The following is a 55,094-nucleotide window of genomic DNA, read 5'->3' as shown; positions in this document are numbered from 1 at the left end:
CAGCATATTCGGCCCCGTCATTTCAAGTGCGACATGCCCCAAGGCGCGATTCGACGTGCCAATCCGTCCGCCGGGGGCGAAGTCCAGCCCGTCGATCGGCCATTCCAATCCGCGACTGCGCCCTGTCACCGGCGCCAATGGCATGAGAGAGACCACGTCCCCCGGCTGGGTCGGCAGGGTAATGTGCGGCGGGGCGAGCAGTACAATCTCCTGCGCGCCCAGCAAGATGCAGGACCGGTGTGGATAGGCCGCAAGCGTATTGAAGGCCGCAAGCTGGTGATCCAACCGTGCCCCGGTAAAGCCAACCCCCAGGATCAATGGCGCGTCGATCCGGGTCAGCGCCTTGTCGAAATCCGTGCTCTCTTGTTCGGCGATCCGGTGGCATCTCTCTGCCGGGACCTGCGCCAGCACCTCTGCTGGAGTAGAATCCAAATCGCCGATCACAGCCGCCAGCGGCACCCCCGCCCGCACGGCCAGCGCAGCGCCACCGTCTGCCGCGATACAGGTTGGGGCCAAAGCCAAGGCCGCCTCAAGATCTCCGTCAGAGGTCTCCCCACCACCGATCAGCGTGACTGGACCGCTGTCCCGAACTATGTAGTCTGTAGTGGTCAATTAATGCCCCTTTTGGAAATCTGCCTTAATCTTGCCTTGAAATCATACGTTGAATGGCACAGATTCGAGCCGCTTTGGTCTTGGACATCGTGGTAAACAATATCTGCAACACCGCAGAGGACGAGCATCCGATGATGAACAGCAACAAAATCTTGACGGTCTCCTATGGCACTTTTTCGTGCACGCTGGAAGGCTTCGACGATTCCTTTGGCACCATGAAGGCCATTGCCGAATATTTCCGCGACCTGGCCTCGGATGACCGTTACTTCGGTGCCGAACCCCCACAGCCGGATGCGGAAATGCTCGCTCGGATCGCACAGCGCGAAGTGTCTCGCCGGGTTCAGGCCCGTGAGCAAGAAGGCAAGATCGTGCTGAGCGCGCTGGAAGATCACGGTGCCCAAGCCCCGGCTCAAGCGCCTCCTGCTCCTGCACAGGCTCCAACGCCAGCGCCCCGCGCGGCAGAGCAAGCCCCCGTTGAAGAAAAGGCACCAGCCCCGCTCGAGGCTAAGATTGCCGACACCGCCGCGGTTGCAACGCCAGAAGTACCCGTCTCCCCCAAGGCCGAGATTGCAGACACCGCCGTGATGGCCGAGCCTGCCGCCGCCCCTGTGGCCAAGGCACCAGTTGCCGAGGCGAAAGAAGAAGACACCAGCGACGCAGAGGCGTTCTTTGCCGCCAGCCCGCAGCCGCAGACCCATTACGAGGATGAAGCACAGACAGCCAACGTCGAGGAAACACCTGCTGCAGGTGCCGCCCCTGCCGACAGCATTGCCGCGAAACTGCAGCGTATTCGCGCGGTTGTAGCCCAGCAGGACGAAGACGATACAGCAGGCTACGATGAGGAAGAGGTTGGCGAGGCCGCGCCGATCATGGCCCGCGCAACCGCTGAGACCCGCGTTGAGGCCGAAGAAAGCCAAGCCGCCATCGCCGCCGCCCGTCGTGATATCGAAGACGCGCTGGAGGCCGACGAAGCCACTCAAATGGCCCAAGACGATGTTGAAGATGACGATGACGATCTGACCGACATCCTCAACCGGCTTGAGACCGCCGATGAAGAAGAGGCCGAAAAGGCCGAGACAGACGAAAGCCTCTTTGACGCCGAAACCGAAGCCTCGCCGGAAATTGACGCCGCCGATCTGCCCCGCAAGGGTCGGGTGATCAAGGTCAAGCGCGCCGATCTCGATGCAGCTGTAGCGCGGGGCGATCTGGAAGAAGTTTCGGATGAGGCCCCGAAGGACACGCCCGCCGCGAAAGTGGAAGAGAAACGCAGCTCGTCCCTCTCACCTGAGGACGAAGACGAACTGGCCCGTGAACTGGCTGCTTTGGAAGCCGAACTCGGCGGAGCCACCCCCGTGCAGACGGAAGAAGCGCCTGCACCGAAGGTCGAGATGACCGAGGAAGAGGCCGAGCCTGCTCAGGAAGAAGAGCTCACCCCTGCCGCAGAGGCTGAGGAAGCACCGGAACTGCCCGATGAGGCCGCTGAGCCTGCACAAGCCGCGCGTCACAGCCTGCCCACAATTGATGATGCGACCGGTCCCGACATGTCCCGCCTGATGGCAGAAACCGACAGCAAGATGGGCGAGCCCGAAAGCACCACACGCCGCGATGCCTTTGCCCATCTGCGGGCCGCTGTCGCTGCGAAAAAAGCTGACGAAGCGATGGGTGGCCGCGCCACGACCGCGACGTCGGATGATGCCTACCGCGAAGATTTGGCCGATGTGGTCCGCCCGCGCCGCCCCGTCAGCGGTCCGGCACGCACCGAGCGTCCCAACAACGATGCCCGCCCTGCGCCGCTGAAACTGGTGGCCGAGCAGCGCATCGACGTCGACAAGCTGCGCAGCGCAGGCCCTGTGCGTCCGCGCCGTGTGGCCGCGGTGGTCGAGCCTGTCAAAACCAACCCCGATGCAGAGAGCTTTGCAGATTTCGCAGCCGACATGGGTGCCACCAAACTGCCCGAACTGCTTGAAGCAGCGGCGTCCTACATGTCCTTTGTCGAGGGGCGCGACCAGTTTTCCCGCCCGCAGTTGATGGGCAAGGTCCGCTCGATCGGACTGCCGGACTTCACCCGCGAAGACGGGCTGCGCTCTTTCGGTCAGCTGCTGCGCGCAGGTAAGATCGAGAAGATCAAAGGTGGGCGGTTCACCGTTTCGGATGAGATCGGCTACCGTCCCGATCACCGCGCCGTGGGTTAAGCCCCGGCCATAGTGCAGATACGAAAAAGCGCCCCGAGGGGCGCTTTTTTATTAGCTGTTACTGATCGTCGCCCGCATCCGGGTCTGCCTGTCCGATGCCCTTAAAGACAAATTTGAACGGAAGCGCCCAGACGATGCCAAGGGCGACATAGATGCCAAGCTCAAGCAGCACCGGCGGGCGGTCGAACTGGGCCACCGTCCAGACCGCCACGGCAATATAGCTCGGCAGTCCGATCAGTAGGATGACCAGCGCCCAACGGCGGCGTGCCTTATAGCTCAGCGCCATCAGATCAGTCCGCGAAAGGGTCGGTCACCAGAATGGTGTCCTCCCGCTCTGGCGAGGTTGAGACCAGCGCGACCGGGCATTGAATCAATTCTTCGACCCGGCGCACATATTTGATCGCATTGGCAGGCAGGTCGGCCCAGCTGCGCGCGCCTTCGGTCGATTCGGACCAGCCCGGCAGTTCTTCATAGATTGGCACGCAGCGCGCCTGCTGTTCGGCAGCGGTCGGCAGATAGTCGAGTCGTTCGCCATCCAGATCATAGCCCACGCAGACCTTCAGCGTCTCAAACCCGTCGAGCACGTCGAGCTTGGTCAGGCATATGCCGGTGATGCCAGAGGTGGCACAGGTCTGGCGCAGCAGGGCCGCGTCAAACCAACCGCAGCGGCGCTTGCGCCCGGTGGTGGTGCCAAATTCATGGCCCCGCTCACCCAAACGCTGGCCGTCGGCGTCTTCCAATTCGGTCGGGAACGGGCCTTCACCGACGCGTGTGGTATAGGCTTTGACGATGCCCAGCACATAATCGATGGCGGTGGGGCCAAGGCCCACGCCAGTCGCCGCCTGCCCTGCAATCACATTGGAAGACGTGACAAAAGGATAGGTGCCGAAGTCGATGTCCAGCAGAGCGCCCTGCGCCCCTTCGAACAGGATGCGTTTGCCAGCCTTGCGCTTCTCGGCCAACACTTTCCAAACCGGCGCGGCGAAGGGCAGGATTTTCGGCGCAATCTCTTGCAGTTGCGCGATCAGCGCGTCGCGGTCGATGGCCTCAACGCCCAAACCTTTGCGCAGCGGATCGTGATGCTGCAGGGCACGATCGACGCGGGCTTCCAGCGTCGCAGGATCGGCCAGATCGGCAACGCGGATGGCACGACGGCCAACCTTGTCTTCGTAGCAGGGGCCAATGCCGCGACCGGTGGTGCCGATCTTGGTGCCCTTGCTCGCCGCTTCTTCGCGGGCGCGGTCCAATTCGCCGTGGAACGGCAGGATCAGCGGCGTGTTTTCCGCGATCATCAGGTTCTCGGGGCTAATCTCGACGCCCTGACCTTCGATCGTCTCGATCTCTTTCAGCAGGTGCCACGGGTCCAGCACCACGCCATTGCCGATGACCGACAGCTTACCGCCGCGCACCACGCCCGAAGGCAGCGCATGCAGCTTGTAAACCTTGCCGTCGATGACCAGAGTATGGCCCGCGTTATGCCCGCCTTGAAAGCGTGCGATCACATCGGCACGTTCGCTGAGCCAATCAACGATCTTGCCTTTTCCCTCGTCACCCCATTGGGCGCCGACAACGACGACATTGGCCATGATATATTCCTTTGCGATGTCCCGCGCCCGTATAGCGACAGTGGCAGGCGTGTGAAACTCGAAAAACGTGCCTAGCGCCAGCGAGGGGATTTAGCCGGTCTGTGGATCGTTCAAATGCACCGGCGCGCCATGCGGCGTGTTGAGATAGGCGGTCTCCCACCCGTTGCGTAGGACGCGTAGATCACCGGGACGGGCGTGGCCCGCATCGATCAGCAGGGTTTCGAGGGTTTCAAGCCATGCGTTGAAGTAGTCTTCTCCACCGTTCAGCTCGCGCGCCAGCCCATGTTGGGCGAGTGTCGCACCAAAGCGGTCAGCCCAAAAGGGCCAGTCGAAAAGGCCGCTCTCGTTCAGATGCACCGTCAGCGCGAAAAGCTGCGCGTGCCATGGTGCCTCAAAGACGGGTTCCGGGGCGTTCATGGGGTCTCCAGATAGCTTTGCCATAGGTCGAGCACGACCTCATCGCGGGGGTGTTCGGGATGCGCCCAAAGCTCAGAGGCCGGAAAGGCCACGGCATAAAGCGGCTCGGGGGCTTCGCCCAGATCATGAGCGTTGCTGTCGGGTAAGACATGCGCGCCATGCAGCCGCAGCACCCGGCCCTTCGCGCCAGCGGCATAGGCAGGCAGCCGGGTGTGGCCGCCGGGGACGATGGTGTTTTCAGGCCGCTTGCGGGTGACGACCGCATCACCGGGCGCAAAGATTGCCGCGATGTCAGAGGGGCGATCCGCCGGGCCGCCACGGGCCAGCACCCCAGCCACCTGCGGCGCCTTTAGCGCTTTTTCCGCCAGCGGGCTGGGCGCAGGATCGGCCCTGCCCGCGAGTTCCTCGCGGCTGACCACCCCACGGGCGACCAGCATATCTGCCACCCCGGCGATCCACTTTTCGTAATAGCTGAACCGGGCATAGTCAGTCGGGGCCAGACATTCGCGGGTATGGCGCGACACGTCGATGTTCCATTTGCCTAAAGCACCCGTGGCCAAGGTCAGCGCCAACGCGCGGCGGTGCCAATCGGCGTGAAAGATCACGTCCTCGGCCTCTGGCGTCACCGCGCCATCCCCGAAACGTCCGCCCATATCATGAACGCGGGTCATGGGGCTTTGGCCAATCCGGTGCCAATCATACTGTCGCGGGTGACAAGATCGGCCAATGCGGCGACGTCCAACCCCTCGCTGCCCGCCGGGCGTTGCGGGATCACCAGATAGCGCACTTCGGCCGTCGAATCCCAAACCCGCACGGCGGTCTCGGCGGGCAGTTCGACACCGAACTCCGCCAGCACCTTACGCGGCTCACGCACCACGCGGGCGCGGTAGGCATCGGATTTATACCAACCCGGCGGGATGCCCAACAGTGGCCACGGGTAACAACTGCACAGGGTGCAGACGACGATATTATGCACCTCGTCTGTATTTTCGACCGCGACCATATGCTCGCCCTGCCGCCCGAAAAACCCCATCTCGGCCACCAGGGCGGTCGCATCCTCAAGCAGTGCCGCGCGAAAGTCAGGATCGCTCCACGCGCGGGCGACAACCTCCGCGCCGTTGCGCGGGCCGATGCGGTTTTCGTAGGTGTCGATGATCTCATCTAGTGCTGCGGGGTCGATCAGCCCCTTGCGCGTCAGCAGCGTTTCAAGCGCCTTGACCCTGAGCGCAGGCTCAGGCGGCAGCAGGGCATGGGGGTGGTCGTGGTCTGAATGATCATGGGGCATAACTGCAGATTGCCCGAGGCACGCTCGGCTGTCCATCGCCGAAAACTGTCAATCCATTCATTTCCCTGAAAACAATCCATGCGAATTTGCCTGCGTTTTATGCTATGATAATCCTACGAGGCGAGTCTGCACCACCTTAATTCCAGGATAGCCCTCTTACATATTGTGGTTGAGTACCGCTTCAAAAGACCGTCGCCCCCATGCGGCGGTCTTTGTCTGTCGGCACCCCTGCTGTCCCCTGTCCAATCCGATCGCCGTTGCGCGGCAATCCACCCTTGCCCCCATGGACAAAGACGAATAGATACCCGCCAACCAAAACCGAAAGCTGTCGTACCCATGGAAAATGTCGTTCTGATCATTCACTTGATTCTGGCCCTTGGCCTGATCGCCGTGGTGCTGCTGCAACGGTCTGAGGGCGGCGGCCTAGGCATCGGTGGCGGCGGCGGCGCTGTTTCGGGTCGGTCTGCTGCGACTGCTTTAGGCAAGATGACGTGGATCCTTGCAGCCGGTTTCATTGCCACCTCGATCACACTGACCATCATCGCGGCGGAAAAATCCGCAGGCTCGTCTGTCATTGACCGGCTGAGCGCGACACCGCCCGCCCAAAACCAGAATGGCAGCCCTGCCCTGCCGGCGGGCGACGATCTGCTGCCGCCGTCTGCGGATGGCAATACACCGCTGGTCCCTGCGGCCGATTAACCTAACGAACACAAAACCTTGAGGCACGGCCCGGTTCCGCAACTGTATGTTGCGGCGGGCCTTGCCTCACACGCACGAATCCTGTAAGGCTTAAATCCCGTGGTGTTGCGGTTTTCCGCAACGCGTTTGGCTGGTTTTTGCCTGCAACAAACTTTGAATTCACGGGGGTCTCCGATCACATGGCACGCTATATCTTCATCACAGGCGGTGTGGTCTCGTCGCTGGGCAAGGGTCTGGCCTCGGCGGCCTTGGGCGCCTTGCTTCAGGCACGCGGTTTTTCAGTTCGTCTGCGCAAGCTAGACCCATATCTGAACGTCGATCCCGGCACGATGTCGCCTTTCGAGCATGGCGAAGTTTTCGTCACCGACGATGGCGCAGAGACCGATCTCGACCTTGGTCACTACGAGCGTTTTACCGGCGTGGCTGCGCGCAAGACCGACAGCATCAGCTCTGGTCGGGTCTACTCTAACGTGTTGGAGAAAGAGCGTCGCGGCGATTACTTGGGCAAGACCATTCAGGTGATCCCCCATGTAACCAACGAGATCAAAGACTTCCTCGACATCGGCGGTGATGAAGTCGACTTCATGCTGTGTGAAATCGGCGGCACCGTGGGCGATATCGAAGGCCTGCCCTTCTTTGAGGCAATCCGTCAGTTCAGCCAAGACAAGCCGCGCGGGCAGTGTATCTTCATGCATCTGACGCTGTTGCCCTTTGTTAAGGCCAGCGGTGAGTTGAAGACCAAGCCGACACAGCACTCGGTCAAAGAACTGCGCTCCATCGGTATCGCGCCTGACATTCTGGTCTGCCGTTCCGAGGGTCCGATCCCCGCCAAAGAGCGTGAAAAGCTGGCCCTGTTCTGCAACGTACGTCCGGACTCAGTCATTGCCGCGCAAGACCTCAAGTCGATCTACGAAGCGCCCTTGGCCTACCACCGCGAGGGGCTGGACCAAGCGGTACTGGATGCCTTCCAGATCACTCCTGCGCCCAAGCCAAACCTGCGCCGTTGGGAAGATGTCGCGGACCGTATTTATAACCCCGAGGGCGAAGTCAAAGTCGCCATCGTCGGCAAATACACTCAGCTTGAAGATGCCTATAAATCCATCGCCGAGGCGCTGACCCATGGGGGCATGGCCAACCGTGTGAAGGTCAAAGTCGAATGGGTCGATGCCGAGATTTTCGACAGCGAAGACCCCGGCCCGCACCTCGAAGGGTTCCACGCGATCCTCGTCCCCGGGGGCTTTGGCGAGCGTGGCACCGAAGGCAAGATCAAGGCCGCGCAATATGCGCGTGAACATAAGGTGCCCTATCTGGGCATCTGCCTTGGCATGCAGATGGCGGTGATCGAAGCAGCGCGCAATGTAGCCGGGCTGAAGACAGCTGGCTCCGAAGAGTTCGACCATGAGGCGGGCAAGAAACGGTTCGAGCCGGTTGTGTACCACCTCAAGGAATGGGTGCAGGGCAACCACAAAGTCGCGCGTAAAGTGGACGACGACAAAGGCGGCACCATGCGTTTGGGGGCCTATGACGCGACGCTGGTCGAAGGGTCGCGCGTGGCCGAAGCCTATGGCACCACCACGATTGATGAGCGTCACCGCCACCGCTATGAGGTTGATATCGCCTATAAGGACCAGCTTGAGAAGGCCGGGTTGAAGTTCTCGGGCATGTCGCCCGACGGCAAGCTGCCCGAGATCGTCGAGTGGTCGGATCACCCGTGGTTTATTGGGGTGCAGTTTCACCCTGAGCTGAAGTCCAAGCCCTTTGAGCCGCATCCTTTGTTCAAGGATTTTGTGCGCGCGGCGAAGGATGTGTCGCGGTTGGTATAAGTTTTAAGGCCCGTGCGTTAAACGCCTGGCCTTATCTCTTTCTAGCACCCACCATCAGGCTCGGAATCAAGCCGCAGGCGCCGGGCCATCGCCTGCCCGCCCGCCACGCCGTAGGCGTGCCATCATTCATTCGGCGCACCTGCGGTGCGTTGGGTAGGCGATTTCGCGACGGGCGCATACTTTTGCGAGAACACATCACGGTAGCACCATAAAGTGGCATGGATCGCGGTTTGGGTCGCCCACCCGCGGACAGGCGCTGGCCCTTAGCTCCCACTCTTTCGCGTTGCACCCGCCAACCACTCCGCTACACCTTGAGCCATGCTCAGCTATCAACACATCTACCACGCCGGAAACCTTGCAGACGTACAGAAACACGCGCTGCTGGCGTGGATGCTGTCGTACCTCACCCGCAAGGACAAACCGCTCACCTATCTGGAAACCCATGCCGGACGGGCGCTCTATGACCTGTCTGATGCGGCAGCGGAAAAGACCGGCGAGGCGCGGCAAGGCATCGACAAGGTCGCCAAATGGTTCGCCCCCGATCACCCCTACAGACAGGTTCTGGAAGACCTGCGCGAGACCCACGGCCCCCGCGCCTACCCCGGCTCACCGCTGCTGGCCGCCAAGCTGCTGCGCCCCGATGACCGCATCCATCTGGCCGAGTTGCACCCCCAAGAACACAGCGCGCTTGATCTGGCGATGTCGCCCTACCCGGCCAAATGTCACCTCAGCGACGGGTTCGAGATGGCCTTTGCCCTGACCCCGCCAACTCCGCGCCGGGGCATGCTGCTGATCGATCCCAGCTATGAGATCAAAACCGATTACGAGACGATCCCGCGCCAGATCGCCAAGCTACATCGCGCGTGGAACGTCGGGATCATCGCCCTGTGGTATCCGATCCTGACCAGTCGCGCGCATGTACCGATGCTCGACACACTCACCGCTAACCATCCCGATGCGCTGCGCCACGAGGTGCGCTTTCCGCCCGCGCGGCCCGGTCATGGCATGGTTGGCTCGGGCATGTTCGTGATCAATCCCCCCTACGGGATGGAAACTGAGGCGCAGAACCTCACCGCCCGTTTCGCCACTTTGACCCAACAGGAGAGATAACAGATGCCAAAGGGCTATTGGATCGCCACCATGGATATCCACGACACTGCGATTTATGACAAATACCGCGCCGCCAATGCCAAACCATTCGCAGATTACGGCGCACGGTTCCTTGTGCGTGGCGGCACCCAACAGGTCCGCGAAGGTCAAATGCGTGCCCGCACAGTGGTCTTGGAATTCGACAGCTACGCCGATGCGGTCGCCTGCTATGAAAGCCCCGGCTACCAGCGCGCGAAAGACATCCGCCTAAATGTCGCGGATGGGTCTTTAGTGATCGTTGAGGGCTATGACAGCTAGCCCTCTGGCTGTTTCTAGGAACCACTGCCTTCCATGCGCAGTTTCCCTTTTGGCAAATCCGTTTCCACCTGAATAAGTGAGCCCCATGCTGAACCGACTGTTCCCCCGCCGCAAGGCACAGCCGAAACCTTTACCGCAGCCCAATGCCCAATTGGCTTTGGGCGCGCTTTTGGTGCGTGTGGCCTTCGCTGATCGCAACTACCGCGCCTCTGAGATCGGCCAGATTGACCGGATTTTGGCACGGACCTTCGGGCTCAAACCCATCGAGGCGGCGAAACTGCGCGCCACTTGCGAAGCACTGGAGCGCGACGCCCCCGGCACGCCGGAGTTCACCCGCATTCTGCGCGAAGAGGTCGACTATGCCGACCGCAAAGCTTTGGGGGAGGCGATGTGGCAAGTGGCTCTCTCGGACGGGGCGCGCAACGATGACGAGGAAATTCAGCTTGTCGCCATTGAAACCGCGCTTGGCCTCTCGGATGAGGACATGGCCGCGGCCCGCGCCAACGCTTTGAATACGCTTTGACAATCTCTTTCACCCCGGGCCGAGGCGGAGCAGCCTTCCCCGCAGCAGGATGATAACGCACTTATGTTTGGTGACTTTCTCAAACGGCTGACCCAGCCCGAGCCCGACCCATTGGCCGACAATGACGCCCGCCTCGCGCTGACCGCGCTTTTGGTACGGATCGCCCGGTCCGACAATGACTATGCGATGAGCGAGCGGCGCTTGATCGACCGGATCGCGGCTGAGCGCTATGGCCTCAATGAGGCCGATGCCACCGCCCTGCGCAATGAGGCCGAAGAGCTTGAGGCCCAAGCCCCCGACACCGTGCGCTTTACCCGCGCGATCAAGGATGCCGTTCCCTATGAACGTCGTTTGGAGGTCATCGAAGCGCTTTGGCAGGTGGTTTTGGCCGACGGCAGCCGCTCGGACGAAGAAGACGCGCTGCTGCGGCTGGTGTCGAACCTTCTGGGTGTGACCGACACCGACAGCGCCATGGCCCGCCAGCGCGTCGCTAAGGAAAGTTGACCTAGCGTAATCATCGGCGCAGCGAGGCGACAGAGGCGAAAGTCTGCGTTGCAATCTGTGTCGATTCGTCGCTTTATAGCGCACTGAAATGACAGATTGGCGACAGTTTCCGTGACGACAGATACCCCGGTTATCCAGATCAAGAACCTTCACAAAGCCTATGGCGCGCTGGAGGTTCTCAAAGGGGTCGACCTGACGGCCCCCCGTGGCCATGTTATCTCGCTGATCGGATCCTCGGGCTCTGGTAAATCGACCTTGTTGCGCTGCTGTAATCTGCTGGAAGACAGCCAGCAGGGCGAAGTCATCTTCAAAGGTGAGCCGGTCCGCTGGAAAGGCGATGGCCACCATCGCTGCCCGGCAGATGCCAAACAGGTGCTGCGCATCCGCACGAATCTGTCGATGGTGTTCCAACAGTTTAACCTCTGGGCACATATGTCGATCCTGCAAAACGTGATGGAAGCGCCGCTGACCGTCTTGGGCCGCGACCGCGCCGAGGTCGAGCGCGCCGCACGCGGCTATCTCGAAAAAGTTGGTATCGGCGATAAATGCGACGCCTACCCCGCCCAACTGTCCGGCGGCCAGCAACAGCGCGCGGCCATCGCTCGCGCGCTCTGCATGGAGCCCGAGGCGCTGCTGTTTGATGAGCCGACAAGCGCGCTTGATCCCGAGCTTGAACAGGAAGTTGTCAAAGTTATCAAAGACCTCGCCACAGAGGGGCGCACGATGGTGATCGTGACCCATGACATGAAACTGGCCGCTGACGTCAGCGACCATGTCGTGTTCCTGCACCAAGGTCTGATCGAAGAACAAGGGACGCCCGAGGAGCTTTTCGGCGCGCCCAAATCGGAACGTCTGCGTGGGTTCCTATCGGCAACCCAGCCTGCGTAAATAAAAAACCAAAGGGAGACACCTAATGAAAAAAATCCTACTTGCGACAGCCGCACTAAGCCTCACCGCCGGCATGGCCTTTGCCGAAGCCCATGGCAAAACCATCCGCATGGGCACCGAGGGCGCCTACCCTCCCTATAACTTCATCAACGACGCTGGCGAAGTTGACGGGTTCGAGCGCGAGTTGGGCGACGAGCTGTGCAAACGCGCCGAACTGACCTGCGAATGGGTCAAGAACGACTGGGACAGCATCATCCCCAACCTCGTGTCGAGCAACTATGACACCATCATGGCGGGCATGAGCATCACCGACGAGCGCAAAGAAGTCATCGCCTTCACGCAGAACTACTACCCGCCCACCGCCTCGGCCTATGTCGCGGCTTCTGAGGACGCGAACCTCGAAGGCGGCGTTGTTGCCGGCCAGACCGCGACCATCCAGGCGGGCTATGTCGCCGAAAGCGGTGCCACGCTGATCGAATTCGCGACACCCGAAGAGACCGTTGCCGCCGTGCGTAATGGCGAAGCGGATGCGGTCTTCGCCGACAAAGATTACCTCGTGCCAATCGTCGAGGAATCCGGCGGCGAACTGATGTTCGTGGGCGAAGATGTGCCGCTCGGCGGTGGCATCGGCATGGGTCTGCGCCAGTCCGACACTGAACTGCGCGACACATTCGACGCTGTCATTACCGAGATGAAGGAAGACGGCTCGCTGAACGAGATGCTCAAGAAGTGGTTCGGCGAAGACACCACCACCTACGAGTGATCCAACCTCAGGCGCGCCCCTCGCGGCGCGCCTGACCTTCCCTGCGCGGCACCCTCGCGCGGATCAGCCCATGGGGGCCCATGTTTTCTTTCTGCACTGACCCATCGATCCTGGACGACTGGTTCTGGACCGCCTGTTATCTGACAACCGGCGTCCATATGTCGTTCTACATGTCCTTCCTCAAGGTCTTGATGCTGCTTGCCGTGACCGCGCCCGTGGCGCTGGCCTTCGGCTTTGGCGGAGCCATGATGGCGCGCGCGCGGTTTGCGCCGCTCAGTTGGGTCGGCAAGGGCTATATCGCGCTGGTGCGCGGCGTGCCCGATATCGCCTTCTTTCTGTTTTTCGTCATCGCCCTGGATCAGGGCATTGAGTATCTGCGCCATAAGGTACTCTGTTCCGACTGGGACATGCCGGTTCGCCAAGGCAATGACTTCGTGGTCTGCCAAGCGGCCAAAATGCCCCTCGGCAATGCCGCGCAATGGGTACATGAGACCTATGGCTTCAGCCTCGCGGTCTTTACCTTTGCCATTGTTTTCGGGGCTTTCGCGGCCAATGTGCTTTTTGGTGCCATGCGCGCCGTGCCCCGCGCCCAGCTAGAGACAGCAGAGGCCTATGGCATGAGCCACCGCCAGACCTTCTGGCGCGTGCTGGTGCCGCAGATGTGGGTCTATGCCCTGCCCGGCCTTAGCAACCTTTGGATGGTGCTGATCAAGGCCACGCCGTTGCTGTTCCTCTTGGGTGTCGAAGATATCGTCTACTGGGCACGAGAACTGGGCGGCACAAAAACCCCGCGCTTCACCGATTACCCGCACCCCGACTGGCGCATGTGGTATTTCCTCGCGCTTCTGGTGTTTTACCTGCTCTTCACCCGCATCTCCGAAATCGCCTTGGACCGACTGATGAAACGACTGACACGCGGCCAAGCCACCACCGGCGGCGAAGCACAGCGGAGGGCCGGCGCATGAGCTGTCTACAGACCATCCAAGACTATGGCCTACGCTCGCTCGGCATCGGCGAACGGCTGCTTCCGCGCGAGAACTTCACGCTCTGCGAACAGTTCACGCTGATCGGCTCGGGCATGCTCTGGAACATCTACTTTGGCGTTATCGCCCTGCTGACCGGCTTCTTCTTTGCCACAGCGCTTGGCGTCGGCAAGGCCAGTCCGAACCCGTGGTTTCGCAAACCGGCGGAGTGGTTCATCTTCATCTTCCGGGGCTCGCCGCTCTTTATCCAGTTCTTCTTTGGCTACTTCCTGTTTCTGTCGCTGAAGTCCGAATACGCTTTCTTTGCCCCCTTCACCGCGGCATGGCTCGGGGCGCTGATCGTGCTCTTTCTCAACACTGCCGCCTATTCGGGCGAAATTTTTTACGGCGCGCTGCAATCCATCCCCAAGGGCGATGTAGAGGCCGCGGATGCCTATGGTCTGTCCGGTTGGTCGCGCTTTCGCCGAGTGATCTGGCCCACCTCGCTGCGGCTCGCTTGGCCCGCCTATACGAACGAGGCGATTTTTCTGTTTCACGCCACGACACTGGTGTTTTTCAGTGGTTTCCCGGCATGGCAGCAGCGTGGTGACGCGCTCTATTACGCCAGCTATTTTGCCGACAAAACCTTCAACCCCTTCGTCCCCTATCCCATTCTTGCCGGTTATTTCATCCTGCTGACGCTTTGCATCATTGGCGTCTTCGGTTTGATCAATTCCCGCCTCAACCGGCACCTCCCACAGGCCCAACGCCGTAAAATTCGCTTGCGTCCTAATTTGATCCGGTAGTATCCATTATTTGATCAAATTACGCGGCGCGTGGGCGCCGACCGCTTTTGCCCTCGGGCAAACCGCTCTGTGACATGCCCACCGCCCTTGCAGGTGACGTATGAACAACTGGCTTCGTAAAAACCCCCAAGTCCGCACCATCCGTGTGGCCGCCGCTGACCTGAATGGCCAAGCACGCGGCAAGCGAATCCCGTCGCGGTTTGCGGATAAAGTAACCACCGAAGGCACGCGTTTTCCGGTCTCGGTGCTGAACCTCGACATCTGGGGCGAGGATATCGACGACAGCCCGCTGGTGTTTGAAAGCGGCGATGCGGATGGCGTGCTGAAACCGACCGAGCGGGGCTTCATGCCAATGCCATGGCTCGACGCGCCCTCGGCCCTGCTGCCGATCTGGATGTTCCGCGAAGATGGCCGCCCCTACCCCGGCGATCCGCGCCACGCGCTGCGTGCCGTGCTCGACCGCTACAAAGCGCGCGGCCTCACGCCGGTCTGCGCGGTGGAGTTAGAATTCTTCCTGATCGACGACTCGGGCCGCAACCTTCAGGTGCCGATCTCGCCCCGCTCTGGCAAGCGGCGCAAAGCGGCTGAAACCATGTCGATCCGCGCACTCGACCAGTTCGATCTGTTCTTCACCGATCTTTATGACGCCTGCGAAGAGATGGACATCCCCGCCGACACCGCCATTTCCGAGGCGGGTCTGGGCCAGTTCGAGATCAACCTTATGCATTGCGACGACGCCCTGCGCGCCGCTGACGATGCGTGGTTGTTCAAGATGCTGGTCAAAGGGCTGGCCCGGCGGCACGGCTTTGCCGCGAGCTTCATGGCGAAACCCTATGAGGATTACTCAGGCTCCGGTCTGCACACGCATTTCTCGGTGCTGGATGAGAACGGCGATAACATCTTCGACGATGGCGGGCCAAAGGGGACCGACACGCTGCGCCACGCCGTGGCGGGCTGCCTGAACGCGATGCAGGGCTCGGCGCTGGTCTTCTGCCCCCATGCCAACAGCTTTGACCGGATGGTGCCTGAATCTCACGCGCCCACCGGGGTCTGCTGGGCCTATGAGAATCGCACCGCAGCGATCCGCATCCCCTCAGGCAGCCACAAGGCGCGGCGGATCGAACACCGCGTGTCGGGGGGCGATGTGAACCCTTATCTGATGCTGGCGGCCGTCTTGGGCGCGGCGCTTAACGGGATCGAAGACGCGGCAGAACCACCGGCCCCGATCACCGGCAACGCCTATGCCGCCGATCTGCCGCGCATGCCCAGCGATTGGAAAACCGCGATCGACCTGTTTGAGGGCTGCCCCCATGTCGCGCGTATTTTTGCCCCCGAAATGATCCGCAACTTCGTGCTGACGAAACGTCAAGAATTGCATTACATGCAGGAATTGACCCCAGAGGAACAGGTCGAGATCTACCTCGACACTGTGTAACAGGTGACACATGAAAATCGGCATTCTGCAAACCGGCCATTCCCCCGAGGACTTCCGCAAAGAGCTTGGGGACTATGGCGAAATGTTCACCAAGCTGCTGGACGGTCACGACTTTGATTTTCAGATTTGGTATGTGGTCGATGGCATCCTACCCGAAGGGGTGAGCGAGGCCGATGGCTGGCTCATCACCGGCTCTAAACACGGCGCCTATGAGGATCACGACTGGATCCCCCCGCTGGAGGATTTCATCCGCGAGACCTATGCCGATGGCCGCCCGATGATTGGCGTTTGCTTTGGCCATCAGATCATTGCCCAAGCGCTTGGCGGCAAGGTTGAAAAGTTCACCGGCGGCTGGTCGATTGGCCGCACAGAATACGACATGGGTGGCGAGAAACTGGCGTTGAACGCATGGCATCAGGATCAGGTCGTGGAACTGCCCGAAGGCGCCAAGGTCGTTGCCTCATCTGACTTCTGCCCCTATGCCGCGCTGGCCTATGACAACCGCATCTGGACGGTACAGCCGCATCCTGAGTTCGGGCATGACTTCATTGACGGTCTGATCAAAACCCGCGGCAAGGGCGTGGTGCCAGACCTCCAGCTTGAACAGGCGACCGCTGCCTTGGGCGGCCCCATTGATAACCATAAAATCGCGGACCAAATGGCCGCATTCTTTAAAGACAACAGGAAAGAGAGGGCCTGATGGCCGACGATTGGACAGAGGTATTACCCGAAGCGGCACGCGCCTATCTTGAGGGGCGCCGTCTGGACGAAGTGGAGTGTATTATCCCCGACCTGCCCGGCATTGCCCGGGGCAAGGCTGTCCCGGCGTCGAAATTCGCCCGGCAAGACTACTTCCACCTGCCTGACAGCATCTTTTACCAGACCATCACCGGCGAATGGGGCGAAGCGGCGGGCGAAGATGGGTTTATCGAGAAGGACATGATCCTGCGCCCGGATATGGCCACGGCCACCGCAGCCCCCTGGACAGGGGATTGGACGCTTCAGGTGATCCACGACGCTTTCGACCGCAACAATGAGCCGGTGCCCTATTCCCCGCGCAACGTCTTGAAACGCGTGGTGCAACTCTACCGCGACAAGGGCTGGGAGCCTGTGGTGGCCCCTGAGATGGAATTCTTCCTTGTGGCGCGCAACATCGACCCGGCCAAGGAAATTCAGCCGATGATGGGCCGCTCGGGCCGCCCCGCAGCGGCGCGGCAGGCCTATTCGATGACCGCGGTGGATGAATTCGGCCCGGTGATCGACGACATCTATGACTTTGCCGAGGCGCAGGGTTTTGAAATCGACGGCATCACCCAAGAAGGCGGTGCAGGCCAGCTTGAGATCAACTTGCAACACGGCGATCCGGTGCGTCTGGCGGATGAGGTCTTTTACTTCAAGAGGCTGATCCGCGAAGCGGCCATGCGCCATGAGTGCTACGCCACTTTCATGGCCAAGCCGATTGCGGATGAGCCGGGCAGCGCCATGCATATCCACCATTCGGTGCTCGACGTGAACACCGGCGAGAACATCTTTGCCAATGCCGACGGGGAAGAGACTGAACCCTTCAAGCATTTCATCGCCGGTCTGCAAAACCACATGCCAAGCGCCTTGGCGGTGATCGCGCCTTACGTGAACTCCTACCGCCGCTATGTGAAAGACCACGCAGCCCCCATCAACCTCGAATGGGGCCGCGACAACCGGACCACCGGCATTCGCGTGCCGCTCTCGGGGCCGAAATCACGCCGGGTGGAAAATCGTCTCGCCGGGATGGACTGCAACCCCTACTTGGGCATCGCCGCCAGCCTCGCTTGCGGATATCTGGGCCTGACCCAACAAAAAGACCCGCTGCCCGAGTTCAAGGGTGACGCATATGTCGGCGAAGGAGACATTCCGCAGGTCTTGGGCGAAGCGCTTGATTTGTTTGAAGAAGCCACGGAGTTGCACGAGGTCTTGGGCCCCGACTTCGCCCGCGTCTACTCCATCGTGAAACGTGCCGAATACGAAGAGTTCCTTCAGGTCATCTCGCCTTGGGAACGTGAACATCTACTGATGAACGTCTGAAGCCCGGAGGACCGATGAACCTGCTTTACGCCAATGACACGCCCGGCCAGTACCCCACAAGCTGGTATGCCGCCACCGCCACGAAGCATACGGCCTACCCACCGCTTCAGGGTGATACCAAAGCCGATGTCTGTGTCGTTGGCGGGGGCTATACCGGCCTATCAGCTGCGCTGCATTTGGCCGAGGCGGGCTATGATGTGGTGCTGTTGGACGCGCAGCGCGTGGGCTTTGGCGCGTCGGGCCGCAACGGCGGGCAGTTGGGGTCCGGTCAGCGGGTTGAGCAGGACAGTCTGGAAAAGATGCTGGGCCAAGACCATGCCAGCAAGCTTTGGGATATGGGGCAAGAAGCCAAGGCGCTGGTCAAATCGTTGATCGAGAAGCATGAGATCGACTGCCATCTGAAACCCGGTGTGGCATGGACCGGATCGACCGTCTCTGACGTGCGGCATCTGCACGACTATGCGGAACATCTGCAAAAGCACTACGGTTATGATGAGATTGAGGTGTTGGACCACACCGCGCTGCAATCGGTCTGCCCCTCGCCCGACTACAAGGGCGGCGTGCTCGACATGGGTGCGGCGCATCTACATCCGCTGAACTATGCGCTTGGCCTGGCCCGTGCCGCAGCCGCCGCAGGGGTGCGCATCCATGAGACAAGCCCCGCCGAGAATATCGTCGAAGGCAGTAATGCAATTGTGCAGACCGCCACCGGCAGCGTCACCGCCGACCATGTTGTGCTGGCCTGCAACGGCTATCTCGGAAAGTTGAACGGCGAAGTTGCCGCGCGGGTCATGCCGATCAACAACTTCATTGCCGCAACAGAACCCTTGGGAGACCGGGTGAAAGACGTGCTGCCGCGTGATGTTGCCGTCGCCGACAGCCGTTTCGTGGTGAACTACTTCCGCCTGTCGCACGACGGGCGGCTGCTTTTTGGGGGCGGCGAAAGCTATGGCTACCGCTTTCCGCAGGACATCGCCGCCAGGGTGCGCAAACCAATGTCGCAGGTCTTTCCGCAATTGAAGGACGTGAAGATTGACTATGCTTGGGGCGGCACCTTGGGCATCACCATGAAACGCCTGCCCTATGTCGCGCGGCTTGCGCCCAATATCCTCTCGGCCTCTGGCTACTCAGGCCATGGGGTCGGCACGGCGACCCATGCGGGCTATCTGATGGCCAAGGCCATCGAAGGCGATGCCGAAGGGTTCGACACGATGGCTGCGATCCCGACGCAGGCTTTCCCCGGCGGCGCTTCGATGCGCAGCCCGCTTTTGGTGCTTGCCATGCTTTGGTACGCAACGCGGGACCGGCTCGGGCTCTGACCTCGTGAGAGGGGGAAATTTTGGGTTCTGCCATTTGGGCAGGTCGGCGAGAAGTGGGGGGCGCTGCCCCCATCGCGCCGGAGGCGCGATTCCCCCGCGGGTATTTTTAAAAGGATGAAGGGGAAGAGGTGGGGTGTGAAACGCAACGGGGCCTTTAGGGGCAGGCGTGATTGACAGGAACCCCTTCGGGCCTTGGCCTACGCGGCACATTGTTTTACAATTTCAGAAATCATTATTCAGGATTTTGAAATATGGCACTGCCTGACATGCACCGCGCCGAACCGATCCCCGCCGAAGCCGAGGCCGCCCTAGCGGCGCTTTTGCAAAGTGGCGATCTCTTTCGCTATACGGCGGCGAAAGACGCGCCTGTTTCCTTGCTGGAAGTGGAATTCGCGCAGATGATGGGCAGCAAATATGCGCTTGCCGTCTCTTCCTGTTCTGCCGCGCTGTTTTTGTCATTGCTCGCCTTGGACCTGCCGAAAGATGCGCGCGTGTTGATCCCCGGTTTCACCTTTGCTGCCGTTCCCTCTGCCGTGATCCATGCAGGGTACAAGCCCGTGCTTTGTGAGGTGGGGGAGAACTACCGTGTCGATCTTGAAGATTTCGCAGCAAAACTGCCCGGTGTTGAGGCCGTGATCATCAGCCATATGCGCGGGCATACCTCGGATATGGATACGATCATGGCGCTCTGCGATGCGGCGAATGTCCCGGTGATCGAAGACGCTGCCCATTCGCTTGGCACGCTATGGCAGGGTCAGAAGATCGGGACAATTGGCAAGATCGGCTGCTTCTCTTTCCAGTCCTACAAAATGATTAATGCGGGCGAAGGGGGTATCCTGATCACCGGTGACGCTGATTTGGTGGCCCGCGCTATCATCATGTCGGGCGCTTATGAGCACAACTGGAAGAAACATTCCGCGCTGCAGGAGAGCTTTGCCAAGTGGCAAAACCGGCTGCCGCTTTACAATCTGCGCATGTCGAACCTTTCGGCTGCGATCATCCGCCCGCAGCTGCCGCATCTGCCGCGGCGGGTGGCGGATGGGTTGCGCAATCACGATCACATGGCCGCGCGGCTTGCGGCGTCGCCTCTGATAGATGTGCCCAGCCCCCTGCCCGGCGAAACCCGCGCGCCGGATTCGATCCAATTTAATGTGGTCGGTCTGCCCGACGCAACGATCCGTGCCTTTGCTGCCGCAGCAGAAAATGCCGGTGTCAAAGTTCAGGTCTTCGGCCAAAGCACCGACAACGCTCGCGCCTTCTGGAACTGGCAATTTATCGAAGACCTGCCCGAACTTCCGCGCACCCGTGCGATGTTGATGCGGGCCTGTGACGTACGCCTCCCGGTCCAGCTGACCCTTTCGCAAATCGACGCTGTGGCGGATGTGATCTTGGGCGCTTTGGCCGAGGTTGCGGATGCGCAGGCCGCCTAGGCTTTCAACGAAAAGAGGGAGCACATGGCTCCCTCACATCACGCGCAGTGACGCCTCGGTCAGCTCATTTTCGAGAGCTTAGCCTGCAACTCCGCCAGTTGCTTTTTGATCGCGTCCAGATCGTCGCCCTGCTCGGGCTTCTTACCAGAAGGCTCAGGCCCGGTGGATTTGGCCCAGCCGCCGGTCATTGCCTTCATAAAGGCCTCTTGCTGCGCCTGCATCGCTTCGAGCCCTGGCATCTTGGCCATCGGGTTCAGCGCGCTCATGTTTTCGACCACTTTACTCTGCCCATCGCGCAGCATGTCGAAAGAAGCCTGCAAGAACTGCGGCACGACCGAAACATTGCCGGACATATAGCTGCGCACCAGATCGGTCAGCACGTCAACTGGCAACACCGCCTCGCCCCGGCTCTCGTGTTCGGCGATGATTTGCAACAAATATTGCCGTGTCAGGTCATCGCCGGACTTCAAATCGACGATCTGCACCTCCCGGCCATCGCGGATGAAGCCGGCGATATCCTCTAGCGTGACATAATCGCTGGTTTCGGTGTTGTACAATCTACGGCTGGCATAGCGTTTTATCAGCAAGGGCTTCGGTTTTTCCGCCATGATATTACTCCCGACCAGTGGTGCTGCATCGCAGCTTAGGACAGCATTCACCAAATAGAAAGAGCGCATGACAAAAGGGCAGGCCCGAATGGACCTGCCCCTTTTTTAGGCATCATACCGTGAAGGTAAAACCGGCGGACGGTTTACTTCGAGGTGGCTTTCTTGGCAGCAGCCTGAGCGTTCTCGGCTGTTTTGGTTGCTGCAGCTGTTGCTTCGTTCTGCAGGTCTTTGCCAGCAGCCATCATCAGCTCAACAGTTTCCATCTGAACCTTTTTGGCTACTTCAGCGAAGGCGGCCATATGCTCGGCTGCGGCTTCGGCAGAAGCGGAAGCGAAATCGGTCATCGCTTTGGCATAGTCTGTAGGCTCGGCCTTGACTTTGGTCATCTCGGTCAAGCGGGCCAGTGTTTCCTTGGTCCAAGCCGAGGAGATGTCGGCGGACTTCTCTGCTGCGTCGAAGGCAACGCCGGACAGCTTCTCATTCAGAGTTGCTGTGTTTTTGAAGGCGTCTTGCATGGCGGCGTTATCAACAGGGAAAGCGCCCAGCACGTCTTTGAACATTGCGGTCATGTCAGGTGTCTTGGTCATGTCTCAATCCTTTTAATGCTACAGTGGCAGGGGAGCGGGAAGGACCCGTCCGTTTCGCGTCTGACCACAATATAGATGCCGCAGCGCAGCATTTCAAGGTTTTTTTCTGCATCGCAGCATGAAGCGATCCATGTTTGGTTTACGCAACGTAATCAGTCGCTTGCTTTGCGTGCCACATAGGTTCCGGGTGCCTCTGCCAAAATTTCTCGACCATCGTCGCCGGGGAAACGCGCAGGAATCATCTTACCCGCCCGTTTGACAAGCCACTTACCCCAACGCGGCCACCAAGAGCCTTCGTGAAATTTCGCCGCCTCGCGCCAAGCCGCGTAGTCCTGCCCCAGATCGCCGTTCACATAGTGGCCGTATTTGTTGCGGCTGGGCGGGTTAACGATCCCAGCGATATGGCCCGATTGCGCCATGATGAAGGTCTTATCAGTCGACCCCATTTGCTGCACGCCGCGGTAGCAGTCCTTCCAAGGCGCGATGTGATCGGTCTCACAAGCCACCGCGCAAAGCGGCACGTCAACGTCTTCCAGCGTCAGCCTCTCACCTAGCAGCTTGTAACCACCTTCGACCAATTCGTTCCGCTGGCATAGCCCGCGCAGATATTGCATTGCCATCTGCCCCGGCAAGTTGGCGCCGTCCCCGTTCCAATATAGCAGATCAAAGGCCGGGGGAGTTTCTCCCATCATGTAACTGCGCACGGCGGGGCCGTAGACCAGATCGTTGGACCGCAGGAAGGAAAAAGTCCGCGCCATGACGACCGAGGGCAGAATGCCTTTATCCGCCGTCTCGGCCTCGATCCCATCGATAAAGTCGTCGGTGAGGAAAGGCAGAAATTCCCCTTGATCAGAAAAATCAGTGAGCGCGGTAAAGAAGGTGGCAGACTTGATAGAGTTGTCGCCGCGCTTTTTCAGTAGCGACAAGGTGAGCGCCAAGGTGGTGCCCGCGATACAATAGCCCACCACGTTGATGCGCTTTTCTTCCGTGATCGCCTTTACTTCTTCAATCGCGGCGAGGTAGCCCTCTTCGACGTAATCCTCCATGCCGATCTGTGCATAGCTAGCGTCGGGGTTCACCCAAGACACGACGAAGAGCGTATGGCCCTGATCCACCAGCCATTTCACGAGGCTGTTCTGCGCTTTGAGGTCGAGAATGTAGAATTTGTTAATCCAAGGCGGGAAGATCAGCAGCGGGGTCTTATGCACCTCCTCGGTGCTGGGCGTGTATTGGATCAGCTCAAACATGCGGTTGCGAAAGACTACTTTGCCGGGCGTGGTGGCGATGTTACGGCCCAGCTCGAATGCGCTGTCGTCAGCCAGTTTCACGACCAATTCGCCGTTGTTCGCTTCCAGGTCAGCGATCAGGTTCTCAAGCCCTTTCACTAGGCTTTCGCCTTCTGTCTCAACTGCACGCTCCAGCACGTCTGGGTTGGTAGCCAGAAAGTTGGTCGGCGACATCATCGCGATGATCTGTTGGCTGAAATAAACCAACCGCTTCTTTTCCGCAGGATCCATGTCCTGCGCATCTTCGACAGCCTGGCGAAGTGCTTCGGCGTTAATCAGATACTGCTGCTTGATGAAGTTAAAATAGGGGTGGGTCTGCCACAGGGGGTTGGCAAAACGCTTGTCGCTGGGCGCGTCATCCTCCACCGGGGCCGCGCCGCCAGCGGCGAGCGCTTGCTGCGCTTCGACAAAATGGGTGACCGACTTGGTCCAATAGCCCATCTGATGCTCCATCAACCGTGCGGGGTTGGTCATCGCTTCGGCCCAATAAGACTGCGCAGCCTTGGCGAAAAGCTGTTGGTTCGGAGCGTCCAAAGCCGGTTGATGCCCCTCGCGGGAGGCCATCACACGGGTCAGCCGTTCGGCTAATGCCTCAACTTTCTTGAGGTTTTGTGCCATCCGCGACAGCGCCGCAGGTGCCGTTGGGTCCGAATTGGTGGATTCTGATTGCATCTTAACCCTTACCTCCTATCTTCGCAGGTGCAGCATAAAGGAGCCCCCACATGCGCTATATGGCCACCTACGACATGATGGAGTCCATTCGGAACACCAATCAATGGCTCGGCGCTTCTGCGCTTGCTATGGCATCCTACCCCGCTTTCTCTTTGTTTCCAAACCCCGCGATGGAATGGTTGGCGGCATGGGGCGAAGTGACGGAGCGTAGTTTTGCCCGCATGGTCGTCAAACCCGATTGGGACATCCCCCCAGTTGTCGGCCCCAAGGGGCAAGACTGTCTCGTCAGCATCGAGCCGGTGATGGAGCGCCCCTTTGGCGATCTGTTGAAATTTACCGTTCAAGGCCGCGCAGAGACGGGCCGCAAGGTTCTGCTGGTTGCGCCGATGTCCGGTCATTATGCCACCTTGCTCCGGTCCACTGTGATCTCCCTGCTGCCTGATTGCGACGTCTATGTGACAGACTGGCACAACGCGCGTGATATTCCAGTTAGTGCAGGCAAGTTCGACATCGAGGATTATACGCTCTACCTCGTTGATTTCATGCATCACCTTGGCCCAGACACCCATGTCATCGCGGTCTGCCAACCGGCCCCGCTGACGCTGGCCGCCACCGCCTATCTGGCCGAGGAAGCACCCGAGGCGCAGCCGCGCACGCTGACGCTGATCGGCGGGCCGATCGATCCCGATGCCGCGCCCACCGATGTAACCGACTTCGGCCACAGTGTGACCATGGGCCAGCTTGAGCAGATGATGATCCAGCAGGTTGGCTTTAAATACGCAGGCGTGGGCCGCAAGGTGTATCCGGGCCTGCTGCAACTGGCGTCTTTCATCTCGATGAACAATGACACCCACCGCGATGCTTTCACCAATCAGATCACCCGCGTCGCGCAAAAAGCGGCACATGAGCATGACAAGCACAACAAGTTCTACGACGAATACCTCGCCGTGATGGACATGCCGGCAGAGTTCTATCTGTCGACCGTGCAGCGCGTGTTTAAAGAGCGCGAGATCGCCCGCAATGTCTTTACCGTGGCGGGCCGACAGGTCGATATCGGTAAGATCACCACGGTGGCGGTCAAGACGGTTGAGGGCAGCAAGGATGACATCTCGGCCCCCGGCCAATGCATCGCGGCGCTTGATCTGCTGACCGGGCTGCCGGATTCCAAAAAGGCGAGTCATCTTGAGGACGGCGCGGGCCACTACGGGATTTTCGCGGGCAAAAGCTGGCGCAACAATATCCGGCCCTTGGTGCTCGACTTCATCGATGCCAACAACGGCAAGCCCGAGCCTAAAACACCCGAGCAGAAGACCCCCGCAAAAACGGCAGCCGCGTAACCTGCGGCCCTATTGCAGTACCAGAGGCTGATGCATCCAGTCGCGCAGCGCGGCGGTGGTGGCCTCTGGTGCTTCTAGGCTGGGCCAATGGCCTGCATCCTCCAGCACCGTAAGCTTGGCATAGGGGATCATCTCGGCCATGAAGGCGTGGCGTTTGACGGGGCAAAGCGTGTCGTGTTCGCCACAAAGCACCAGTGCAGGCACCTTGCATTTGCGCAGCACCGCCTCTTGGTCGCGCCGCCGTTGCAAGGCGCGGGATTGGCGGACAAAGACATCGCCGCCCAGGGTCTCGGCCATTTCCATCGCGCGGGTCAGCACTTCTCCACGCCCTACGCCGGGGGCCAGAAAGCCTGAGGCCATCCGCGCCTGCATCGCTTCCCGCAGCTTGCCCGACTGCGCCATAATGATCTGCGGCTCGCGGTCTGCTGCGATGGCCGGCAATTCGGCCAGCACTTGCGTGGCCAGCAATGCGATTCGACTGATGCGATCCGGTGCGCGGCGCAAAAGTTCGAGGGCCACGACCCCGCCCATGCCCTGCCCCACCAGCGCAAAACGCGGCGGCAGTTGATCCAAAAGGCCCGAGGCGATTTCCTCAATCCGTTCCCCTTGGGTGATCGGTGCCAGCACCACGGTACTGCGCGGTGACAGCGCCTCGATCTGGGGTGCAAAGACGCGGGCGTCACACATCATGCCAGGCAGCAGAACGAGCGGCTCAGCCATGGGCCACGCTCCAGCGCGAAATGCAGTTGAAATGACGTGGTTTCATGCCGTCCCCCTTGGGTTTGTCTGCCTCTTAGCATGGGTGTTTTGAGGTGGCATCGGGGCGCGGCGCGCGTCGGCGGTTCCATGCCCGCAAGCGGTGCCGCGCCTTCCTTTCGTAGGTCAGCCCGCTGCGTCGAAAACCTCGTTAATCGCATCCACAACCATCGCCAAACAGCGCGCGTCCGAAAAGCGGTGGTCTGCGTCCTTCACCAGCGTCAGTTGCATATCGGGGCTTTGCGCATGCTCCAACAGCCGTACGGCGGTGTTTGTGCTTACGGCGGTATCTGCAGTGCCTTGCAACAGGCGTACCGGAAACGGCAAGTCGAGCGGCGCGCGCAACACCAGCCGCTTGCGCCCGTCCTCGATCATGCGGCGAGTGATGACATAGGGCTCCACATAGTCCGACGGCAATTCGACCTGCCCGACCTCTTCCAGCATCTGTTTCTGCGCGTCGGTGAAGTTCGCCCAATAGCCATCTTCGGTGAAGTCAGGTGCCGCAGCGATGCCGACCAGTCCCGCGATCCGCTCCGGCAGATGCCGCGCCAAAAGCAGCGCTTGCCAGCCGCCCATGGAGGAGCCCACGACGATCAGTGGCCCCTCAGTCAGTGCGCCCACCGCGGCCAGCGTATCTTCGTGCCAATCGCCAATGCAGCCTTCGGTGAAGCTGCCTGAAGATTCCCCATGACCCGAATAGTCGAACCGCAGAAAGGCCCGCCCCTTGGCCCGCGCCCAGTCCTCAAGATAGACCGCTTTGGTCCCCATCATGTCGGACTTCAGACCGCCGAGGAAAACAACGCAAGGCCCCGCCCCGTCGGTCTTGTGATACGCGATGCGCCGCCCCTCTGGGGTGTCGATGAATTTGCTGTCTGACATGCTGCCTCCGTCTTTGACCCAATCATGGGCATCGGCGCGGTTGAGGGCAAGTCACCCGTCGGCCAGATGCTCGACCTCCGGCAGCCAGTGGGCCAGAACGGCGGCGGCGACAGCCATCACGGCGAACAGCATCAGCGTCGCCTGCGGCCCGATCAGCGCCGCCCCACCGCCCAGCACCCCTGCCAGCAACAAGAGCACGCCAATCACCGTATTGCTGACGGCAGCATAGGCGGCGCGGTGATCTTTCGGAGCCATATCAACCAAATAGGTTGAGCGCCCCTGCCGCACACCGTGGTAAGCGACCATTAGGATAAAGAGCACAGAAGGCATCGCCCAGACCTGCTCTGCCATACCGAGGAACCACAACATCACCGCCAGCGCCATCGCCACCGCGCCGACGACACCCGTCAACATCAGCACCCGGCGGCTCGACATATCCGACAGCCGCCCCCAGACGTAGGAACTCACCAGCGAGGCCAGCGCCGAGGCGAGCACCAAAGCGCCCAGTTGCCCCAGCTGTCCCGCCTCGGAAGACCCGGCCAGCACCACCAGATAGGGCGGCGCAAGAGCGGTAGAGACCAAAAGCCCGCGCACCAGAATGAACAGCCACAGGTCGCGATTGTCGCGCAGCAGCTTGAAATCGACGCCATCGGCCTCTTCGGTCTCACTTGGCGTTTCTTCAATTGTCGAAAACAACAGCGCTGCCGCGACCCAAAGCCCTGCCGCCAGCGCAATCGCCGCCACAACGACTCCCCGGCTTTGAAACAACCCCGACATTAGCAACCCGGCAAAGATCACCACCCCGACCGAGGACACAGACCCCGCTAAGCCGGTTACCGATCCGCGCCGGGTTTTGCCCACGGTCTTGCCTAAAATCTCTTTGAACGACACCGAACAGGCCGCGCGACAAACGGCGAGCATTGCGAGGGCGGCGCAGATGGCATAGCCCGCCGTGGCCCCCTCAAGGCTGAGCGCGGCGAGGGCAATCAGCGCCGCCGCCACCCCCTGCCCGACCGATCCCAAGACCCACGCCCATTTGCGCTGTGCCGTACGTTGCACCACGCCCGCCAGCGCGATCTGCGGCAAAAGCGACCCGGCCTCTCGGATCGGCACCAAGGCGCCTGCAAAAACCGCGGGCGCGCCAAGGGCGCTCAGCAACCATGCCAGCACCAGTTTGGGGTCAATCAAACCGTCGGCCACTTTCGTCATCGACAGCGACACGATATGGCGCAGGCCGTTGCGCGCCTCGGCCTGCTGCGCCTTGTCGTCCAACCCCGGCGCAGGGTCATCCGCCCCCGAAATCGTCTCGAAAGCGCGCTGCACGGTGTCGTCTTGCATCTAGCCCATCCTCGTTGTTGCCCGCCTGACATAGCGCGCCGCCCGCGCGGCGCCACTTCCACACACAAGCTCTGCTTGCATTGACAAGGCGCCCCCGCCCCGCCACATAGGCGCAACACATAACCCGCAACCGGGCGTCTCGTAGGCGCCAAACCGACGAGGAGCGCCCAAGATGGCCCAAATCTCCCTCACCCTTCCCGATGGCAATAGCCGCCAATATAACGCCGGTATCACCGCTGGCGAAGTGGCTGCCGACATCTCAAGATCGCTGGGCAAAAAGGCCATCAGCGCCACCGTCAACGGCGCACATTTCGATCTGGCTTGGCCGATTGAAGCAGATGCCGACATCGCGATCCACACCATGGCTGACGAAGTGCAGGCCAATGAACTGGTGCGCCACGACCTCGCGCACATCATGGCCCGCGCCGTGCAAGAAATTTGGCCCGACACCAAGGTCACCATCGGCCCGGTGATCAAGGACGGCTGGTATTACGATTTTGACCGTAAAGAGCCCTTCACCCCCGAAGACCTTGGCGCGATCGAAAAGAAGATGAAAGAGATCATCAACAAACGCGACCCCGTCCGCACCGAGGTCTGGGACCGCGCGCGCGCGATCAAGCATTACGAAGACTTGAACGAGCCCTATAAGGTCGAGTTGATCAACGCGATCCCCGGCGACGAGCCGCTGCGGATGTATTGGCATGGCGATTGGCAAGACCTTTGCCGTGGCCCACACCTGCAGCACACCGGCCAAGTGCCGGGCGATGCGTTCAAACTGATGTCCATCGCAGGTGCCTATTGGCGCGGCGACTCGAGCCGCGCCATGCTGCAACGGATCTACGGCGTGGCCTTCACCGGCAAGGAAAAGCTGCGCGCGCATCTCAACATGCTCGAAGAAGCGGCCAAACGCGACCACCGCAAATTGGGCCGCGAGATGGACCTCTTCCACATGCAAGAAGAGGCCCCCGGCCAGATCTTCTGGCACCCTAACGGCTGGTCGATCTACACCCAGTTGCAAGACTACATGCGCCGCCAGCAGCGCAAGGGCGGCTATGTTGAGGTGAATACCCCGCAGGTCGTGGACCGTAAACTGTGGGAAGCCTCTGGCCACTGGGAAAAGTATCAAGACCACATGTTCATCGTCGAAGTGGACGAAGAACATGCCCGTGAAAAAGCGGTCAACGCGCTCAAGCCGATGAACTGCCCCTGCCACGTGCAGATTTTCAATCAGGGTCTGAAGTCCTACCGTGACCTGCCGCTGCGCATGGCTGAGTTTGGTTCCTGCAACCGTTATGAGCCTTCGGGTGCGCTGCATGGCATCATGCGGGTGCGTGGTTTCACCCAAGATGACGGCCATATCTTCTGCGCCGAAGACCAGATTGAAGCCGAAACCGCCAAGTTCATCGCGTTCCTGAGCGAGATTTACCGCGACCTCGGCTTTGAAAACTTTAAAGTGAAATTCTCCGACCGCCCAGAAAAACGCTCCGGGTCCAATGAGGTGTGGGACAAGGCCGAAGCCGCCCTGCTGTCGGCCACCCGCGCCGCAGGGATTGAGCCTGAGTTGAACCCCGGCGAAGGTGCATTCTATGGCCCCAAGCTCGAATTCGTCCTAACCGACGCCATTGGCCGCGACTGGCAGTGTGGCACCCATCAGGTGGACTTCGTCCTGCCCGAACGGCTGGACGCGACCTATATCGGCGCGGATGGCGGCAAGCACCGCCCCGTGATGCTGCACCGTGCGACCCTCGGTTCTTTCGAGCGTTTCATTGGCATCCTGATCGAAGAGCACGCGGGCAAGCTGCCCTTCTGGCTCGCCCCGCGTCAGGTCGTCGTGGCCTCCATCACGTCTGAGGCGGATAACTATGTGGGCGAGGTCGTCGAGACCCTCAAGGCCGCTGGCGTGCGTGCCGAGGCTGACATGCGCAACGAGAAGATCAACTACAAGGTCCGCGAGCATTCGGTCGGCAAAGTGCCAGTGATCCTCGCCGTCGGTGCCCGTGAGGTCGAAGAGCGTACCGTCTCTGTCCGCCGTCTGGGTCAGAAGCAGACTTCGGTGCAGCCGCTCGACACGCTCACCGCTGAATTGGCGCAGGATGCCACCCCGCCCGATCTGCGCTGACCACGTGTAACAAAACTGCGCTTCGGCGGCGTTGGGCATCACCTGCCCCTCGCTCGCCGGAGCGTTTTTGTAACAATTGACCCCCTCCTGCGCGGGAAGGTTGCAATTTTCTCTGTTTTCTCGGGTTATTTCTGACGGGACTGTGACACACTGCCTCGTGACTGGCTTGTGATGAAACAGACTGGTCTAGTAAGCCTATCCAAACCATCAGGAAGGAAGACAACAATGTCCAATACACTCAAGACCGCCGCCATCGCCGGGGCCGTCGCTGCCGCACTCAGCAGCCACGCCACCACCGTTCAGGCCGCCACGCAAGAGAAATGCTTTGGCGTTTCGCTGGCCGGCGAAAACGATTGCGCCGCGGGTCCCGGCACCACCTGCGCAGGCACCTCGGTCAAGGATTACCAAGGCAATGCATGGACCCTCGTTGACGAAGGCACCTGCACCGAAATGGAACTGCCCGCCATGGCAGACGGGACCGAGCGTAACGGCTCATTGGAAGCGCTCGACCGCGACCTGCCCGCTTAATCTATAGCGTTCCGGGCGGCACCCCTGCCCGGAACCCCGCCCCGCAACATGCCGGAGGCTGATATGCGCGACGATACCCCCCCACTTACAACTCTGCCCAATGCCCCCGGCGTTGGTTTCAAATCCCGGCACTTTGACGGCTTGATGGCTGATCCCGGCCCGGTCCGCTGGATTGAGGTTCATGCCGAGAATTACATGGGCGACGGGGGCCGCCCCCATGCGCAACTGCGCGCCCTTCAAGAGAATTTCGCATTGTCGGTCCATGGTGTCGGCCTGTCGATTGGCGGTGAAGGCGCTCTGGATCGAGATCACCTCGCGCGGCTGAAAACCCTCTGCGATCGGACCCAGCCTGCATCTTTCTCAGAACATCTGGCATGGTCGACCCATGGGATGGAGTATTTGAACGACCTTCTGCCGCTGCCCTATACCGAAGAAACGCTTGCCCGCGTTGCCGCCCATATCAACCAAGTTCAAGATGTTCTGGGTCGGCAAATGCTGCTGGAAAACCCCTCCAGCTACCTCGTTTTCGCGGAATCGGACTTGTCGGAAACTGACTTTTTGACCGAGATTATTGGGCGCACCTCCTGCGGTCTCTTGCTGGATGTCAACAATGTCTTCATATCCGCGACGAACCTCGGTCTGTCCCCACAAGACTACATCGATGCCTTCCCAACGGACCATGTGGGCGAGATTCATGTAGGCGGACACGATGACGATACCGACGATCACGGCGCGCCGCTGCTGATAGACAGCCACGGCAAGCCGGTTGTTGACCCTGTTTGGGAGTTGCTCTCCTACACGCTCAATCAGACCGGGCCTAAGCCGGTGCTCGTCGAGTGGGACAATGACGTTCCCGATTGGCCCACCCTGCGAGCCGAGGCAACGCGCGCCGCTGAGGTGCTGGTATGACCGACCAGCAAAGTTTTCGCGCGCCCCTGCTTGATCCGTCCCGCCTTGCACCCGAAGGCCTGCGCGATGGCAAAGGGCAGCCCGCAGGCGCGCGTTATGGGGTCTATCGCAACAACGTTACGCATTCCCTGATTGCAGCGCTCGAAGTCGCCTTTCCGCTTGTTCGCAAGCTGATTGGCGGTCGGAATTTCGCCGAATTGGCCCCGCTTTATGTACGGGCACATCCGCCGACATCCCCGATGATGATGCACTATGGTGCTGAGTTCCCGCGCTTCATCGCGGGTTTCGCGCCGCTGGCTAAGATCGGCTACCTTGCCGATGCCGCACGGCTCGACCTCGCGCTGCGAACCTCCTACCACGCCGCCGACACGACACCTTTGGACCCGCAAGTCCTCCAGACGCTAACCCCCGAAGCCTTACTGACTGCCCATCTCTCTATCGCGCCCGCGACCCAGGTTCTGCGCTCAGACTGGCCGCTGTTCGACATCTGGCGTTATAACTTCACCGAAGACGCGCCGAAACCGCGCGGCGTGCCGCAAGACGTGGCAATCACCCGGCCCGCGTTTGACCCCGCCCCCCATTTACTGCCACCCGGAGCGGCCATCTGGCTGTCTCATCTTGCCGATGGCATGTCCTTCGGCGCGGCACATGAGGCCACGGTCGCCGCGCAGCCTGAGTTTGACTTGGCCGCCGCCCTGACCCTTGCCCTCAGCCACGGTGTATTCAGCGCGATTTCCACGGAGGATATCGAATGACCCAGCTTCTTGGCCTGTACCGCGGTGTGACAGACCGTTTTGAGGACGCCGATTGGCTGCTTCCGACCCTCGCACGCTTCCTCTTTGCTGCCGTGCTGCTGGTCTATATCCTGAATGCCGGACTGACCAAACTCGGGGACGGACCCTTGGGCATCTTTAATCCCTCAACCGGGGCCTATGCCCAGATTTTTCCGCGCGCCTTTGAGGCTGTCGGCTATGATAGTGCCGCACTTGGGTTGTTCCACAAGCTCGTCGTGGTTGCCGGAACATTGGCTGAATTCATCCTGCCTCTACTGATCGTTCTTGGCCTTCTCACCCGTCTGGCAGCCATGGCGATGATCGGATTCGTTATCGTTCAATCCCTGACTGACCTTTACGGCCATGGGCAGTGGAGCGCTCTCGGCGCTTGGTTTGACCGGTTCCCTGACGCCCATATCCTGGATCAACGGGCGCTCTGGGTTTTCTTGCTTCTGGTCCTGATGTTCAAGGGTGCCGGGCCCATATCTTTAGACCGATTATTTGCAAAACGCAGTTAAAGCATCGCATTAACGTCGCCTTCTATCTCTTTGTTCCAACCTAGAAATAGCACTCCATCGACCTCAATTAAGGGCCGCTTCATTACGGCGGGATGCGCCTGGATCAAAGCAAGCGGCTCTTGTGCGCGCGCCGCGTCATCCAGCCCCCGCCAAGTCGTTGAGCGCGTGTTGAGCAAGGCCGATCCGAAGCGCTCATATGCCTGCGTCAGCACAGCGTCCGGCACACCCGCCCCGCGCACATCGACCAACTGCGCCTCCGGCAGCGCCTTCATGGCCTTGCGGCAGCTGTCGCAGTTTTTCAGCCCGTAAATCAGCATAACCCTCTTCCTCAGCTTTGCGACCATAAGCCCTTTTGCGGGTTTCGCCTTTGATCGCTTGATTTTTTCGAAGTCCGCGCGATCATTCTATTATGGCGGGTCGCAATTCAATCGGTTTCGCCATTCTGCCTTGGGCAGATACGTCAAAGACAAAGGAGGCGCGGAAATCATGCCAACTGGCACCGTGAAATGGTTTAACACCACTAAAGGCTACGGGTTCATCGCTCCCGAGAGCGGCGGTAACGATGTATTCGTTCATATTTCGGCGGTCGAACGCTCAGGCTTGACCAGCTTGGCAGACGACCAAAAGGTCAGCTATGAACTGACCGAAGGGCGCGACGGTCGACAAATGGCCACCGAACTCGCCCTGCTCTAGCCAAGACATCGCAAAATAACACCCGGCGTCCCGCGCCGGGCGTTGCTTTGCAACTCAGTCATATGAACAGCCCTTTGCGCCCACCGGGCAAGGCACCCGGGCTGATCGACGCGGTGCTGCATGACGCGCCTTAACGACAGGCTGGCGGCGGACCACGGGATGGGCCTTGACCTCGGCATAGGTCATGGTTTGGTTCGGGGTGCCGCAGCAAATGACGCCGGATATGGTAATTGGTTGCAGTCCAGCGGGGCAAAAATTAGCGCTGCTGGGATAGGCGTAAATCTTGAGCTCGGCAGAAACTTCACCGGCTATGGCCGCGGAAAAGAGCCCTACGGCTGCTGCTAATGCTGTAGTTAGGCGCATGATAATCCTCGCAAATCACTGTACTTATGTCCAATACAGCAAAGATTGCCGGGGCCGTTTGGCCAAGTCCAGTCTTTTGTAATGGGATGCACCCTAACTTAATCGGGCAGGAAGCATCGCATAGCCGTGGAAACGAATGCGTCCCCCGCCCCTTCGCGTATCGCTGATCTCGTAGTGCGGGTAGCGGTTCAGAAAACGATGCAAGGCGATCTTTCCCTCCATTCGTGCCAAGGTGAGACCCACGCAAACATGCGGGCCACCGGCAAAGGCCAGATGCCGGTTGGGTCTGCGCGCGATGTCAAATTCTGTGGGGCGATCAAAGACTTCCGGGTCGCGGTTGGCAGCCCCGATGCAAAGGTGCAGGTTGCTACCAGCCGCAATCTCAACCTCACCCAGCGTCACAGCAGCGGTGGTTTCACGGTTGCCGAATTGGTTGGGAGAGCGGAAGCGCAGCACCTCTTCAATACAGGGGCTGATCAACTCAGGAGCGGCCAGAAGCCGCGCCTTTTGATCCGGGTGGTCGTGCAGCAGCGCGAGGGCGCTGCCGATCAGGTTGGTCGTCGTCTCATGACCCGCGTTGAGGATGAAGATGCAGTTCTGGATCAATTCGATTTCAGTCAACTGGCCACCATCATCCCCGGCGATCAATCGCGTCAGCACGTCGGTCTCTGGATCGCCCGGCGCTGCTCGTCGGCGCGCGATAAGGTCTAGCAGATAGGCTTTGAACTCGCGCACTGCCCTATGGCCCGCCTCAAGTTCCGCGTCGCTCAAAGTGGGCTCCAGCGCGCCGAGGATCGCCAATGACCAGTCCCGCAGCGGGCCGCGCTCTTCCATTGGCACGTCCAGTAGATTGCCGATGATCTGCACCGGGATGCAGCTGGCATAGTCTTCGATCAGATCGGGCGTCGGGCCGAGCCCTTCGAGCAGATTGTCCACGGTGCCGATCAACCCCGGCTCCATCCGCGCCAGCGCCTTGGGCGTCAGGGCCGAGGTCATGATCCGCCGCACGCGGGTGTGCAACGGCGGGTCGTTGAAGACGAGACTGGTCGTGTGATGCTCGAACAAAGGGCTGCCGGGGCCGAATTTCGGGGCGAAGGCCAGCTTTTTATCCGAGATATAGAGCGTCGTGTCACGGTAGATCGCGTTCAAGTCTGCGTGGCGGCAGATCAGCACAGAGCCATCGGGCTGCGGCAGTACAGGTGTTTCGCGCAGTAGACGGTCATAATGCGGGAACGGGTTTTCGACAAAACCCGCAGGGGGTGCAGAGAGATCAAACATAGGCCGCAGTGATGCGCGGCGCGCGGCCCGTGTCAATGGTCTGTCAGCAGCGACGCAGCCACTCTCGCGCGACGGCGCGAGGTCCGGTTGCACGCAGACAGAGATTTCCCAGTTCAATCCATTCTTCGGGGTCGAACTCAGGAAAAAACGCGTCCGCGCCGTCGATCTCCAGATCGACTTCGGTTACCAAGAGCCGATCCGCTAAGGGCAGAAGCGCGCGGTAAATCCCCTCGCCGCCAATGCCGTAAACGCGGCGGTAGCCCTCTGCCGCGCAATAGCCCAAGGCCTCATGCGGGTCGCGCACCACGTGGACACCATCAATATCGGCGCTGGAGACCACGCAGTTCAGGCGATTTTTCAATGGCTTAAACGGCAGGCTCTCCCATGTGCGACGCCCCATGATAATGGCACCGCCCGTGGTTTCGCGTTGGAAGAACCTCAGGTCTTCAGGCAGCGACCAAGGGATGTCGCCCTCTTTGCCGATGGCTCCGTTGCGGGCGCGGGCGACGACCAGGCTCAGCATCAGACCGCTACCGGCGCTTTGATCGCGGGATCGGGATCGTAGCCTTCGAAGGTGAAATCCTCATAGCGGAAATCGAAGATCGAGCTGACCTTGCGGTTGATCCGCAGCTTCGGCAGTGGCTTGGGCGTGCGGGCAAGCTGGGTCTGCACCTGCTCTACATGGTTGGAATAGATATGCGCGTCGCCCATCGTATGCACGAAATCACCGGGCGCGTAGCCGGTCACATGCGCCAGCATCTCTAGCAGCAGCGCGTAGGAGGCGATGTTAAACGGCACGCCGAGGAACATATCCGCAGAGCGTTGGTAAAGCTGCAAATGCAGCTTGCCGCCCGCGATGCGCACTTGCCACAGCGTATGGCAGGGCGGCAGCGCCATCTGATCCACCTCACCGGGGTTCCACGCCGAGACGATCAGGCGGCGGCTGTCGGGGGTCTTGCGGATCGCGTCAATGAGTTTGGTGATCTGATCGACTTGACCTGCTTGATGCAGCACCGTGCCATCGGGCTGCGGCATGGGTTCGCCCACCATTGGAAAACGCCGCCATTGATGGCCATAGACCGGGCCGAGGTCGCCGTTCTCATCCGCCCATTCGTTCCAGATGGAGACGCCGTTTTCCTTTAGATAGGCAATATTCGTGTCGCCCGCGAGGAACCACAAAAGCTCATGCACGATGGATCTCAGATGCAGCTTCTTGGTTGTGACCAACGGAAAACCATCGGCCATCCGGTAGCGCTGTTGCATCCCGAAATGCGAGATCGTCCCCGTCCCGGTGCGGTCGGTCGAGGTCACCCCCTGCTCCAGCACTTCGCGCAGCGCATCATGGTACTGTTTCACGCGGCACCCCCCGTTATTCGTGGTATCTGCTTCTGCATAGCTGTCCACGTCCACATCCTCAAGCGCCCCTATTCTTATGCAGGCGCTATTGCTTTTCGGCTGCACTCTTCCCCCAAGTTGCCCGTCACGCTCCAAGCACGTTGACAGAACATCCGTCACTTTGGGACAGTCTGCCAAAACAAGCTGACATAAAATCGAGGCAGAGCATTATGACACGGATTTGGACGGGCCTCGTGCTCGGCTTGGGGCTTTCGGCCTGTGGTGGAACACCGCCCTTTGGCGGCGAAGGCGATGGGGATGCGGATGCTGGCACCGACAGTGTCTATTTTACCGAGCAGAACGAGTTTCTAACGCTGAACAACATCACCTACGATCGCACGACCGACACGCTGACGCTTAACAATATTCCCTTCGATGATCCCGACAATGCCTATCGGCGGATCGCCCGTGAGAACTTTAACAACGGCTTCGATGCTTATGAGAGCGACCCTGCCGCAGGCACCAACGAGGTGCAGTATTTCGCGGTCTTCCGGCGCTCAGATACAGGTGCTTCGCAGGTCGCCGCGGCCGGGACCAATAGCTACGTCGACTTTGGCTATGGCGGTGCGGGCGCGCAGCGGCTTGGGTCACAGCCCAACCTGCCTTCTTCTGGGATCTACTCCTACAACGGTGAATATGCCGCCGTCCGGACCACGCGCGACGGGTCAAACAATGGGGTGACCTTCGTCACAGGCGATGCAACTCTGCGGGTGGATTTCGACGATTTCGATGTCGATGGCGCGGCGGGCGGCACGATCAGCAACCGTCAGATCTATGACGTCAACGGGCAGGCTCTCGGGGCGTTGGACGGGTTTATTTCGCTTACCGATACGACTATCGACTTCGATAATAGCGGCCTTACATCGTCCACCGCTACCGAACGTGACGGCCTGGGCGAAGCGACAGGCGCCGCCGGCAATTGGCAGGGCGTCTTTGCCGGTCCGGGCGGGAGCGAGATCGCGGGCATCGTCTTTGTCGAAAGCTCCGGAGTGCGTGAAGTCGGCGGTTTCATTGCCACGCAATGATGCACAAGCTGGCCCTCGCCGCTGCGCTAAGCCAAAGTTTCGCAGGCCTTGGCGCGGCTCAAACCACGCTTGAACCTGAGGCCGCGCGGCTTACTGCAGCGCAGCTTTTGGCGCGCGGTCATGCACAGGCCGCCGCAGATATCACCGATGTGCTGGTACTGCGTGATCCCAAAGACAGCACCAGTCTGATCCTGAATGCCCATGCCCGACGTACCCTGGGTGACAACACCCGCGCCCGCCAAGCTGCACGGCAAGGATGGCAGACTGCCGAGAGGCCGGTAGAGCGCTTTGGCGCGGCGATGGCCATGGCGCAGGCACTGTCGTCAGACGGGGCCAAGACAAGAGCCCAGTTCTGGCTGCGCCGGGCCGCTCATGTGGCCCCCGATGCGCCTACACGCGCCCGCGCCATCCGGGATTACCGCTATGTCAGCACCACCAACCCATGGTCGGTGAACCTGTCTTTCAGCATTAATCCCAGCGACAATGTCAACGGAGCGCCCAGCGACAACACCTTTGTGCTGGGCGGTTTGATCTTTACCAACCCCGCTGCCATCCCGATCTCAGGCGTTGTACTGCGTCAAAATACGGCGCTGCGCTATAACTTTGGCACCACTCAGACCGAGCGGAATTTCGTCTCCTTGAATTGGACCGAAAGCCACACTGTCTTTACCGATGATGACGTGCCCGCAGGGGTTAACGCCTCGGACTTCGCCTTTCGCCGGGTACAGGCCCAGATCGGGCGGGACTTCAACACCGGACCAGAGGCGCCGCGTCAAACCTTGTCGCTGAGCTTTGGCAGGCTTTGGTCTGCCAATGACCCGTTGGCCGATGAGGTTAAGGTCGACTGGCGCCAAACATACGTCCGGCCTGAGCAGCGTCTGTTTTCGTGGAACGCAGAGCTTGGCTATTCCCACCGCAAAGACAGCGATTTGCGCTCGGGGGTGACGGCCTCTCTGGGCAGCTATTGGGCCCGTCCCACCGCAAGCGGCGGGCGGTTATCGTGGAACGCCACACTTGGGCGGACCGATACGGATAGTCGGGCCTTGACACATACGGCCCTCACATTGGGCATGCAATATACCTTTGCAAAGCCCGTCCTCGGTGCCACGGCTCAAGTTGCGCTGAGTGCGCAGGCCAAACAATATGACGATCCGCTCTATGGCCCCGACCCGCGTGCTGATCTAGGTGCCGTTGCTTCGACCTCGCTGGTCTTTACGGACTTTGACACCTACGGTTTCGCCCCTAAACTCACCCTTGAAGCGCGGAAGACAAATTCCAACGTCACCCGCTTCGAGACAGAGAATTTCGGCCTGAACATGGGGTTTCAATCCCTGTTCTGACCGGCCCCAACCGACCAAAGGAACACCGATGCCCATTAAATACCTGCACACCATGGTGCGCGTGAAGGATCTTGACGCCTCTATCGCATTTTACAAACTTCTGGGCCTTGTTGAGCGGCGCCGTATCGACAACGAAGGGGGCCGCTTCACGTTGGTCTTCCTCTGCCCGCCGGGCATGGACGATGGCCATGCAGATGTTGAGCTGACCTACAACTGGGACGGCGATGATGAATTGCCCAGCGACAGCCGCCATTTCGGCCATCTCGCCTATACGGTCGAGAATATCTATGAGACCTGCCAGATGCTGCAAGACAACGGCGTAACGATCAACCGCCCACCGCGCGACGGGCGTATGGCTTTTGTGCGCTCGCCCGACAATATCTCGGTAGAGTTGCTGCAAGAGGGCGATGCCCTCCCCGCGCAGGAGCCTTGGGCCAGCATGGAGAACACCGGTCATTGGTAAGGTTTTGCATCAGTGCCGCGCTGGCGCTGATGCTTGCGCCCATGGCCGCAGCGCAGGCGGCACCCTGTCGTCTTGCGCTGTTACTGGCGCTGGATGTCTCCTCCTCTGTTGATCCCGAGGAGGACCGGTTGCAACGCGGCGGGCTGGCTGCGACACTGCGCGCGCCCTCGGTTGCTCGGGCGTTTTTTGCCAGCGACACGGCTGTGGCACTTGCAGCCTATGAATGGTCCGGCGAAGCGCATCAGCAGATCGTGCTGGATTGGACGCTGATCGACCACCCCGCCGCCCTCACCCGCGCCGCTGACATTATTGAGACCAGCTTGCGGAGCGAAAGCAGCCTGCCCACCGCGATGGGCCACGCTTTGCGGTTTGGTGCGACGTTATTTGACGGCGCGCCTGCCTGCGATGCCCGGGTGATCGATATGGCAGGCGATGGGCAGAACAACGAAGGTTTCGGGCCAAAAACGGCCTATCGCGCGGCGCATTTTTCGGAGATCTCCGTAAACGGACTTGTCGTGAATGCTGCAGATTTCGAAGGGGAACTTGGCCTCATTGCCTTTTACAAATCCCAAGTGCGCATGGGCTGGGGGCCTTCATGATCGTCGCTTCGGGCTTTGCCGATTTGGAACGCGCCATGCGGGTCAAACTGATCCGAGAAGTCTCTCCCCCAGCTTTGGGCGCGCTGCCGCAGATACAGGGACCAAAAGGATGATCCGCGCGGCGCTTGCTTTCTGTCTCGCGCTCAACAGCGCGGCTGGGGCCGAGGCCGCCTGTCGGCAGGCGCTCGCTCTGGGACTAGACGTTTCCGGCTCAGTTGATGCGCGGGAATATCGGTTGCAGATCGGCGGCTTGGCCGATGCGCTGAACGACCCCCGGGTGCGGCAGGCTCTCCTCATGCTGCCGGGGCATCACGTTGATCTTCTGGTTTTCGAATGGAGCGGATCGGGTGATCAGGCCGTGATCCTGCCTTGGACAACGCTGAGCGATACCGCCACGCTTGACGTAGCCATTGGCCGCTTGCGCGCTACCCAGCGGCGAGAGGCTTCGCCCGGTACGGCCCTTGGCGCGGCTATGCAACTTGGCGCGCGACTGCTCACAGAGCGGGCCAATTGCCAGAAACACACGCTCGACATCTCCGGCGATGGCATCTCCAACTTCGGCCCCCGCCCCCGTGATGTGCGTGACGGTCTAGCGACGCTCTCCTTTGGTCCGCTCGGGCTGACCATCAATGGTCTGGTGATCGGTGCGGATGATCCCGCTTCTGGCGACAGCCGACAGGCCGAGATTGGCGCGCTAGCATCCTACTACCGGGCTGAGGTGATGCTTGGCCCCGAGGCTTTCGTGCAAACCTCGCTGGGGTTCGAGGATTACGCGCGCGCCATGGCCGAGAAACTGCTGCGGGAATTGGACGGGATGGTGTTTTCCCAACTCACACCGCCTGCCCCTATGGATCAGTAGATATAGCGAATTTGGTCCGTCCAATAGCGTTCCATCCGTTTGAGTGAGCGGGTGATATCCTCAATCCCCGCGTCCCCCAATACGCCCTTACTCTCCATCCCGTCCGCGTGACGCGAGAAAAGTTCTGAAACGACATCGCGGATATAGCGCCCCTTTTCCGTCAACCGAACACGGACCGACCGGCGATCAATCTCACAGCGCTGATGGTGCATATAGCCCATCTCAACGAGTTTCTTGAGGTTATAGCTGACATTGCTGCCCTGATAGTAACCACGGCTTTTCAACTCGCCCGCGGTTACCTCATTATCGCCGATGTTGAACAAAAGCAGCGCTTGCACCGCATTAATCTCCAACACGCCGACGCGTTCAAATTCATCCTTGATCACGTCCAGCAGCAGGCGGTGTAAACGCTCTACCAAAGACAGGGATTCAAGGTAGCCGACCATGAAACCTTTCACGGCCATCGGCTGCCTGGCGGGGTCTTGAATGCTCATGCGACATCTCCGGTTCACCTTGTTTGAACTGGAAACTCTCTAAAAAAGCAGAATAATTCGTTAAACCCGCAGGGTTTTTCTGAATTAAGCCCGTGTCTCGGCCAATTGTCCGCGAATATCCGCGACCAATGCCGCATAGTCGGCGGGGGCTTCGGCTTGCCCGCTGACCCAAAGATAGAGGTCGTGATCGTTCTCATTCAGCATCTGATCATAAAGCGTAAGGCCCGCGTCATCCATCTGCGGCAATCGCGCCTCGGCATAGGCCGATAGGATCAGGTCCATTTCCTTGATGCCCCGGCGCATGGAGCGCATTTGCAGGCGTTTCAACCGGTGTTCATGGATTTCAGGCATCTGCGGGCTCCGTCATAAGGCGCCGAATGCGCTTTTCCAATTTGCCGACAGTCTCGGCTTTTTTCAGCAGGTCGGTGCGCAGGGCGCGCATGTCGGCCAGCACCTCTTCGAGATCAACCCGGCGGGCGGTTTCACCCGCTTCGGGGGCATCGACGCCTTCGCCTTCGCCATTGATCAGCCACATCATGGAGACATTGAGCAGCCCCGCCAGCATCGAAAGCCGGTTGGCGCGCGGCTCGGACAGGTCTTCTTCCCAGCCTCGCAAAGTCGCCAGACGCACGCCGAGCCGTTTGGCCAGCATCGCCTGTGTCATGCCAGTCTGTTCGCGGGCCGCCGCGACCCGGTCGCCAAAGGTGGCGGCCTCGGGGCCGTACCAGTCAATCTCGTCGGTCATGTTTCATCTCCTGCCAGACACCCTTGCCGGGTGCGGGGACGCCCCCTATGAACGTGGGGATATTCATAAGCAATCCGAGGCTGAAATGGAACTGCTGTCCGCGACCCTTGATCGGGTCAAACCGTCGCCCACCATCGCCGTCACCACCAAGGCCGCAGAACTCAAGGCCGCGGGGCGCGACATTATCGCGCTTGGCGCAGGGGAGCCGGATTTTGATACGCCGCAGAACATCAAGGACGCTGCAGTGGCCGCGATCAACGCGGGCAAGACGAAATACACAGCCGTCGACGGCATTCCCGAGTTGAAACAGGCGATCTGCGCCAAATTCAAACGCGACAACAGGCTGAACTATACGCCGTCGCAGATCAGCGTCGGGACGGGGGGCAAGCAAATCCTCTACAACGCGCTGAGGGCCACGATGAACCCCGGCGAAGAAGTCGTGATCCCCGCGCCCTATTGGGTCAGCTACCCCGATATGGTGCTGCTTGCAGGCGGCACCCCGGTGATTGCGCCTGCGACGTTGGAAAACAACTTCAAGCTCACCCCAGAGGCGCTGGAAGAGGCGATCACGCCGAAAACCAAATGGTTCATCTTCAACTCGCCCTCGAACCCCACCGGGGCGGGCTACAGCCGGGACGAGTTGAAGGCGCTGACGGACGTGCTGATGCGCCACCCGCATGTCTGGGTGATGAGTGACGACATGTACGAGCACCTCGCCTATGACGGCTTCGCGTTCTGCACCCCGGCTGAGGTCGAACCCGCGCTTTACGACCGCACGCTGACCGTCAATGGCGTCTCCAAAGCCTATGCCATGACCGGCTGGCGCATCGGCTATGCCGCAGGCCCGGAGAAGCTGATCGGCGCGATGCGCAAGATACAGTCGCAAAGCACCTCCAACCCCTGCACCATCAGCCAATGGGCGGCGGTCGAGGCGCTGAACGGCACGCAGGATTACATTGCCGAGAATAACGAGATGTTCGTGCGCCGCCGCAATCTTGTGGTCGAGATGCTCAGCGCCATCCCCGGCGTCACTTGCCCCACGCCCGAAGGGGCCTTCTACGTCTACCCCTCCATCTCGGGGCTGATCGGCAAGACGTCGGCGGCGGGCACCAAAATCACAGATGATGAGACTTTCGCCACCGCCCTGCTGGAGGAAACCGGTGTTGCGGTCGTTTTTGGCGCGGCCTTCGGTCTTTCGCCAAATTTCCGCGTCAGCTACGCTACGTCTGACGAGGCGTTGAAAGAGGCATGCACCCGCATCCAGACCTTCTGCGCCGGGCTGATGTAAAGGCGAACCATGGCAGGCGATCTTCCCGACTATTACTTTAGGGTCCGCGAGAATGGCGCGGCGGTGTTTCGGCTTGATGCCGAAAACCGCCAACGCCGGATCGAGATGGAGCAGATCGCCGTGGTCAACATCCGCAGTGGCGAGGTAAAGCCGCATGGGCAGCACCGTCTGACCGAAGCCGATGAGGCCGAGATCGCCCGCTGGGCCGATGCCCGCCGCCGGGCCCTTAATGCGCGGGAGATTGACGATATCCGCCGCGCGGTGGAGCATCTGAACCTCACCACGCAATGGGTGCAATCGCGTGCCACGGATGCCGAGCTTGACGCCGTGACCGATGACCTGTTGCTGGCAATGCATGATCTGCGCAGCACCTTGGTGCGCAAAAAAGCGGATCGGATGGATCGGGGCTGAGAGTTATCCGGCCAGCGACTTGACCGTGACGCCCCAGAACCGCGCGTTGAGCAACAGGCCCGCAACGCCCAGCCCGGCAACCAAACCAGCCCAAATCCCCATTGCTCCGAACCCCAGCGTGAAGCCAAGGAAATAGGAACATGGCATACCAACAACCCAATAGCTGATTGCGGCCATCACCATCGGGATCTTGGTATCTTGAACCCCGCGCAGCAGGCCAAGCGCCACCACCTGCGCCCCGTCGACCAGTTGGAACAGAGCCGCCATCACCAACAGCCCAGTGCCGATGGTAAGGATCTCAACCCGCGCAGGCTCATCCTCCTGCATAAAGACCGAGATCAACGGCTCGGGCCAGCCGACAAAACCGACCATAGTGATCAGCGCAAAGACCAGCGACAGCCCCGTCACGATCACCGCGCCGCGTTTCATATGCGGCACATCCCGGCGGCCATAGGCATTTCCCGCGCGGATCGTGGCGACATTGCTCAGCCCCAGATGCACCATGAAGGTCAGAGAGGCGAGTTGGATCGCGATGCCATGCGCGGCCAGCGGGATCGTCCCCAGCCAGCCCATCATCAACGAAGAGGCCGCAAACAGACCAACTTCGCTCAGCGTCGTCAGACCAATCGGCAGACCCAGCGTAAAGACCCGCACCAGCATCTGCGTATCAACCCGCCACAGCCGCACGAACAGGCTGTGTTGCGGCAGGGCGATCAGCACATAGATCACCACCCCGATCAGCGAGACGAACTGCGTGGTGACCGAGGCCACCGCCGCGCCCATCACGCCAAGCTCGGGCGCGCCCCAGTTGCCGAAGATCAGCGCGTAATTCGCCAGCGCATTTACCCCCGCGGCCAGCAGGGTGATCCACAGCACGACCTGCGTGCGTTCCAAAGCGGCGAGGTAGGATTTCAGCACCATGACCAGCAGTGCAGGCACGATGCCCCAGCCTGCGACTTTGAGGTAATCGCCCGCTGTATCGGCAAGGTTCGGCCCCTGCCCCAGCAGGTCCAGCACCGCAGGCGACCAGATCATCGCAGGCAGCGCGATCAACGCGAAACCCACCGACAGCCACAGCCCCATGCGCGTGGCGCGGCGCAGCCCGATCTCATCATCCTCGGCATCATAGGCCGCGACCAGTGGCATCACCGCCATGGCAAAGCCCGAACCGAAGATGAACAGCACGAAGAAATAGGTACTGCCCAGCACCACCGCCGCCAACGCCTCAACCGAATACCAACCCAGCATGACCGTATCGGTCACCCCGATGGCCATCTGTGCCAAATGTCCGCCGATCAGCGGCAGGCCAAGCGTCAAGATCGCCCGGACGTGATTGCGGTTGGTCATTACTTTGGTCATGAGAAAGCCTTACGCCGGGCCACTGCAAAGGGAAAGTCCGGTTTTTACGCTCTGTCATAGGGTTGCGGGGCTTTGTTGCCCCAATTTTGACATGAATTCCTTGCGTCCGCGGCCCTTAACGGCAAAGCTGGATGCAGGAGGGCTGGCGATGGAACCGACACGGACCGAAACCCGCCGAATAAACGGTCAGGAGATTTTTATCCGCCATTGGGGCGATGAAAGCCTGCCACCTCTGCTCATGCTCCATGGCTTTCCCGAGTATGGTGGCGCTTGGAGCGATCTGGCTCCCCTACTTTGCGACGATTTTCACTGTATCGCGCCAGACCAGCGCGGCTATGGCCAAAGCAGCGCGCCCGAGGGGATCGAACCCTATGCCATGGCGCATCTCATGGCCGATATGGCCGAATTGATCGGCGAAAGGTCAGTGACTGTCTTGGCCCATGATTGGGGCGCTTCGGTCGGCTATGCCTTGGCGATGTTCCGGCCCGATTTGGTTGCCCGGTTGATCATCCTGAACGGCGTACATCCGGTGCCGTTTCAACGGGCCATGGCCGCTGGTGGCGCTCAGTCGCAGGCTTCGCAGTACATTAACACGCTGCGCGCCGAAGGCAGTGCCGTAAGACTGGCCAAAGACGATTTCGCGGGGCTGCTCAAGCTGTTTTCAGCCCATATGGACCTAAGCTGGATGACAGCCGACCGGCTTGAGGCCTACCGCGCGGAATGGGGACGGCCGGGGCGGCTGCGGGCGATGATCAACTGGTATCGCGCCTCCCCCCTACAGGTCGCAGACCCCGGCGAACCTCTGCGCGGTCTGCCTGAATTTCCGGTTGAGCGTTTGCGGGTAAGTTGCCCGCATCTTTTGGTTTGGGGCGCGGATGACACTGCGCTTCTACCCGAAGCCACAGCAGGTTTGGAAACATTTGTTCAGGACCTCACACGCATAGAGATTGCGGGCGCTGACCATTGGCTGCACCACCAAAGGCCGGCGGCTGTGGCGGAAGCGATATTGAGCTGGTGCCCGCAGCGGCCCTTGTAAATCAGGGGTGATAATGTATATTTAAATATATATTCAGGAGCCGATTATGACCCGTATCCACACCAACCACATCGCCACCATGACCGAAATGCGCGAACCGCATAAGGTGCTGGAACGCTCTGGCGGCAAACCTGTGGCGGTGATGAAGAATTCGCGATGTGTGGGCTATTTCGTTCCGGCAGAGGCGACTTTGCAAGAAGAGCCGCGTGTGGCGACGCTGGATGAGGTGATGGAGAGTATCGCCGCCACCCGTGAGCAAACCCAGCCCGTGCTCGACTACCTCAAAGATAAATGACCTACGTTCTTCTGAACGCCGGTCTTGTCGAAACGATTCACGATGCGGTTCTGAACCCCGGAGAGCTTGCCGGACGGGCGCTCGACAAATCTCTTGATGGCGCTTTGGCGCGGGTGGACAACAGGCTCGTCTACGGAATGATCGAAAATATCTTCGACCTTGCCGCTGCCTATTGCGTGGCGGTGGCGACCGGCCATGTATTCAACGATGCGAATAAGCGTACGGCATATAAAACCATGATCGTTTGCTTGCATCTGAACGGTATCCGCATCACGCATGAAACCATTGAGGCGGGCGATTTGATCCGCGAAGTCGCTCAGCGCCGCATTGACGAAGACACCCTCGCCGACTGGCTCCACGCCAAAGCCACCTAACCGACCCGAATCCGAGCCATAAGACAAACCCGCGATTGCCCCCGGCGCGCGGCCCTGTCAAAATAGCGTCCAATCACAAACAAAGAGCAGGCCCGCATGACCGATCTTCTTTCCGGCCAAGAACCCACAGATTATGACGCCTCCTCCATCGAAGTGCTGGAAGGGCTGGAGCCCGTCCGCAAACGCCCCGGCATGTATATCGGCGGCACCGATGAGCGCGCTTTGCATCACCTTGTCGCCGAAGTGCTCGACAACTCTATGGACGAAGCGGTGGCGGGCCATGCCAACCGCATTGAGGTCGAATTGCACGCGGACTATTCCGTCACCATCCGCGACAACGGCCGCGGCATCCCGATTGACCCGCACCCCAAGTTTCCAGACAAATCCGCCCTTGAGGTGATCCTCTGCACATTGCACGCGGGCGGCAAGTTCTCGGGCAAGGCCTATCAAACCTCAGGCGGCCTGCACGGGGTTGGTGCCTCGGTGGTCAACGCGTTGTCTGATTCCATGGTCGTGCAGGTCGCGCGCAACCGCGAGTTGTTCGAGCAGCGGTTCTCCCGCGGCATCCCGCAAGGCCCGGTGGAGAAAATCGGCGCCGCCCCCAATCGACGCGGCACCACGGTGAACTTCCACGCCGACGAGCAAATCTTCGGCGCGCACCGGTTCAAACCCGCACGCCTGCTGAAGATGGTCCGCTCCAAGGCCTATCTCTTCTCCGGCGTCGAAATTCGCTGGAAGTCCGAGATCGAGGACGGCGACACTCCGATGGAGGCGACCTTCCACTTCCCCGGTGGCCTCGCCGACTACCTGCGCGAAACGCTGGGCAAATCTACCACCTATGCCGAGAACCCCTTTGCGGGCACCGTCGAATTCCAAGAACGCTTTGGCGTGCCGGGCAAGGTCGAATGGGCGATCAACTGGACCCCTGCCCGCGACGGGTTCATCCAGTCCTACTGTAACACCGTCCCCACGCCCGAAGGCGGCACCCATGAAGGCGGCTTTTGGGCCGCGATCCTCAAAGGCATCCGGGCCTACGGCGAGTTGGCGAACAACCGCAAAGCCAAGGACATCACCCGCGATGACCTGATTACGGGGGGCTGCGCTTTGGTCTCCTGCTTCATCCGCGAGCCGGAATTCGTTGGCCAGACCAAAGACCGTCTGGCCACCACCGAAGCCGCGCGTCTAGTGGAAAACGCCGTGCGCGACCACTTTGACAACTGGCTCGCGGCGGATACGAAATCCGCCGGCGCGATCCTCGATTTCCTCGTATTGCGCGCCGAGGAACGGATGCGCCGTCGTCAGGAAAAAGAAACTCAACGCAAAAGCGCCACCAAGAAACTGCGCCTGCCCGGCAAGCTGACCGACTGCACCAGCAAGACCCGCGAGGGCACGGAACTGTTCATCGTCGAGGGCGACTCTGCGGGCGGCTCCGGCAAAGGCGCGCGCAACCGGAACACGCAGGCCCTGCTGCCGCTGAAGGGTAAGATCCTCAACGTACTTGGCGCGGCCTCCAGCAAGATCACCACCAACGCCGAGATCAACGACCTCTGCGAGGCGCTCGGCGTCGGCATGGGCACGAAATTTAACCTCGACGATCTGCGCTACGACAAGATCATCATCATGACCGACGCCGACGTGGATGGTGCACATATCGCCTCGCTGCTGATGACATTCTTCTTCACCCAGATGCGCCCGCTGATCGACGCCGGGCACCTCTATCTCGCCTGCCCGCCGCTCTTCCGCCTCACGCAGGGCGCCAAGCGGGTGTACTGCTTGGACGAGGCCGAGAAAAACATGTGGCTGGCCAAGGGCTTGGGTGGCAAAGGCAAGATCGACGTCAGCCGCTTCAAGGGTCTGGGCGAGATGGACGCCAAGGACCTCAAGGAAACCACGATGGACCCCGAGACCCGCAAGCTCATCCGCGTGACCGTGGACGAGGATGTGCCGGGTGAGACCGGGGATTTGGTGGAACGTCTGATGGGGAAGAAGCCGGAGATGCGCTTTGAGTATATTCAACAGAACGCGCAGTTTGTGGAGGAGTTGGATGTTTGAGGGGCGGGGCTATTCCCGCTCCCTAAGCAGTGTTTTTTTCAGCTGAGCCTCAGAGATAAAGATCGGCCTCTGTGCTTTATGGTACATCTCTAAGGCTTTGCTCAACTTATTGCCTTTGTGAGTAAATACCCAATCTCGTGCCGCCTCTGAACCTACAATGATAAAATCAGTTTTCTTTGTAATAGTCCGCGCAATAGAAGCGTTGAACTCTGCCAGTTGATCTTCGAGTATGCGTCGCGGTTTTGCTTCGAAATTTCCCGTAAAAACCACTGTCATGCCATCCAAAGCTGACAGATCGTGTGGCAGCGCCCCCTCAGGGAATGCAGGCACACCTCCGAGTGATGAAAGACCCGTATCCGCATAAGAATCCCCCACCAAACGGGTTATCGCCTCGCAAATATCAGTCGACTCTCCTTGATCGATAACTCCATCAATTAGGGCATCTCTGCAGATATACACGATACTTTTGGCAAGAGGATCGGCGAGCACTGCAGGATTTTGTTCGGCATACTCTACAATTCCCTGCGCCTCCCGAAACTTGATTAGGTCATCGCATGCAATACCCGCGCAATATCCCATGAACCTGTTTAAAGAACTCTTATCGCATGCATTGTCTATTTCTTGAGATCTGTATTCGATAGCATTTACAATAGACTCGTGCTCAAGCAGATCGATTTCGAAATCTTGTACAATATCGATCGCATCCGTATCAGATACGTTCGCTGCAAATTCTAGGCATTGGTCAACCAAAGGCGAAATCTCTCCGGGCTCTAGGTCCCCGCTGGCAGCGATCCCTTCCAAAAATCCAGTGAAGTAACAGAAAAACTTTTTATCGTTCGCTTTCCTGTGGATACTCGCGAGGGCTTTTCCACCGTGCTCTAATTCGGACATAATAAATACTCTATAAACTAAAATTCCCTCTATACTTGCATAATAGCCATTAAAATCAAGCTCCGCATGAACCACCCTATTATCGCAAAGCCCCAATCTTTCCCCTTGATCCGCCGCCCACACCGCGCCTAACTCCCCCCATGATCCGCGCCCTCCTCCTTCTCCTCCTCCTCACCGCCTGCGGCCGACCGCTGACGGAGAACGAACGCGCCTACCTCTCCACCATCCACGGCTCTTCCGTTAACTACGACCGCGTCCGCCTGCATGACGGCGCCCCCACCCGCGCCGTCACCTTCACCCGCAAGCCGCGCCCGCGCACCACTTGCCGCGAGTTGATCCTGCCGCCACAGGTGGGCGAAACCGTGACCTCGAAACCCGCCGCCGTAGCGCTCTTTAATCACGTGCTTTTCGACAAGGATTGGTATCTCGAAGACTACCTGCCCGATCACCCTGACCGCATCGGGCTGATCGCCGCGATGCTGCTGGCGCATGAGATCACCCATGTCTGGCAATGGCAGAACCGCCGCCTCACCGGCTATTCGCCGCTGCGCGCGGCCTCGGAGCAGTTCACCAGCCCGGACCCCTACCTCTTCGAGGTCGACACCCAGCCGCGCTTCCTTGATTTCGGCTACGAACAGCAAGGCTCGATCGTCGAGGAATTCGTCTGCTGCCGCGCGCTTGATCCGCAGGCGCCGCGCACCCAGCGTCTGCATGCGATGCTGACCGAGGTCATGCCCGTGGCCCCTCTGCCCCAAAGCCGCCCCTATGACGTGAGCCTGCCTTGGGACGGGGTTGAGTTGGGCAATATCTGCGGCTGATTTAGACCGGCACCAATTGCCCGGCCTCAAGCCGGATCTGTCGGTCCATTCGCGCGGCCAGTTCGAGGTTATGCGTGGCGATCACCGCCGAAAGCCCCGTGCCGCGCACCAGCGCCATCAGCGCGGCAAACACCTGATCCGAGGTCGAGGGATCAAGGTTCCCCGTCGGCTCATCCGCCAACAGCAGGCGCGGCTCATTGGCTAGCGCCCGGCAGAAGGCCACCCGTTGCTGCTCACCGCCCGACATGGCGGCGGGGCGGTGGTCGGCGCGTTCGGCGATGCCCACCTGCGCCAGAAGATCACGCGCCCGCGCCTCTGCCGCCTTGCGCGCCACGCCATTGGCAAGCTGCGGCAGCACGATGTTTTCCAGCGCCGTGAACTCCGGCAGCAGGTGGTGGAACTGATAGATGAAGCCGACATCCGCCCGGCGCACCCCGGTGCGCTTGCGGTCGCTCTGGCCGGTCAGATCATCGCCCGCGATCTCCACCGTGCCCCTATCTGCCGTATCCAACAGCCCCGCGATATGCAGCAGGGTCGACTTGCCGGCCCCGGAGGGCGCGACCAGCGCCACGACCTCACCGGAAGCGACCTCCAGATCAATGCTGCGCAGGACATGCACCTCGTTGGGCTTACCGGGGTTGTAGGCCTTGGAAATGCCGCACAGGCGCAGGACGGGATCATTCATAGCGCAGGGCCTCCACAGGGTTCATCCGCGCGGCACGGCGGGCGGGAAAGATCGTCACGATGAAGCTCAGGCCCAGTGAAAGCGCCACGGCCGAGAGCACATCGCCCAGTTGCAGTTTCGCGGGCAGGAAGTAGATGCCCCGGATTGAGGCGTCCCAAGCGTTGCCGCCGCTGAGGTAGTTCACGAAGGCGAAGATCTGGTCGACATAAATCGCGAACAGCACGCCCAGTACCACGCCTGCGGCGGTGCCGATGATCCCCGTGAACGCGCCGCAGATAAAGAACACCCGCAGGACCGAGCCCTCGCTGAGCCCCATGGTGCGCAGAATGCCAATGTCACGGCCCTTGTTCTTGACCAGCATGATCAGCCCCGAGACGATGTTCATTGCGGCAATCAACACCAGCACCGAGAGGATCACGAACATTACACGGTCCTCAATATCCAGCGCCGACAGGAACGAGCCGGACGCATCGCGCCACGTCCAGACCTGCGCATTATCCCCCGCCGCCTGCATCAAAGCCGGTGCCATGGCGTCGACGCTCTCGGGGTCTTCGACCATGACTTCCAACTCATCCGCGACACCTTCGCGGTTGAAAAAGCTCTGCGCCTCGGCAATCGGCAGGTAGACGCGGGTACGGTCGATGTCATAGCGCCCCGCCGAGAAGATATAGACCACCTCATAACCGTTCACCCGCGGGCTGGTGCCAAAGGCGGTTTTCACCCCATTAGGCGAGATCAGCTTGATCGTATCGCCGACCTGCACGCCCAAGCTCTGCGCCACGCCGCTGCCGATGGCGATGCCCTCTTCAAACCGGCCGATGTCACCGAAAGAACGCTCTGAGGGCTGGATGCCGGGGATGGTCATCAGATCATCCGACGCGATGCCAAAGACCTCAACGCCTGCGTTGGATTGCCGCCGGTTCGCCATGACCTGCTGGCGCACCAGAGGGGCCACGCGGGTCACGCCGGGCACTTTTGCGACCTCGGCAGCCATATCGGTATAGTTGGCGATGGTGCGGTCGATCTGGCCGGTCTCTTGAACCTCGCCCATCGTGTAGACCGTGACATGGGCATTGGCGCCAAGGATCGTGTCGACGAATTCGGCGCGAAACCCTGAACGAACCGACAGGGTCGCGATCAGCGCAAAGACCGCAAGCGTGATGCCGATAAGGCTGATCCATGTCATCACGCTCACCCCGCCTTCGGCGCGGCGGGCGCGCAGGTAGCGCCAAGCGATCATCCATTCAAAGGCCGCGAATGGGGCGGTTCGGGTGGGCTTACTGGCCATCGGGGAGGGCTCCGGTCTGAGGTGCGCGCAACCTGAGGCTTTGCCTCAGAAGGGTCAAGAACGCAATGCCCGGCGGCGGCAGTAGCGCCCGGGCCATGTGGGGAGCCAGAGGAGCAGCCGCGCGAAGGCTGTTCCGGCGACGAAGCCTATGGCGGCAAAGATCACTTCGGCACGGCTGCGCGGCGCGGTCGGCAAAAACATCTGCGCGGTTGCGTGCAAGGCTTCTGTGTCCGGCGCGCGCAGTAGGTAATAACTTCGCAGGAACGGACCCGCCGTTTGCAGTCGGGGCACCTGCGCCTCAAGCGTCGTATGGCGTTCGAGGTTGCGGGTCAGATCGATACGGCGGCGTTCCAACAAGGCCGACCCACGCAGCCGCGCCAGCGCGGCCTCTCGGTCAAGCCCGGCGGCGCTTGCGGCAGCATCAAAATGTGCCACAACACCGGAGAGCGTTCGTTCTGCGGCCTCTAGCTCAAACACATAGGCCCGGGAAAAACCCGGGCCTTGCGCCGCAACTCCTGCCCCTATGATCCCACCGGCCAATGTCAGCACCCGCAGGATCATCGCAGCCCTCAGGCGATGCCAGCGTAGATTTTCGCCAGCTTCTCGACCGCCTGTTCGGGCGGCAGTTCTTCGCTCTCGCCCGTGCGGCGGCTGGTCAGCTCAACCACACCGTTTTTCAGCCCGCGCGGCCCAACGGTGATACGCCATGGCAAACCGATCAGGTCCATCGTCGCAAACTTCATGCCCGCCCCGCCCTTGCGGTCGTCATAAAGCGGATCAAGACCCAGCGCCTTGAGGCTCTTATAAAGCGCGTCACAGGCCGAATCGGCTTCGTCGTCGCCTTGCTTGAGGTTGACGATACCCGCATGGAACGGGGTCACGCCCTCAGGCCAGATGATACCCTTGTCGTCATGGCTGGCCTCAATGATCGCGCCCAGCAGACGGCTGACGCCAATGCCGTGGCTGCCCATATGCACCGGCACCTGCTTGCCGTCCGGTCCTTGGACCTTGGCGTTCATTGCATCGGAATATTTGGTGCCGAAGTAAAAAATCTGCCCCACTTCGATGCCGCGCGCGGTGCGCTGGCGCTCTTCGGGCACTTTTGCGAAAAGCTCCGGGTCGTGGGTCTCATCCGTGCGGGCATAGCGCGAGGTGAACTCATCCAGCACAGCACGGCAGGCGTCATGATCGCTGGGATCAATCTCGCGGTCGCCAAAGGTCAGATCGGTGATCTCGCTGTCATAGAAGACCTCTGATTCACCGGTGTCGGCCAATACGAGGAATTCATGCGTGTCGTCGCCGCCAATGGGACCGGAATCCGCCCGCATCGGGATCGCCTGAAGTCCCATCCGCTCATAGGTGCGCAGATAGCTGACCAGATGGCGGTTATAAGCGTGCAGCGCGTCCTCTTTCGTGAGGTCGAAGTTGTATCCGTCCTTCATCAGGAACTCGCGGCCCCGCATCACGCCGAACCGCGGGCGGATCTCGTCGCGGAATTTCCACTGGATGTGGTAAAGCGTCAGCGGCAGGTCTTTGTAAGAGCCGACATGGCTGCGGAAGATGTCGGTGATCATCTCTTCGTTGGTGGGACCGTACAGCATGTCGCGGTCCTGACGGTCGCGGATGCGTAGCATCTCGGGGCCGTAAGCGTCATAGCGGCCCGATTCCTTCCACAGGTCCGCCGATTGCAGCGTCGGCATCAGCATCGGGATATGGCCCACGCGCTGTTGCTCTTGGTGCACGATCTCTTCGACCTTGCGCAGCACCTTGTAGCCCAGCGGCAACCAAGAATAGATCCCCGCGCTGGATTGCTTGATCATCCCCGCCCGCAGCATCAACCGGTGGCTGACGATCTGCGCCTCGGCAGGGTTTTCCTTCAGCACGGGCAGAAAATATTGGGACAGACGCATGGTGTTTCCTCATTGACGAATTGCCCCCTGACTAGTGCATGTCAAAGGGCGAGACAATCACATCGCAGCAAGGCCACAGGCTTTTGCGGTGCGCTGCGCCAGTTCCACCGCCACCTTGGTGGCCAGCGCCATGTCCTGCACCGAGATCCACTCCAGCGGCCCGTGGATTTCCTGCATTCCGGTAAAGACATTCGGACAAGGCACGCCCATCTCAGTTAACCGCGAGCCATCGGTGCCGCCGCGAATGGGGACCGAGCGCGGCTCCAGCCCCACCGCTTCGACAGCACCGCGCACCAGTTCGACGGGTGTCATGTCCTTCTCCAGCCAATAGCGCATATTGCGGTACTGCGGCTGGATATCGACTTCGATCTTCGCCCGAGGTTCTCCTGCGGCGACCGCAGCGCAGACCTG

The 55,094-nt window shown here is 60.4% G+C and carries 61 protein-coding genes (2 of these 61 running past the window's edge); 35 read left to right on the top strand and 26 right to left on the bottom strand.

The annotated features are described in order from the left end of the window. Window positions 1–612: the 5' portion of a thiamine diphosphokinase gene (locus K3759_RS05005; protein WP_259984607.1), read on the bottom strand. Its footprint begins 84 nt before the window's first position; only the first 612 of its 696 coding nucleotides appear in the window; it begins with the start codon at window positions 610–612; the stop codon falls past the left edge of the window. A 53-nt stretch (window positions 613–665) separates the two neighbouring features. Between K3759_RS05005 and K3759_RS05000 the strand changes: the two genes are divergently transcribed. Continuing rightward, window positions 666–2,804 (top strand): hypothetical protein, encoded by a 2,139-nt coding sequence (locus K3759_RS05000; RefSeq protein ID WP_259984606.1) that lies wholly within the window; start codon window positions 666–668, stop codon window positions 2,802–2,804. A 58-nt stretch (window positions 2,805–2,862) separates the two neighbouring features. On the opposite strand, the gene K3759_RS04995 is transcribed toward K3759_RS05000, so the two are convergent. From K3759_RS04995 to nthA, 5 genes are all read right to left on the bottom strand, one after another. Then, complete coding sequence (locus K3759_RS04995; protein WP_007119326.1) at window positions 2,863–3,090, bottom strand: DUF2842 domain-containing protein; 228 nt, start codon at window positions 3,088–3,090, stop codon at window positions 2,863–2,865. 4 nt (window positions 3,091–3,094) lie between these two features. Beyond that, complete coding sequence (locus tag K3759_RS04990) at window positions 3,095–4,390, bottom strand: adenylosuccinate synthase (RefSeq protein ID WP_259984605.1); 1,296 nt, start codon at window positions 4,388–4,390, stop codon at window positions 3,095–3,097. Window positions 4,391–4,480: 90 nt separating this feature from the next. Continuing rightward, the gene (locus tag K3759_RS04985) at window positions 4,481–4,807 is read right to left on the bottom strand and encodes a nitrile hydratase accessory protein (protein ID WP_259984604.1); all 327 of its coding nucleotides are present in this window, start codon (window positions 4,805–4,807) and stop codon (window positions 4,481–4,483) included. Further along, the gene (gene nthB / locus K3759_RS04980; protein ID WP_259984603.1) at window positions 4,804–5,478 is read right to left on the bottom strand and encodes a nitrile hydratase subunit beta; all 675 of its coding nucleotides are present in this window, start codon (window positions 5,476–5,478) and stop codon (window positions 4,804–4,806) included. Before nthB ends, K3759_RS04985 begins: the two co-directional genes overlap by 4 nt. Then, window positions 5,475–6,092 carry a nitrile hydratase subunit alpha gene (gene nthA, locus K3759_RS04975; protein ID WP_259984601.1) on the bottom strand — a complete coding sequence of 206 codons (618 nt, stop codon included), beginning with the start codon at window positions 6,090–6,092 and terminating at the stop codon, window positions 5,475–5,477. The genes nthB and nthA overlap by 4 nt, the downstream gene beginning before the upstream one ends. 336 nt (window positions 6,093–6,428) lie before the next feature. Between nthA and secG the strand changes: the two genes are divergently transcribed. The 15 genes from secG to K3759_RS04900 all read left to right on the top strand — a co-directional run bounded on the left by secG (window position 6,429) and on the right by K3759_RS04900 (window position 20,712). Then, on the top strand, window positions 6,429–6,791 hold the full coding sequence (gene secG / locus K3759_RS04970) for a preprotein translocase subunit SecG (RefSeq protein WP_259984600.1): 363 nt from the start codon (window positions 6,429–6,431) through the stop codon (window positions 6,789–6,791). 179 nt (window positions 6,792–6,970) lie between these two features. Beyond that, entirely contained in the window at window positions 6,971–8,614 is a 1,644-nt protein-coding gene (locus K3759_RS04965; protein ID WP_259984599.1) for a CTP synthase, read from the top strand. 318 nt (window positions 8,615–8,932) lie between these two features. Continuing rightward, the gene (locus K3759_RS04960; protein WP_259984598.1) at window positions 8,933–9,724 is read left to right on the top strand and encodes a 23S rRNA (adenine(2030)-N(6))-methyltransferase RlmJ; all 792 of its coding nucleotides are present in this window, start codon (window positions 8,933–8,935) and stop codon (window positions 9,722–9,724) included. A 3-nt stretch (window positions 9,725–9,727) separates the two neighbouring features. After that, entirely contained in the window at window positions 9,728–10,021 is a 294-nt protein-coding gene (locus K3759_RS04955; RefSeq protein WP_067627071.1) for a DUF1330 domain-containing protein, read from the top strand. A gap of 85 nt (window positions 10,022–10,106) precedes the next feature. After that, window positions 10,107–10,544 carry a TerB family tellurite resistance protein gene (locus tag K3759_RS04950; protein WP_259984597.1) on the top strand — a complete coding sequence of 146 codons (438 nt, stop codon included), beginning with the start codon at window positions 10,107–10,109 and terminating at the stop codon, window positions 10,542–10,544. Between the two features lie 63 nt (window positions 10,545–10,607). Continuing rightward, the gene (locus K3759_RS04945) at window positions 10,608–11,048 is read left to right on the top strand and encodes a TerB family tellurite resistance protein (protein ID WP_259984596.1); all 441 of its coding nucleotides are present in this window, start codon (window positions 10,608–10,610) and stop codon (window positions 11,046–11,048) included. A gap of 111 nt (window positions 11,049–11,159) precedes the next feature. Continuing rightward, window positions 11,160–11,936, top strand: a complete 777-nt coding sequence (locus tag K3759_RS04940; protein ID WP_259984595.1) for an ABC transporter ATP-binding protein — start codon at window positions 11,160–11,162, stop codon at window positions 11,934–11,936. Window positions 11,937–11,961: 25 nt separating this feature from the next. Further along, complete coding sequence (locus K3759_RS04935; RefSeq protein WP_259984594.1) at window positions 11,962–12,699, top strand: transporter substrate-binding domain-containing protein; 738 nt, start codon at window positions 11,962–11,964, stop codon at window positions 12,697–12,699. Between the two features lie 80 nt (window positions 12,700–12,779). Continuing rightward, window positions 12,780–13,664 (top strand): ABC transporter permease, encoded by an 885-nt coding sequence (locus tag K3759_RS04930; RefSeq protein ID WP_093926754.1) that lies wholly within the window; start codon window positions 12,780–12,782, stop codon window positions 13,662–13,664. Beyond that, window positions 13,661–14,467, top strand: coding sequence for an ABC transporter permease (locus tag K3759_RS04925; protein ID WP_259984593.1), 807 nt, complete (start codon window positions 13,661–13,663; stop codon window positions 14,465–14,467). The genes K3759_RS04930 and K3759_RS04925 overlap by 4 nt, the downstream gene beginning before the upstream one ends. Before the next feature lie 100 nt (window positions 14,468–14,567). After that, window positions 14,568–15,902 (top strand): glutamine synthetase family protein, encoded by a 1,335-nt coding sequence (locus K3759_RS04920; protein WP_259984591.1) that lies wholly within the window; start codon window positions 14,568–14,570, stop codon window positions 15,900–15,902. A 10-nt stretch (window positions 15,903–15,912) separates the two neighbouring features. Continuing rightward, a complete protein-coding gene (locus K3759_RS04915) occupies window positions 15,913–16,602 on the top strand; it encodes a type 1 glutamine amidotransferase (protein WP_259984590.1) in 690 nt (229 codons plus the stop codon). Further along, complete coding sequence (locus tag K3759_RS04910) at window positions 16,602–17,963, top strand: glutamine synthetase family protein (protein WP_259984589.1); 1,362 nt, start codon at window positions 16,602–16,604, stop codon at window positions 17,961–17,963. The genes K3759_RS04915 and K3759_RS04910 overlap by 1 nt, the downstream gene beginning before the upstream one ends. A 14-nt stretch (window positions 17,964–17,977) precedes the next feature. Next, window positions 17,978–19,282, top strand: coding sequence for an FAD-binding oxidoreductase (locus K3759_RS04905; RefSeq protein WP_259984588.1), 1,305 nt, complete (start codon window positions 17,978–17,980; stop codon window positions 19,280–19,282). Between the two features lie 251 nt (window positions 19,283–19,533). After that, window positions 19,534–20,712, top strand: a complete 1,179-nt coding sequence (locus K3759_RS04900; RefSeq protein WP_259984587.1) for a DegT/DnrJ/EryC1/StrS aminotransferase family protein — start codon at window positions 19,534–19,536, stop codon at window positions 20,710–20,712. 59 nt (window positions 20,713–20,771) lie between these two features. Here the strand turns inward: K3759_RS04900 and phaR are convergent, their stop codons facing one another. The 3 genes from phaR to K3759_RS04885 form a co-directional block, all read right to left on the bottom strand. After that, a complete protein-coding gene (phaR, locus tag K3759_RS04895) occupies window positions 20,772–21,320 on the bottom strand; it encodes a polyhydroxyalkanoate synthesis repressor PhaR (RefSeq protein ID WP_259984585.1) in 549 nt (182 codons plus the stop codon). A 143-nt stretch (window positions 21,321–21,463) separates the two neighbouring features. Next, window positions 21,464–21,907: a phasin family protein gene (locus K3759_RS04890; RefSeq protein ID WP_259984584.1), complete on the bottom strand. Its 444-nt coding sequence runs from the start codon at window positions 21,905–21,907 to the stop codon at window positions 21,464–21,466. 152 nt (window positions 21,908–22,059) lie between these two features. Further along, window positions 22,060–23,865, bottom strand: coding sequence for an alpha/beta hydrolase (locus K3759_RS04885; RefSeq protein WP_259984583.1), 1,806 nt, complete (start codon window positions 23,863–23,865; stop codon window positions 22,060–22,062). A 50-nt stretch (window positions 23,866–23,915) separates the two neighbouring features. Here K3759_RS04885 and phaZ point away from each other — a divergent pair, with 50 nt between their 5' ends. Beyond that, window positions 23,916–25,202 (top strand): polyhydroxyalkanoate depolymerase, encoded by a 1,287-nt coding sequence (gene phaZ, locus K3759_RS04880; RefSeq protein WP_259984582.1) that lies wholly within the window; start codon window positions 23,916–23,918, stop codon window positions 25,200–25,202. Window positions 25,203–25,211: 9 nt separating this feature from the next. On the opposite strand, the gene K3759_RS04875 is transcribed toward phaZ, so the two are convergent. The 3 genes from K3759_RS04875 to K3759_RS04865 form a co-directional block, all read right to left on the bottom strand. Then, window positions 25,212–25,922 carry an alpha/beta fold hydrolase gene (locus tag K3759_RS04875; protein ID WP_259984580.1) on the bottom strand — a complete coding sequence of 237 codons (711 nt, stop codon included), beginning with the start codon at window positions 25,920–25,922 and terminating at the stop codon, window positions 25,212–25,214. 162 nt (window positions 25,923–26,084) lie between these two features. Further along, window positions 26,085–26,837, bottom strand: coding sequence for a carboxylesterase (locus K3759_RS04870; protein ID WP_259984579.1), 753 nt, complete (start codon window positions 26,835–26,837; stop codon window positions 26,085–26,087). A 51-nt stretch (window positions 26,838–26,888) separates the two neighbouring features. Then, window positions 26,889–28,175 carry an MFS transporter gene (locus K3759_RS04865; RefSeq protein ID WP_259984578.1) on the bottom strand — a complete coding sequence of 429 codons (1,287 nt, stop codon included), beginning with the start codon at window positions 28,173–28,175 and terminating at the stop codon, window positions 26,889–26,891. Between the two features lie 172 nt (window positions 28,176–28,347). On the opposite strand from K3759_RS04865, the gene thrS reads away from it, so the two are divergent. The 5 genes from thrS to K3759_RS04840 all read left to right on the top strand — a co-directional run bounded on the left by thrS (window position 28,348) and on the right by K3759_RS04840 (window position 33,022). Then, entirely contained in the window at window positions 28,348–30,294 is a 1,947-nt protein-coding gene (gene thrS / locus K3759_RS04860) for a threonine--tRNA ligase (protein WP_259984577.1), read from the top strand. Window positions 30,295–30,519: 225 nt separating this feature from the next. Further along, window positions 30,520–30,822, top strand: a complete 303-nt coding sequence (locus tag K3759_RS04855) for a DUF2282 domain-containing protein (protein WP_259984576.1) — start codon at window positions 30,520–30,522, stop codon at window positions 30,820–30,822. Between the two features lie 63 nt (window positions 30,823–30,885). Continuing rightward, the gene (locus K3759_RS04850; RefSeq protein ID WP_259984575.1) at window positions 30,886–31,731 is read left to right on the top strand and encodes a DUF692 domain-containing protein; all 846 of its coding nucleotides are present in this window, start codon (window positions 30,886–30,888) and stop codon (window positions 31,729–31,731) included. Further along, a complete protein-coding gene (locus tag K3759_RS04845) occupies window positions 31,728–32,486 on the top strand; it encodes a DNA-binding domain-containing protein (RefSeq protein ID WP_259984574.1) in 759 nt (252 codons plus the stop codon). Before K3759_RS04850 ends, K3759_RS04845 begins: the two co-directional genes overlap by 4 nt. Next, window positions 32,483–33,022, top strand: coding sequence for a DoxX family membrane protein (locus tag K3759_RS04840; protein WP_259984573.1), 540 nt, complete (start codon window positions 32,483–32,485; stop codon window positions 33,020–33,022). The genes K3759_RS04845 and K3759_RS04840 overlap by 4 nt, the downstream gene beginning before the upstream one ends. Here K3759_RS04840 and K3759_RS04835 read toward each other — a convergent pair. Continuing rightward, window positions 33,019–33,339, bottom strand: coding sequence for an ArsC/Spx/MgsR family protein (locus K3759_RS04835; RefSeq protein WP_259984572.1), 321 nt, complete (start codon window positions 33,337–33,339; stop codon window positions 33,019–33,021). The two genes, K3759_RS04840 and K3759_RS04835, sit on opposite strands and share 4 nt — an antisense overlap. A 169-nt stretch (window positions 33,340–33,508) precedes the next feature. Between K3759_RS04835 and K3759_RS04830 the strand changes: the two genes are divergently transcribed. Then, entirely contained in the window at window positions 33,509–33,715 is a 207-nt protein-coding gene (locus K3759_RS04830; protein WP_259984571.1) for a cold-shock protein, read from the top strand. A gap of 456 nt (window positions 33,716–34,171) precedes the next feature. Here K3759_RS04830 and K3759_RS04825 read toward each other — a convergent pair whose 3' ends face one another. From K3759_RS04825 to K3759_RS04815, 3 genes are read right to left on the bottom strand one after another with little or no spacing between them, the layout of a single operon-like run. Next, a complete protein-coding gene (locus K3759_RS04825) occupies window positions 34,172–35,356 on the bottom strand; it encodes a cytochrome P450 (RefSeq protein ID WP_259984570.1) in 1,185 nt (394 codons plus the stop codon). 43 nt (window positions 35,357–35,399) lie between these two features. Further along, complete coding sequence (locus K3759_RS04820) at window positions 35,400–35,879, bottom strand: dihydrofolate reductase (protein ID WP_259984568.1); 480 nt, start codon at window positions 35,877–35,879, stop codon at window positions 35,400–35,402. Then, window positions 35,879–36,712, bottom strand: coding sequence for a thymidylate synthase (locus K3759_RS04815; protein WP_259985568.1), 834 nt, complete (start codon window positions 36,710–36,712; stop codon window positions 35,879–35,881). Before K3759_RS04815 ends, K3759_RS04820 begins: the two co-directional genes overlap by 1 nt. A gap of 209 nt (window positions 36,713–36,921) precedes the next feature. On the opposite strand from K3759_RS04815, the gene K3759_RS04810 reads away from it, so the two are divergent. The 5 genes from K3759_RS04810 (at window position 36,922) to K3759_RS04790 (ending at window position 41,037) form a co-directional block, all read left to right on the top strand. Continuing rightward, window positions 36,922–37,776: a hypothetical protein gene (locus tag K3759_RS04810; RefSeq protein ID WP_259984567.1), complete on the top strand. Its 855-nt coding sequence runs from the start codon at window positions 36,922–36,924 to the stop codon at window positions 37,774–37,776. Next, window positions 37,773–39,116: a surface lipoprotein assembly modifier gene (locus tag K3759_RS04805; RefSeq protein WP_259984566.1), complete on the top strand. Its 1,344-nt coding sequence runs from the start codon at window positions 37,773–37,775 to the stop codon at window positions 39,114–39,116. Before K3759_RS04810 ends, K3759_RS04805 begins: the two co-directional genes overlap by 4 nt. 28 nt (window positions 39,117–39,144) lie before the next feature. Continuing rightward, window positions 39,145–39,579: a VOC family protein gene (locus K3759_RS04800; protein ID WP_259984565.1), complete on the top strand. Its 435-nt coding sequence runs from the start codon at window positions 39,145–39,147 to the stop codon at window positions 39,577–39,579. Window positions 39,580–39,620: 41 nt separating this feature from the next. Then, window positions 39,621–40,178 carry a DUF1194 domain-containing protein gene (locus K3759_RS04795; protein WP_311199017.1) on the top strand — a complete coding sequence of 186 codons (558 nt, stop codon included), beginning with the start codon at window positions 39,621–39,623 and terminating at the stop codon, window positions 40,176–40,178. A gap of 109 nt (window positions 40,179–40,287) precedes the next feature. Then, the gene (locus K3759_RS04790) at window positions 40,288–41,037 is read left to right on the top strand and encodes a DUF1194 domain-containing protein (protein WP_259984564.1); all 750 of its coding nucleotides are present in this window, start codon (window positions 40,288–40,290) and stop codon (window positions 41,035–41,037) included. Here K3759_RS04790 and K3759_RS04785 read toward each other — a convergent pair. The 3 genes from K3759_RS04785 to K3759_RS04775 form a co-directional block, all read right to left on the bottom strand. Then, window positions 41,031–41,531 carry a MarR family winged helix-turn-helix transcriptional regulator gene (locus tag K3759_RS04785; RefSeq protein WP_259984563.1) on the bottom strand — a complete coding sequence of 167 codons (501 nt, stop codon included), beginning with the start codon at window positions 41,529–41,531 and terminating at the stop codon, window positions 41,031–41,033. The two genes, K3759_RS04790 and K3759_RS04785, sit on opposite strands and share 7 nt — an antisense overlap. An 84-nt stretch (window positions 41,532–41,615) precedes the next feature. Next, window positions 41,616–41,882 carry a succinate dehydrogenase assembly factor 2 gene (locus K3759_RS04780; RefSeq protein WP_259984562.1) on the bottom strand — a complete coding sequence of 89 codons (267 nt, stop codon included), beginning with the start codon at window positions 41,880–41,882 and terminating at the stop codon, window positions 41,616–41,618. Next, on the bottom strand, window positions 41,875–42,276 hold the full coding sequence (locus K3759_RS04775; RefSeq protein WP_093926781.1) for a helix-turn-helix domain-containing protein: 402 nt from the start codon (window positions 42,274–42,276) through the stop codon (window positions 41,875–41,877). Before K3759_RS04775 ends, K3759_RS04780 begins: the two co-directional genes overlap by 8 nt. Before the next feature lie 85 nt (window positions 42,277–42,361). On the opposite strand from K3759_RS04775, the gene K3759_RS04770 reads away from it, so the two are divergent. Further along, window positions 42,362–43,564 (top strand): pyridoxal phosphate-dependent aminotransferase, encoded by a 1,203-nt coding sequence (locus tag K3759_RS04770; RefSeq protein ID WP_259985567.1) that lies wholly within the window; start codon window positions 42,362–42,364, stop codon window positions 43,562–43,564. A gap of 9 nt (window positions 43,565–43,573) precedes the next feature. Beyond that, entirely contained in the window at window positions 43,574–43,975 is a 402-nt protein-coding gene (locus K3759_RS04765) for a hypothetical protein (RefSeq protein WP_259984561.1), read from the top strand. 3 nt (window positions 43,976–43,978) lie between these two features. Here K3759_RS04765 and K3759_RS04760 read toward each other — a convergent pair whose 3' ends face one another. Next, the gene (locus tag K3759_RS04760; RefSeq protein ID WP_259984560.1) at window positions 43,979–45,334 is read right to left on the bottom strand and encodes an MATE family efflux transporter; all 1,356 of its coding nucleotides are present in this window, start codon (window positions 45,332–45,334) and stop codon (window positions 43,979–43,981) included. 148 nt (window positions 45,335–45,482) lie between these two features. Between K3759_RS04760 and K3759_RS04755 the strand changes: the two genes are divergently transcribed. The 4 genes from K3759_RS04755 to parE all read left to right on the top strand — a co-directional run bounded on the left by K3759_RS04755 (window position 45,483) and on the right by parE (window position 49,091). Then, window positions 45,483–46,370: an alpha/beta fold hydrolase gene (locus K3759_RS04755; protein ID WP_259984559.1), complete on the top strand. Its 888-nt coding sequence runs from the start codon at window positions 45,483–45,485 to the stop codon at window positions 46,368–46,370. A gap of 46 nt (window positions 46,371–46,416) precedes the next feature. Then, a complete protein-coding gene (locus tag K3759_RS04750) occupies window positions 46,417–46,665 on the top strand; it encodes a hypothetical protein (protein ID WP_067263649.1) in 249 nt (82 codons plus the stop codon). Further along, entirely contained in the window at window positions 46,662–47,039 is a 378-nt protein-coding gene (locus tag K3759_RS04745) for a type II toxin-antitoxin system death-on-curing family toxin (RefSeq protein WP_259984558.1), read from the top strand. Before K3759_RS04750 ends, K3759_RS04745 begins: the two co-directional genes overlap by 4 nt. A 96-nt stretch (window positions 47,040–47,135) precedes the next feature. Continuing rightward, window positions 47,136–49,091: a DNA topoisomerase IV subunit B gene (gene parE / locus K3759_RS04740; RefSeq protein ID WP_259984556.1), complete on the top strand. Its 1,956-nt coding sequence runs from the start codon at window positions 47,136–47,138 to the stop codon at window positions 49,089–49,091. Window positions 49,092–49,100: 9 nt separating this feature from the next. On the opposite strand, the gene K3759_RS04735 is transcribed toward parE, so the two are convergent. Then, window positions 49,101–50,105, bottom strand: coding sequence for a BRCT domain-containing protein (locus K3759_RS04735; protein WP_259984555.1), 1,005 nt, complete (start codon window positions 50,103–50,105; stop codon window positions 49,101–49,103). 17 nt (window positions 50,106–50,122) lie between these two features. Between K3759_RS04735 and K3759_RS04730 the strand changes: the two genes are divergently transcribed. After that, window positions 50,123–50,800, top strand: a complete 678-nt coding sequence (locus K3759_RS04730; RefSeq protein ID WP_259984554.1) for a hypothetical protein — start codon at window positions 50,123–50,125, stop codon at window positions 50,798–50,800. A gap of 1 nt (window position 50,801) precedes the next feature. Here the strand turns inward: K3759_RS04730 and K3759_RS04725 are convergent, their stop codons facing one another. The 5 genes in view from K3759_RS04725 to pepT are tightly spaced (at most 57 nt apart) and all read right to left on the bottom strand, a layout consistent with a single transcriptional unit that may run on beyond the window. Next, window positions 50,802–51,485 carry an ABC transporter ATP-binding protein gene (locus K3759_RS04725; RefSeq protein WP_259984553.1) on the bottom strand — a complete coding sequence of 228 codons (684 nt, stop codon included), beginning with the start codon at window positions 51,483–51,485 and terminating at the stop codon, window positions 50,802–50,804. Beyond that, window positions 51,478–52,773: a lipoprotein-releasing ABC transporter permease subunit gene (locus K3759_RS04720; RefSeq protein WP_259984552.1), complete on the bottom strand. Its 1,296-nt coding sequence runs from the start codon at window positions 52,771–52,773 to the stop codon at window positions 51,478–51,480. The genes K3759_RS04725 and K3759_RS04720 overlap by 8 nt, the downstream gene beginning before the upstream one ends. Window positions 52,774–52,827: 54 nt before the next feature. Next, entirely contained in the window at window positions 52,828–53,334 is a 507-nt protein-coding gene (locus K3759_RS04715; RefSeq protein ID WP_259984551.1) for a DUF2937 family protein, read from the bottom strand. Between the two features lie 8 nt (window positions 53,335–53,342). Then, window positions 53,343–54,683, bottom strand: a complete 1,341-nt coding sequence (gene proS / locus K3759_RS04710) for a proline--tRNA ligase (protein ID WP_259984550.1) — start codon at window positions 54,681–54,683, stop codon at window positions 53,343–53,345. 57 nt (window positions 54,684–54,740) lie between these two features. Next, on the bottom strand, window positions 54,741–55,094 hold the 3' end of the coding sequence (gene pepT / locus K3759_RS04705) for a peptidase T (RefSeq protein WP_259985565.1). The gene runs 906 nt beyond the window's last position; the window shows 354 of its 1,260 coding nt (coding positions 907–1,260); its start codon lies off the right edge, out of view — the gene reads right to left on this strand; its stop codon occupies window positions 54,741–54,743.

It is taken from the genome of Sulfitobacter sp. W027, from assembly GCF_025143985.1.
In the GTDB taxonomy this organism is placed as follows: domain Bacteria; phylum Pseudomonadota; class Alphaproteobacteria; order Rhodobacterales; family Rhodobacteraceae; genus Sulfitobacter.
This window is presented reverse-complemented; position numbering and strand designations above follow the sequence as displayed.

Coding starts and splice junctions, on each gene's coding strand:
- K3759_RS05000 (WP_259984606.1), top strand. CDS start 666: ATGGCACAGATTCGAGCCGCTTTGGTCTTGGACATCGTGGTAAACAAT.
- K3759_RS04995 (WP_007119326.1), bottom strand. CDS start 3,090: ATGGCGCTGAGCTATAAGGCACGCCGCCGTTGGGCGCTGGTCATCCTA.
- K3759_RS04990 (WP_259984605.1), bottom strand. CDS start 4,390: ATGGCCAATGTCGTCGTTGTCGGCGCCCAATGGGGTGACGAGGGAAAA.
- K3759_RS04985 (WP_259984604.1), bottom strand. CDS start 4,807: ATGAACGCCCCGGAACCCGTCTTTGAGGCACCATGGCACGCGCAGCTT.
- nthB (WP_259984603.1), bottom strand. CDS start 5,478: ATGACCCGCGTTCATGATATGGGCGGACGTTTCGGGGATGGCGCGGTG.
- nthA (WP_259984601.1), bottom strand. CDS start 6,092: ATGCCCCATGATCATTCAGACCACGACCACCCCCATGCCCTGCTGCCG.
- secG (WP_259984600.1), top strand. CDS start 6,429: ATGGAAAATGTCGTTCTGATCATTCACTTGATTCTGGCCCTTGGCCTG.
- K3759_RS04965 (WP_259984599.1), top strand. CDS start 6,971: ATGGCACGCTATATCTTCATCACAGGCGGTGTGGTCTCGTCGCTGGGC.
- K3759_RS04960 (WP_259984598.1), top strand. CDS start 8,933: ATGCTCAGCTATCAACACATCTACCACGCCGGAAACCTTGCAGACGTA.
- K3759_RS04955 (WP_067627071.1), top strand. CDS start 9,728: ATGCCAAAGGGCTATTGGATCGCCACCATGGATATCCACGACACTGCG.
- K3759_RS04950 (WP_259984597.1), top strand. CDS start 10,107: ATGCTGAACCGACTGTTCCCCCGCCGCAAGGCACAGCCGAAACCTTTA.
- K3759_RS04945 (WP_259984596.1), top strand. CDS start 10,608: ATGTTTGGTGACTTTCTCAAACGGCTGACCCAGCCCGAGCCCGACCCA.
- K3759_RS04935 (WP_259984594.1), top strand. CDS start 11,962: ATGAAAAAAATCCTACTTGCGACAGCCGCACTAAGCCTCACCGCCGGC.
- K3759_RS04930 (WP_093926754.1), top strand. CDS start 12,780: ATGTTTTCTTTCTGCACTGACCCATCGATCCTGGACGACTGGTTCTGG.
- K3759_RS04925 (WP_259984593.1), top strand. CDS start 13,661: ATGAGCTGTCTACAGACCATCCAAGACTATGGCCTACGCTCGCTCGGC.
- K3759_RS04920 (WP_259984591.1), top strand. CDS start 14,568: ATGAACAACTGGCTTCGTAAAAACCCCCAAGTCCGCACCATCCGTGTG.
- K3759_RS04915 (WP_259984590.1), top strand. CDS start 15,913: ATGAAAATCGGCATTCTGCAAACCGGCCATTCCCCCGAGGACTTCCGC.
- K3759_RS04910 (WP_259984589.1), top strand. CDS start 16,602: ATGGCCGACGATTGGACAGAGGTATTACCCGAAGCGGCACGCGCCTAT.
- K3759_RS04905 (WP_259984588.1), top strand. CDS start 17,978: ATGAACCTGCTTTACGCCAATGACACGCCCGGCCAGTACCCCACAAGC.
- K3759_RS04900 (WP_259984587.1), top strand. CDS start 19,534: ATGGCACTGCCTGACATGCACCGCGCCGAACCGATCCCCGCCGAAGCC.
- phaR (WP_259984585.1), bottom strand. CDS start 21,320: ATGGCGGAAAAACCGAAGCCCTTGCTGATAAAACGCTATGCCAGCCGT.
- K3759_RS04890 (WP_259984584.1), bottom strand. CDS start 21,907: ATGACCAAGACACCTGACATGACCGCAATGTTCAAAGACGTGCTGGGC.
- K3759_RS04885 (WP_259984583.1), bottom strand. CDS start 23,865: ATGCAATCAGAATCCACCAATTCGGACCCAACGGCACCTGCGGCGCTG.
- phaZ (WP_259984582.1), top strand. CDS start 23,916: ATGCGCTATATGGCCACCTACGACATGATGGAGTCCATTCGGAACACC.
- K3759_RS04875 (WP_259984580.1), bottom strand. CDS start 25,922: ATGGCTGAGCCGCTCGTTCTGCTGCCTGGCATGATGTGTGACGCCCGC.
- K3759_RS04870 (WP_259984579.1), bottom strand. CDS start 26,837: ATGTCAGACAGCAAATTCATCGACACCCCAGAGGGGCGGCGCATCGCG.
- K3759_RS04865 (WP_259984578.1), bottom strand. CDS start 28,175: ATGCAAGACGACACCGTGCAGCGCGCTTTCGAGACGATTTCGGGGGCG.
- thrS (WP_259984577.1), top strand. CDS start 28,348: ATGGCCCAAATCTCCCTCACCCTTCCCGATGGCAATAGCCGCCAATAT.
- K3759_RS04855 (WP_259984576.1), top strand. CDS start 30,520: ATGTCCAATACACTCAAGACCGCCGCCATCGCCGGGGCCGTCGCTGCC.
- K3759_RS04850 (WP_259984575.1), top strand. CDS start 30,886: ATGCGCGACGATACCCCCCCACTTACAACTCTGCCCAATGCCCCCGGC.
- K3759_RS04845 (WP_259984574.1), top strand. CDS start 31,728: ATGACCGACCAGCAAAGTTTTCGCGCGCCCCTGCTTGATCCGTCCCGC.
- K3759_RS04840 (WP_259984573.1), top strand. CDS start 32,483: ATGACCCAGCTTCTTGGCCTGTACCGCGGTGTGACAGACCGTTTTGAG.
- K3759_RS04835 (WP_259984572.1), bottom strand. CDS start 33,339: ATGCTGATTTACGGGCTGAAAAACTGCGACAGCTGCCGCAAGGCCATG.
- K3759_RS04830 (WP_259984571.1), top strand. CDS start 33,509: ATGCCAACTGGCACCGTGAAATGGTTTAACACCACTAAAGGCTACGGG.
- K3759_RS04825 (WP_259984570.1), bottom strand. CDS start 35,356: ATGTTTGATCTCTCTGCACCCCCTGCGGGTTTTGTCGAAAACCCGTTC.
- K3759_RS04820 (WP_259984568.1), bottom strand. CDS start 35,879: ATGCTGAGCCTGGTCGTCGCCCGCGCCCGCAACGGAGCCATCGGCAAA.
- K3759_RS04810 (WP_259984567.1), top strand. CDS start 36,922: ATGACACGGATTTGGACGGGCCTCGTGCTCGGCTTGGGGCTTTCGGCC.
- K3759_RS04805 (WP_259984566.1), top strand. CDS start 37,773: ATGATGCACAAGCTGGCCCTCGCCGCTGCGCTAAGCCAAAGTTTCGCA.
- K3759_RS04800 (WP_259984565.1), top strand. CDS start 39,145: ATGCCCATTAAATACCTGCACACCATGGTGCGCGTGAAGGATCTTGAC.
- K3759_RS04795 (WP_311199017.1), top strand. CDS start 39,621: ATGGCCGCAGCGCAGGCGGCACCCTGTCGTCTTGCGCTGTTACTGGCG.
- K3759_RS04790 (WP_259984564.1), top strand. CDS start 40,288: ATGATCCGCGCGGCGCTTGCTTTCTGTCTCGCGCTCAACAGCGCGGCT.
- K3759_RS04785 (WP_259984563.1), bottom strand. CDS start 41,531: ATGAGCATTCAAGACCCCGCCAGGCAGCCGATGGCCGTGAAAGGTTTC.
- K3759_RS04780 (WP_259984562.1), bottom strand. CDS start 41,882: ATGCCTGAAATCCATGAACACCGGTTGAAACGCCTGCAAATGCGCTCC.
- K3759_RS04775 (WP_093926781.1), bottom strand. CDS start 42,276: ATGACCGACGAGATTGACTGGTACGGCCCCGAGGCCGCCACCTTTGGC.
- K3759_RS04770 (WP_259985567.1), top strand. CDS start 42,362: ATGGAACTGCTGTCCGCGACCCTTGATCGGGTCAAACCGTCGCCCACC.
- K3759_RS04765 (WP_259984561.1), top strand. CDS start 43,574: ATGGCAGGCGATCTTCCCGACTATTACTTTAGGGTCCGCGAGAATGGC.
- K3759_RS04760 (WP_259984560.1), bottom strand. CDS start 45,334: ATGACCAAAGTAATGACCAACCGCAATCACGTCCGGGCGATCTTGACG.
- K3759_RS04755 (WP_259984559.1), top strand. CDS start 45,483: ATGGAACCGACACGGACCGAAACCCGCCGAATAAACGGTCAGGAGATT.
- K3759_RS04750 (WP_067263649.1), top strand. CDS start 46,417: ATGACCCGTATCCACACCAACCACATCGCCACCATGACCGAAATGCGC.
- K3759_RS04745 (WP_259984558.1), top strand. CDS start 46,662: ATGACCTACGTTCTTCTGAACGCCGGTCTTGTCGAAACGATTCACGAT.
- parE (WP_259984556.1), top strand. CDS start 47,136: ATGACCGATCTTCTTTCCGGCCAAGAACCCACAGATTATGACGCCTCC.
- K3759_RS04730 (WP_259984554.1), top strand. CDS start 50,123: ATGATCCGCGCCCTCCTCCTTCTCCTCCTCCTCACCGCCTGCGGCCGA.
- K3759_RS04725 (WP_259984553.1), bottom strand. CDS start 51,485: ATGAATGATCCCGTCCTGCGCCTGTGCGGCATTTCCAAGGCCTACAAC.
- K3759_RS04720 (WP_259984552.1), bottom strand. CDS start 52,773: ATGGCCAGTAAGCCCACCCGAACCGCCCCATTCGCGGCCTTTGAATGG.
- K3759_RS04715 (WP_259984551.1), bottom strand. CDS start 53,334: ATGATCCTGCGGGTGCTGACATTGGCCGGTGGGATCATAGGGGCAGGA.
- proS (WP_259984550.1), bottom strand. CDS start 54,683: ATGCGTCTGTCCCAATATTTTCTGCCCGTGCTGAAGGAAAACCCTGCC.